We start from the raw sequence: 57671 nt of genomic DNA on the forward strand, positions 1-57671 counted from the left end.
GAGGACGGGGAGCACGCTCTCGGGGATCACGCTGCTCGTGCCGGTCTCGGGTCGGATCAGGGCGAGGGCCAATGCGAACGCGCCGATGATGCCGGCGCGTGCGGTCCAGGCGATGGGGAGGAAGCACGCGCCGATCAGCGGCGTGGCGAGGCCGAGCACCCACGCGGTCGTGGCGACCCCGAAGACCCAGGCCAGCCCGAAAATCGAGACGGCGACGAAGAACGGCTTCTTCCAGCGGAACGGCATCAAGTAATGAATCGGGAGCGCGGCCAGGGCGATGGCGACGAGCGATTGGAAGGCGCGCCCCTCGAGGTTGTACTGCTTGAAGAGGGCCAGGAAGAGGCCGAGGTGTGCCAGGATCGGCAGGAACCGCCAGGGGTCGCGCCGGCAGTTCTCGGGTTCGTCGGCATACACCCCCTCGGGCCCTCGCAACGGCGAGGGCATGGGGAAGAAGCGACGATGGGGCGCGGGCCTCGTGGCCACCGAGCGTTGAATGACAGGCCACATGGGCCAGCCCCCTCATTAGCGTGCCGGACCGGCCGCCTCTCGCCCAACCGAAGTCCGGTCGATCTTCGACCGGGCGACTTCGCGGGGGGAGGCGACGCGCTCGTTGACGGACGAATGAGGGATGAAGTGAAGCCCGCGCGGGCAAGAGTCCCGGGAGGCGGGGGCCAGCCCATCCTTGAGCCGGTCGTCCCCCCGCGAAGGCGGCAACATCCCTGTATCGCTTGGATATCCCTATTCCCTCGCGGGAAGATTGCTGTCGGACGTCGAAGGATCGGATCAGGTCGATCGATCCCAGCGACGACGGCCCCGCGTGCGGGGTCTCGGCAGCGCTCCTCCCTGCGGGTGAAGACGCCAGGGGTATACCCGATCGTCCAAGTCTCTGTCAACCCGACTGGAGTCGTCCCGACGGCCTCCGAGTACCCTCTGGGCACCCTCGATCCCGCCCGCCATTCTCGTCGTCGGGTCCTCTCGTGCTTTCGTCCTTCGGGTCCCCAACCTCATTCTGGGGAACGGCCTTGAGACGAGTTTGCCCCGCTCTCTCGCAAGGTCGTTCGATTTCGTTCGCGGGCCTCCTCGCGTCCTTGTAATCTTTCCTAAAGGCGATCCGCGAGGACGCCCTTGGCCCGACCGCACAAGGGGACGGAACATGAGTCGAAACGAGCCCGGGAATTCGTGGTCGGCTTTGGGCTGGTTCTTGTTCCCGCTCGTGCCGACCTTCCTCGGCCGGTCTTACCAAGACATGCTCAATTCCCCCAAGGGACCCGACCCTCGGGATTGGTCCTGGCTGACGTGGATTCTCCTGACGGGTCCTTTGCTCGGCTACGGGTTCCTGGCCGGGGCGACGCTCCGCCTGCCCGACGACCCGAAGGCCCGAGGTTTCCGCTCCTTGGGCTCGCGCCGGGCCGTCTGGGTCGGCGTGGGCCCCTGGGTCGGTTTCTTGATCGGATTGGCGACCTATGCGGCGTGGAACCTCCTCTGGAAACTCTCGCCCCAGTTTGGACAGAGGTTGCAGAACGTCCTCTCGGAATGGTTAGGTTGGGTGCTGGAGGACTTGACCATCGGTGTCCTCGCCTACGGCTGGTTACTCGTCGCGGTCGCAGTGATCCGCCGAGCCCGTCGAGCCGGGTCGTGCCGTCGAGCGATCGAGCGGGGCGTGGCCGTCGCCTTGGCGTTCGTCGGTTCGCTGTTCGGGAGCTTCTGGGCGATCACCGAGGCCTGGCGCAGCTATTTCTTCGACGCGAGGATCGTCCCGCTGATCCTCGCCGCCTCAACCCTGATGCTCTCGGCCGGCTGCACCTCGACCATGACCTACGGCGAGCTCCGTCGCCGAGACCTCTTCGGTGCGATGCTCACGGCCTGGCTCCTGGGCCTTGCCCTGATCTGGCGCTGGTGGAGCCGGCCTCGATCCAAACCTTGAACCGCGGCGAGCGACGAGCGATGGGGAGCTTCGGAAACGGATTGTCGGCGAGTCTGCTGGGCTGGTTCCGTCGACCGAGGCCGAGGCGCCTGGGACGTCGCGTGGCCGGGCTCGGGTTCGCCCTGATCCTGGCCTATGTCGGCCTGTTGACGTTCCCCGGCATCCTCTTCGCCTATTATCAAGAACGAGGGTCGTTCCGGGTCTGGTCCGACGAGCCGATCGACCCGTCGATCGCGGCCGTCCTCGACGCCGCCGAGGCCCGCCTGGCCCGTTCCGCGGTGTACGACCCGGCCATGGTCCACCGCCTCTACATCTGCAACGCCCCCTTCCGCATGAGGCTCCTGACTCGGGGGGGCCTCGGCGCCTTCGGCGCGACCTACCCGATGCGTCACAACACGGTGCTCAACCGCGCGGAGATCCCCGCCGACCTCGTCTTCCGCAAGTCGTCCGGGCAGGATCGCAGGCCGCTCTCGAGCGTGATCGCCCACGAGCGAGTCCACGCGCTCCTGCTCGCGCATTACGGACCTTGGCGCTACTATCGGATCCCCACCTGGAAGAACGAGGGGTATTGCGAATACGTCGCCGGCGCCCCGTCGTTCGACCTCGACGAGGGCCGACGCCTGATCCGAGAAGGCCGCGAGAGCCCCGCTCCGGCCTTCGGCTACCTCCAGGCCTATTTTATGGTCAAGTATTTGCTCGACGTCGAGCACCGGACCGTGGATGACCTCATGGCGAAGGACTTCGATGAGGTTGGCCTCCACGCGAAGCTTCGGGGGGCGATCGATCGGCTGTGATGCCGGGGTAACCAGGGAGCCTCCTCGGAGCTGACCAAAGTCGATCCGGTCGATCCTGTTCGGAGGTTCACTATAAAGGCTTCAAGGCACAAAGAAGCCCGGAAGAAGGTTCGAGTAGAGTTTGATCTCTTCTCGGATCGCTATTTCTCCTGGGACGGCATACGAACGAAATCAGGTCCGATCCGAGAGAGGTGATTGCCAGCCTGCTGCAACAATCGGCTTGCATAGAGCCCACGGAGCTGTCCAACCACTCGAAACTCGAAGGCGTCGACGTGGAGCTTGTCTCTCTCGGTTCGCGACAATCGCGTGGCCTTGAAGAGGCCGTTCGTAATCCTGCCCATACCATCGAGCAGGAACATCTCCAGCTTCGGCGTGGGATGCTTCGGGTTGACCAGTTGGATCGCGCGACGCTTGTTGTCCGTGGTTACAAAAATATATTTGAAATACTCGGCTTCTTTGAGCGGTTTGTGGCCGCTTTCAATAACGCTCCCATGCAAGGCGAGCATGGGCCTGATCGGATGCAGACGATGCTCCCACGTATCCTCATGCGGCATCCGAGGGACCATATCACAGGCTGGCGTGACGCAAACCCAAGCCTCCGTCGGGTCGGTCCCTTGGTTGCCGGGGACGAAGATCGTGCCTGTGCCGACGTAGCTGCTCGGGGGTTGCGTGGCGAGAAACTCGTTCAATCGGTGGAGGACGTGCCATTCGTCGCTCGCGACACAGTCCGGGACCACTGCTTTCGCCCAGTCGAGCTTCTTGGCGGGCGCTGTAGCCGGCACTTCCGGGAAACAGGACTGCCCGAACTCGGCAATGTTGTCCAGGAGAGCCTCCGAGTGCCGGCTCAAGAGCCGTTCGAACAGCTCACGCAATCGATCCGCCCTTTCGTCGTCGGCCCCTGAAACCGCGTGGTACAGCCAGCCTGCCTGAAGCAGTGGATCGGAGAGCGTCGCTGCTTCTGCTTGGAGTCCACCGCGAGCGATCAGGTAACGAGCATAGGAGAGCACCATCGGTAGATACGGAGGGCTCCAGTCCTCGAGCGCTTCGCCCAGAGCTTGGAAAACAGCGTCGCCTTGGAGGGCGTTCTCGTCCGACTTACCCAGAAAGGCTACGAATAGGTTCCCCGTTTGGACCCAGAGCCTCGATGCCCCTTCGCCGCTCATCCGGATCGGCGGGGACGAGCTACTCGCAGTGGGCTCGGCCTTGTAGGCTTTCAGCAGGAAGCTCTCGATCGCCGCTTCGACCATTCGATTACGTACCGGTATTTCGAACGATCTCCCCTCTAGTCCCTTGAGCAATTCTTGATCGTTCGCCCAAGAACTGTCGCCACGAAGATAGGCGTCGACCACCGATTTCGAGGGGTTCGGCGCCCAGTCTTCGAGGTCATCCTGCCATACCGCAAGCTCTTCGGAGCCGAGAAACGACTCAGGGGATCGGCTTCCGCGAAGGTGAACCATAACCGTCCGACGAACCTCGTCGAGCTTCGTATCCCGCGTGTACACAACGACCAGGCTCGAATGCTCGCTGCTCGCCAGGTGCTGCAATAGCTTCAGGGCAAGAGTCGGGTCATCGCCGCGAAGGTGGAAGTCGAGAACGACGAGATCGCTTTTCGAAATGTGCTTAGGGATCGATGCTTCCAACTTGGAGCCGTCGTCGATGTCGCAGAGATATCCGCGCTCTCGGCAAGTGATCCAGAGTGAGCGGGCTCGCTCGTATTCGTCTCCTGTGCGGCGGAGGGCGGTCGGGAGCTCTATCGCAGGGGCAGGGGGATCGCTAGTCGGGGTGACGGGGCTCTCCGGTTTCTCATCGATAGGCTGCTCTACTCGGCCAACGATCTTGTCATAAGGCGGAAAGCCGTCATCTACAAGGATGACAGTACGTATTGGGGATAGATATGTTTTTCTGATGGCATCGCCTTTCGACAGCTCAGGCATGGGTCAGGCTCTGGAAGCGGATGATGAAGTTGGCGCCCTTGAGGAGTTTGAGAGCCGGGTCGGTGACGTAGTTGATCGTATGCCCCCCCATTGACAGGTTTGCCCTGCAGAGGTAAAGCCCAACTCCACGCCCCTCGACACGGCGTGAGAAGAACAAGCTGAACAGCATCTTGAGATCGTCCTCGTCGATGCCTGGACCGGAATCTGCTACGATCACCGAGCCATCGATCAAATCAAATTGGATTAGCTTGTCGGCTTCGCCGCTCAGCCAATAGAGCGAATTATTGACAAGATTGATGAACACTGGGAAAATGCGAGAGGGATATTCTCGGATCAGCATCGACCGAAACGCCTCAGTCGCCACAATTTTCGTTCCGGTCGTCTCGAGACGCCTCTCAAAGAATTCTTCGACGTAATTGACAATACGAGCGCCGCTGATTTCTTCTCGTGCTCGGCTGCCCGACAGCTTCATCGGGGAAAGGAATCTTAGGCGATCGACGAGGGCTGAGTGCGCAGAGACCAGATCGCGAAACTCGGACAACCTTCGGACGTTCGTTGGTAGTCGCTCAGTGTGGCGAGTAATGTCGGCATCAATCGAATCGAGTTCGTGGCCCACGATTTCCACCGTGATTCCGAGCTGAGCGAGGGAGTTGAGCTTCTCCACCTGACTTTGCAGTTCGTCGCGTTGCTCGCCGCTCCAGGTGACTACAGCGTCGAGATCAATCCCCTCGGCGAGCTGCTCGAGTGCCCGCAAATACGATCCATATCGTCGCTCGAAATCGACCTGAAGCGCGTCTCCCAGATCCTCCATTCGACGGAGAACGGTCGCCAGTGTTGTCAACCCCTTTTCAAGTTCGATCCCTAGGGGGGCCGCATCGCTGTAGAATCTCTTCCTGTCTTCCTCGATCGCTTGGGCTGTCCGATTCTTCTCGGAGTCCAAACGGTCGACGATCTTCGTCTCCCAGCGCTTTAACGCCAGGTGGAGTTGAGCCTGGTGCCGTCCCAATACCGATCGGGCCTGCTCGTCCGGCGGTTTCTGCTTGACCCGTTCGACGGCGGTTGCCCAATCGCTCGCAACTGTGTCTGTTGCAGTGCAAAGCGCCGTGTAGCGATCGCGGTATTCGCGATAGGAGAGCTCCAATTTGCCCAATTTCTGCGGGCGAGGTGGCAGCCTGAATTCAGCCTTGTAATCTCTCAGCTGATTGAGGCGATCCTCGAATAGGATCAGCTCTTCGGGGCGACCGCCGTCGACTATGTCTTTCAGATCACCTTGTGCCCGTTCTGCTTCCACCAAGGCTCGGGCGAGTGGCTCGGCTTGCTTCCTCATTGCGTCTCGGAAGACGTGTGTTTTCCGTTTCTTCATCCGCTCCTCAGCCTCGCGCGCCGCACGGTTCGCCGCCTTGATCGCGGGGAGATACTCGTGATACGGAGCGGACTCGAGGTTGAAATAACGGTTGGCGACCTGCTTCAACAAGTCAATGACCAGGATCCTCAGTTCGCGCTTGGCTTTATTATCGATGAGACCTTCTCGTCCCGCCTTGTCCTTTAGGTTGGGGTTTTCAAGCCGCGAGATCCCCACTCTCCCGAAACTTCTCCTGTAAGACCAGAAGGAGCGGCCAGCATGTCCGGAGCGGCGTTCCTCGATCCCGAAGAAGTCGGCGTTCGGTCTGCCGTACGGCATTACGCGGAGCCCGTCCCGGTAGATCCCGAGCCCGCCGTAGAGGTCGGCCATGTCCTTTAGATGGCGATGGATCTCCGGCGGATGCGTCGTCCTATCAGTTTCCTGCTCGAAGGTGCCGATGCAAAACGCAAAGGGTCCGACCCTCGAATTGCTACGCGTTGGTGGAACCCGAGCCGGTGGCAAGGAAACCTCTCCGAAATCCACGCCGAATGCCCTGACTCTGCCGCGGAAGACGCCAAGCTCGTCGACCTCGCCGACGACGAAATGCTCGAGAGTCATCAAGTCGTCGAGCGTGAATCTTCTATCTGCGGAGATGACGACCCGAGACAGCGCGCCCGTGTGAACGACTACTCGGTACGAGAAGCTTTTTGGCGAATCAACATATGGATCCGTGAAGCCTGCAAGGGTGTCTCGCAGATTCTCCTTGTTATCCTCAACTTCAGAGTCGCCTTTCACGGCCGACGGGTCTACCCAAACCCCCAATTCATTGTGGATGTTGAGAACGAATAGAGCCGTTCCCTGTTCGGCAGCACCTGACCATGCCGGCCATTCTCGCAAGCACCGTGTCGTGACGTTGGATGCGACTTTCTGCGAGGCATTCGCCAGGGCTAGGATCGCCATTGCTGTGATCTCGCTCCCCCTGGCTGACTCGTTGCGAGTGTAGCGGTCCCACGCTTCCCTTATTCGAGAGGTCCGTTCCTCATCCAAGCCTTCTCCATTCACGTTTCCTGCAAGGCTCTGGAACATTGATCCTAATATGTTGCCGATCTCGGCCCGATCAGAGAATTCGATTACAGGGACGCGGACGTCGACCAGGTTGAGATGGGGGTTTTCAAATAGACGCCAATCCACCAATGCGGCGACAAATGGTTGGTTTTTGCGCTTGGACAGGACGAGCGCGGTCGGCCCTAGGTATGCTACCGAGAGCCTTCCGATCCCTTTCTCGCCCTGGCGTTCACGCGGCGGTAGCCCGTTGCGATCCTCTTCGTTGATGAGGTCGCTCGAAGCTTTGGACTCCGTCCCCACGACCAGCCAGCGATCGACGAACTCGTCTTTGCTCATGCCGTGGCCGTCGTCGACGAGCGCTGCGACCGGGAATTCCCCGTCGAAGATGTGCAGGGCCACATGTTGCGCATATGCGTCATATGCGTTCTTCCAGAGCTCGCTGACTGCCGTGGGGCAGTCCGCTATCTGCCCACGCCCGAGGTGGTCGATCGTTCGTGCTCTGGTCTGGAAGGGAACGAGCTCCATCGTTCACGCTTTCAAGAAATAGGTAGATCTCGGCGGGGAACACCAGGTGGCGGGCCTCAAATTCTTGCGGCCTTTCGCAGACGAGCCGCCCTCTTCTCGTGATACCGTTCGAGCTGCGCGGTGAGCGGCGGCACCTGGCGCTTCACGAACTCGGCGGGCACTGCGTTTCCGATGAGCGCTGCCACTGGATATCTCCCGAGCTCGACCGGGAATATATAGTCGGGGGTAAAACCTTGCAGGAGTGATGCCTCGCGAAGCGTTATCGCCCGGTCCTGTTCAGGATGGAGGAAGCGGCCTTTCGAAGGGTTGATGCAACCGCTCGTAATGGTGGGAGCTACGGCATCCCACCGCATGCGGCCGTAGACATCCTTGAACCCGTCGCACTTTCGGTGACAGGTCAGTTGGCGGTCTTTGCCGAGGTCGGACCTGCTGCCGCCATCCTTAGGAATCGCACGAATGATCTCCATGACATGCGGTGCTCGAGAACACGGGTGATCGTGTATAGCATCACCGCTCTCGCCGGGTAGGGGGAGCAACCCGATCGCGTCGCGGACCGTCACGCCCGACTCGGCAGGCGGCGGGAAGTCAATCGGGCCGAGCTTGCTCGCGATGAGCAGCATTCTGCGGCGACGCTGGGGAACTCCGAATTCGGCTGCGTCGAGCACCCCGACCTTGCATCGGTAGCCCAACTGCTCGAGCCGACCGACCATGTACTGGGTTCGCCCGTCTCTTGCCAACGCCGGCACGTTCTCCATGATAAGCGTCTTGGGCTCGAGGGCCACGGCGAACTTGAGGAAGTCAAAGATGAGATCGTTCCTCTCGTCCTCAACCCGTCGGCCGCCGTTCAGAGTTCTCATCGCGGAAAAGCCTTGGCACGGCGGGCAGCCAGCTAGTAGGTCAAGGGCGCCTTTGCGTAGGCCGAAATCCCTCTTTACCTGCTCGGGCGGGAGATCGCGGATGTCTAAGGGATAGAGACGGGTCTCTGGGTGGTTCGCCCGATACCCTTCGATCGCCGTCTTTTCGCACTCCACGGCTCCCAAGACCTCAAACCCGCTCTGCCTCAGACCCAGGGTCAGACCACCGCAACCTGCGAATAAATCGAGGGCTTTGAAGCGAGGCCGCTCCCCTCTCTTGATCGATTCGGGCATAGGATACGGCTCCGGTCATGATCGGATCCGCTTGAGTGCGACCCAAAATTCGTTTTGTCGGTGGCGTCACCGCCAGACTCCAGCTTAACTCGATTTGCCTGAAGAAGTTCCGGAAATTCCATCTGGCGCGTTTGCTTGAACTCGATTCCTCGTCACAATTGTACCATGACGGTATCGCCTATGCTTGGGGGAAGAGGCCTTAGCCTTAGACGACGATCTGCTCAACTCCCCGGCCGGGTCGGTAGTTCGCGAATCGCTCGATGGATTCGAGCACCGTCGACAACTCGTTTGCGCTTGGTTTCACGATCTCTGCCCACCGCTTCATGACTTCGGTGGTGGCCAGCACGCTCACGCCCAGCTCATTCGCGATCCGGCGGGCCTTCTTATCGTCCGTCAGGACCGACCAGCCCCGCACTTTGGCGATCGCCAGCCCCATCGATTCGCCGTCGTCGCCGATGCGAGCGGCCAGCTCGACGTAGAGCTCGGCCTCCTCGTCTCCCTCGCAGTCGCAGCGGCTCAGCACCCCGGCCCCGATGGCGGGGGCGAGGTCGATCGGCAGGGCGATGAGTTTCTCTGGGTCGGCCGGGTCCGGTTGGCGGTACTGCTGGGACTCCCGCTCGACCGCGGCGGGGATGAACCAGTCGTGGCGCAGCGCGGTCAGGATCGGCACGAACCGGCCGCTGGCATAAAGGTTGAGGACTCCGCAGGCGTCGAGGATGACGGCCGGCATGTTGCGACTCCGGTCCGTGTCTCAGGAGTGGTCGGCCAGCAGGGAGGTATCGAAGTCGGCTTGCATGGGCAGGGAGCGGCCCTCGGCGTCCACCTCCACGCTGAGCATGGCCTCCTGAATCACCCGGCGGGCCTCCCAGATGTCGCACCGCAGGTAGTTAGCCAGCTCCTTCTCGGTCAACTCGCCGCGCTCGTAGGCGTGAACGGCCAGGAATTTGTACCGCTCCGGGTAGGCGGCCTCCAGTTTCGCTTCGGTGGCCAGGCCGAGGCGCTTCTCGGCCTCGCGGACGGGGATGCCCTTCTCCTTCTGCAACTCCCAGGTGCCGGCCCTGAGGAGGCCGAGGCCTTCGAGTCGGAGGGCCATCGCCTCCATCGATACCGAGTAGCGGTGCTTCAGCTTGACCAAGTCGCCGACCTGGAAGTTGCCGGTGGTGTTCACGATCTCGTTGAACCGGAACCGCACCGACGACGCCGGCATGAGGAAGCTCATGGCGAACGACTCGGCGAACCGCTCGTTCGCGGGCTTTCGGCCGTGGATGGTTAGGTAGTCGATGCCCGCGGTGTACCGGTCCACGATGAGGTGGGCGTACTCGTGGGCGATCGAGGCCCGCTGCTTGTCGGCGGGGTGGACGCCGTTGATCAGCATGCACCCGCCGAGGCCGTCCACGAAGATGTACATCCCGGCAAACATCCGGGGCAGGCGGCCGAAGAAGATACGGACGCCGACGTCGGATTCCAGAACGGTGCGGATGTCGGGGATAGGCTGGTCGCCCAGGCCGAGCCGCTGGCGCTCCCGGTTCGCCACGTCCTCGGCCAGCTCGGTGACGTTGACCCTCGCGTTCAGCTCCACCGGCTGCGGGTAGTCGAGCCGCATCGGGGCCTTCATCCGGCGTTCGAGGTCGAGGTAGTTCTCGACGAATCCCTTGAACTCACCGATGGCGGTGCGGAGTTGCTCGACCTCGGCCGGCTTCACCTTCTCAAGCGCCGCCCGGAAGTGCGGCTGGAAGTCGGTGACCGGCTCGGCGGTGCGGACGAAGTGGCTGACGGGCTGGCCGTAGAGTAACGCCAGCTTCATGATCTCGGCCGGCTTGGCGGCCCGCTCGCCCTTCTCCAGGGCGATGAACGTGGGTCGGCTGACGCCGATGTGCTCGGCGGCAACTTCCTGGGTGATCGAACGGGCTTTCCTTGCCTCGACCAACCTCTGGCCGATTATCCGCGGCGAAGCGGTGTCGGTCGTCATTGGGTGGCTCCTTGAGCGAGGGCCGGTGAACGGGATGGGGCGACCCTCGGCAGGCGGCATTGGCGCGCCTCGGCGATCAGGTCGAGCCACTCCCGCCGGTAGCGGTAGTGCATCTCGACGTGCTGCCCGAGTTGCACGTCCGACGAGATCGCGTGCGACGCCTGAAGATATCGCCGGAGGTAGGACTCGAACCGGATCTGGACCTTGGGAAAGGCTTTGGTGGGGCGGCCGCCATCGATGCGGTCGCAGACCGGCCGCCAGCGGCTGGCGGACCTGGCATCACGAAAGAGGGTTCGTTTCCCAGCATATCGATCCCCGAATAGGACGCTGGCCCTATCCAAATCAAGAGTATGGCTGGGTCTTGACTTTGTCAAGTTGCAACAGGGTTTGTGGGGGTTAGTGTAAAATTTGGGCGGAATTTGGGAATATCAATAGATCCCTCGGGCGTTGAGAGCTCGGTGGAGATTGCCGAGGGGTGTCCAATCTGGTCAGGCGTTGTGAGTGGCTCTCAGGTCGGCGTTCTTTTCCTGGAAGACGGGGGCCATGAGGCCCATGTGGTTGAGCTCGTAGACGCGCCAGTGGTTGCCGTGCTTGTCGGCCTTTCGGCCTCGGTTTTGGAGGCTGTCGAGGAGGGGGGGGAGGTGGCCGGAGGGGTCGCTGGCGGAGATGAGGCGTTGACGCATCTCGCCGGAGATGAAGAGGACGTTGTCGGTGTCCTTGCCGATGGCGCCGAGGACTCGCTGGCCGCCGTTGATGCCTTCGCCGATGTAGTTCCAGCCCGATCGGCCCGGGTCCCAGAAGCTGTAGACGGACCCGATGTGGGCGCTCATGCGGAAGTGGTAGGTCACGTCGGTGATCTTGTGGGCGTTCAGGAGCTCGATGAGATAGGCGAGCGCGGCGGCGAAGATGACGGTGCGCTCGGGGTTGTCGAGGACGAAGATGTAGCCGTCGCCGATGCACATCATCGCCTCGATGCTGTCCCTCGACGCGAGGACTTCGGGCCAGGACTCCACCGTCCAGTAGTCGCGGTTCTGGGCGATCTCGACGATCGAGTTGATGATCAGGACCTGTTGGCCGGGGAGCTGCTTCGAGAAGTCGGAGATGTCGAGGTAGACGAAGCAACGCTCGATGGGCCAGGAGGAGACCCGGCGCGCGTCGTCCTTGTCGTCCTGCATCCTCCGGTTGAGCTGCTCGATCAGTGGCTCGGAGAGATAGATGTTCGAGTGACCCCCGGTGAACCCGCTCCGCTCGGTGCCGAGGACGTCGGGCGAGATCGGCTCGTATTCCGCGTCGCGGGCGTTCTGCGCGGCCTTGAGCATGTTGACGAGGGGCTTCTGGCCGTCGCGGATCGGCCTGGACTTGCCCCTCGAGGCCGATCGCTGGGATTGGGGCGTCGGGCGGAAGGTGTGGAGGAGCTGGCCGGTCGCCTTGAGGTGCTCGATCAGGCGCCCGGGCTCGCAGAAGAAGTGCGAGCGTGCCGGGAGCTGGAGCTCGGGGTGCGGCGGCTCGGGCTGGTGCGAGGACCATGTGAGGAAGTCAAGGAATTCTTGACATTGCATGTCTTCCTGCACCACGTTCCCCGAAGGGCAGTGGACGTCGTACGTCCCGTCGTCCAGCCATTCGATCGTGTAGGGACGGTCCATATCTCGATTCCGCCTCGAACCAAAGGTGCCGAGCCGGGCGCTTCGAGGAGCAGGGGGCAGCCCGACGTTCGTCCCCGCGATCAGACGTCGGCGATCGTCGTGGTGCTCGAGGTGCGAGTCGACGGAGGAAGCCGAAGCCCGTCGGGTTTGCCGAGCCCGTCGAGCGGCCAGGGGCCAGGGGCAGAAGCCCGCGGACCCTGGGCCATTCTCGGGCTCGGTTTCCCGCGACGTTGACCCGAGATTATCGCTCGGGGAATCGGGCATGACAACGGCCCGCCTCGTCGGGGACGATTGGGAGGGTCGCCGTGGTCTTGTTGGGGATGTTGATCGAGCCGAAATGCTCCTCGCCGCGCGGATTGTCGCCTCCCCGAGTTCTTCGGACTCGCGCGTGGCGGGGAGGTGGCAAAGGGACCGCCATCGGTCTACCTACGCCGTCCGATCACCGGCAATACCCTGTCAGCCGTTCGGGCCGACCGAGGAGAAACTCTTCTTCTGGGCGCCCGACGTGAAGACCACGTTGGACATCGAGGCGATCGCCGGCCCTGGGACGCCGTCGGCTCGAGACGCGACGATCTCGAGGCTGATCGACTGGCCGACGGGGAGGCTGGCGTCCCAGCCGGAGTCCTTGACGACGTAGTGGTTGCCGACGTGAGAGACGACCGTGGCGCCCGAGATCAGGCTGATCTTCGCGTCGAGGTCGAACTCGAGAGTCCAGCCCGAGACCGCCAGAGTCCCCGTGTTCTTGAGCGAGATCGAGCCGGTGAACCCGGTCCGCCAGTCGCTCGTCACCTTGTACGTCGCCGACAGGTCGAACGTCCCGGTCACGGGCGGGGTCACGGGCGTCGGCACGGCCGAGCCGTTGACGGTGTAGTTCGAGGGGACGGCCGCCGAGCCGTTCCGAGCCCCCACGAATCCGAAGGTCACCGACTGGCCGGGCGCGATGGTCGCGTTGTAGCCGGCGTCCTTCACCGAGTAGTGGTTGCCGACGTGCGAGACGACCTTGGCGTCCCAGATCTGGGTGATCGACGAGGGGAGATCGAACCCGACCGTCCATCCGTCAATCACCGAGGTCGTGTGGTTCGTCACCGTGATCTCGGAGCTGAAGCCCGTCCCCCAGTCGCTGTCCGTCTTGTAGGCGACCGCCACGCCGGCCGGCGTCGGCGTGCTCGCCTGGATCGCGATGGGGCCGACGAAGGGGAGGGAGGCGGGGAGACTGCCCAGGCCGAGGTCGGCGGCGAAGAGGTCGCGGCGTTCCAGGCCCTCGACGTCCCGCCCGATCGAAGCGTTGCAGCGGCGACGTGTGGCTTCGCGGCGGGTGCGGGCGATGGACGGCAGGAGGGGCAGGTCCATTATCGATTCCTTTGCGCTGGCGGATGGTCGCGGTAGAGTTCGTTCGCAGTTGCGGCCGCCGTGACCGGCTTCGCCGCACCTTGAGAAAGAGAATCACCCGATTCCGCCGGAATCTGACAGCGGGCGGAAAAATTTCCCGAAACCGGCAGTGCGACCGTCTGGTCGCATCGTCGTTACGAAGCGTGTGTTGGACGCACCGATCACCGACTCGCACCCGCGCCGGCATCCTGGGGGAGGATCGGGATCGCCGAGGCCGACCCGCGTGATGGAAATGTGTCCGCGACAGCTTCGGGATCTCTACCGGGAGGTGTGTGATCTGATCGATCAACGCCTCGAGTGTCGTTTCAGCCACTCGTGCGCCGGTAATGCCTCGTTTGCGGGGATCCTGGGTAGACTTCGGACGGCGAGGTTGGCTCAGACGCAAGAATCCGCACGGACATCCCCGGATTCCCGCGTTGACTCGGCAGGAGGCGTCCCCCCGGTGGGCGGGGCACTCTTGCCCCGCTCTTGCTGCGGGAGCCGCGCCGAGCGCCGCGGGGCAGGGGCGCCCCGCCCACCGGGGGGACGCCTCCGCGAAGCCGGTCCCCGTGTTCGCCTCCGCCCTCGGGGCATGGACGTGTCGTGCCGTGTGCCGGCGACACGTTCGCTGCTCGAGCCGGATCAGGCCGTGGCCCGGGTGCGGAGGCGTTCGCGGCGGCCGTGCAGGCCGGTGCCCAGGGCCGTGTATCGGACGAAGGTCTGGTAGGAGGCGAGGCCGATGGCCAGGGTGCCGACGAGGACGACCGGGAACTTCCAGAGGGCGTGGCCCGGGAGCTGGTAGAGGTTGACCTGGATCAGGCCGAGGACCGGCATGTGGATGAGGTAGACCCAATACGACCCGTCGGCCAGGTAGCGGATGATCGGGAGGGAGCGATGGACGACGCGGAGGGCGAGGCCGATGAGGCCGAAGACGACGAGCCACGAGAACAGCGCCCCGAGGGCGGCCGATCCCCACGATTCGAGGCCGACCAGCGGCGTCATCCGGTCACGCCCGAGCAGCCAGGCCCGGCCGACGAAGACGGGCAACGAAAGGGCGAGGTAGTAAGGCCCCGGGCGCATCAGGCGGCCGAGGTCGTTCCGCATCCGGTAAATCCCCACGCCCACCGCGAAGAAGGTCGCGTAGTAGACGAACTTCTCGGGGCCGATCAGGAAGGAGTTGTGCCGGTCCAGGGCCGAGTCGACCCCCAGGCGCTGGCGGCTGATCCAGAGGACGAGCGTCGAGGGGACGGCCAGGAACAGCAGCCGCCAGCGCGACGCGAGGACGCGATCGAGCAGCCTGCCGGTCGAAGTCCTGGCCTGGTCACCTCGGCGGTCGGCCAGCCAGCGGAACGCGCCGTAGGCCAGCAGCATGACGACGAGGTATTCGAGGAACCAGAGGTGTCCCGAGCCGACCCGTTCGGATTGGATTAGCGGGTCGTTGTATTTCAGCTTGAGCACCTCACGCAGGGAGCACCGCCCCGAGGCGAGCCAGCCGTAGCTCCAGACGGCCAGGGTGGCCGGGAGGACCGTGACGACGCCGACGAGGAACGGCACCAGGACTCGGCCCACGCGATTCGACAGGAACCCGCGCGGCCCCTTCGAGTCGTAGAGCCCGACGGCGAAGAATCCCGCGATCGCGAAATACAGGGGGTTCGAGACCCCCATCGCCCACCAGCAGAACCAATCGAAGGCGGGAGTCGTCGGGGCGTCTCGGACGCACCAGAGGACGCCGGGGATGTCACGTTGGAGATAGCCCAGGGCGGCATGCAGGCCGATGACCAGGAACATCGCCGTCCCGCGCAAGGCATCGAAGGCATGGTAACGGGGCTTGGCCTCCGAGGGCGTCACCACCGTTACTGTGGGTATCGCCGGCGCCGACCGCAATCGCCGGAGTGTCGTCGTCTGTGGCCCGACCCGAGTTGGGAGCATCTTGGGCGACCTGTCTCGAATCAAAGGTGTCACTGCGTGAATCCGCGGTCCCCGACGAAATTCGGTTTCGGATCGAGAAAAAGGGGACCTAGACTCGAATAGTCGGCCTCGCCTTCGGAGTTTCATCAGGAAATGCCGGTGCGATCATGTTCAATATCGTTGTCGGGTCGTCATAATTCCTTCGCCGTGCAAGGGTCGGCAGCACGGCAAGATCGCGACCTTTGTCGAATGCGCCACAGCCCTCGCCGTAGGAAGACAGTTCGAAGGATCGGAGGGGATGGATCGGTGATGGGCATCGCGCCTCGGGCGACGTCTCGGGGTGGGGGCATCGAGGGGAGGGGAGGGGAGGATGATCGGGGGAGGACCGGCCTTGACGGGTGGGGGCATTCTTTTTAGGTTGTTGAACACGTTCGGTTATCGAACATTTCTCCGGACCCCGACGTCACATCTCGACCTTTACGTCCTGGGGTTCCGAAAGATCGGCCCGTTCTCCCCGTCGGATGACGTCCGAGTGGGGTGGCCGCACCAAGGATGGCGACGTTCGACGGCTCCTCGAGCATTTGGGCACGGACGGGTGTGATGGCTCGCCCGGGTCTCCTCGTCGCGACGGAACGCAACGGAGGTTGCACTCAAGATGGATTGGAGAGCGAACCTACGTCTTGCTCGCGACGCCTTCGCCGGGCGGTCCTTCCGGGTTGCGCCTTCGAAGGGCCGTCAGCCTCGGGAGTATCGGCTCGAGGGGTTGGAGCCGCGCCAGGTCCCGGCGGCGCTGGCCCCGGCGGTGGTCATGGACTCGGCCACGACCGTCGACTCGCACGGCGTCACGATCCAGTACGACGTCAATACGCCGCCGGATTCGTCCCATCCGCTCAGTTTTGGCGTCTACCGGTCTCCTGACGCGACCTTCGACGCGACGGACGTGGTGGTCGACGCGGATGCCTTGACGGTCTCGGGCCCGGGGTCGGCGTCACCGACCCTGGACGACGCCGGCCAGTCGGCGACGGCGGAGGGGCACCATACGCTCACGATCCCGCTGCCCGACGGCCTCCCGCTGAATCCCGAGAACCCCTACGTTCTCGTCGTGGCCAACCCCGATCAGGCGCTTGCCTCGGGGGATGCCTCGGCGACGGCGTCGTTCCGCAAGTACACGATCGGCATCGTGACGCACGGCGGGATCCAGGACAAGAACTGGAAGAACGGCCCCCCCTGGCAGTTGCAGACGGGGTACTTCCTGCGGCAGGACGGGTATGACGTCGTCATCCCCTACAACTGGGTCGACCAGAGCAGTACCCCGGGGGAGGCGGCCAAGCAGGCGCCGAAGCTCGAGCGGCAGATCCGCAATGCCCTCGCCAAATTGCCGGCGGATGCCCCGGTCGACATCCAACTCATCGGCCACAGCGAGGGGACCATCGTCAACGGCCAGACCCTCCTCCGCCTGGGCAAGGACATGCCCGCGCAGCTCCAGGCCGGCTGGATCGAGGACACCCTGCTCGACCCGCACGCGGCCAACACGGGGTCCACGGGCAAGCAGTACAGCGTCGCCGGCAACCCGATCGGCTGGATCGCCAAGGGGATGATCGACAACTACCAGTCGAAGGCCAAGGACCCGCTCCCGATCGTCCCCGAGTTCGTCGACCAGGCGCAGGTCTTCTACCAGCAGACGCCGGCGTCCCGCGACCATGGGACAAACAGTCATGTCTACAATCTATGGGGCCAGGTCCCGGTGAAGGGGAAGGCCGATTACTTCAATCTTACGGCCGCCGGCGCGACCCACAGCGGCGACACCGGGGTGGCGAAGTGGTACATGAGGGTCGTCGCCCCGACTTTGGGCGACGGCGGCACGGCCCTCGACCGCGACATCCTGACCGGCTCCTTGAGCCCCTCGAGCGGCGTTGTGAACCCGACCGAGTCGGTCTCCACGGTCAGCATGCCGACCTATTCGGGGACGTCGGCCCCCGGCTCGAAGGTGTACCTGTTCCTCGCCCCGGCGCACGAGCCCACCAAGCTCGTGCCGGTCGGCAAGGCGGTCGCCGACTCCGAGGGGGCGTGGTCGTTGACGACCACCCGCAACCTGCACGACGGCCGCTACCGGACCTACTCCGTGGCCGTCCTCCCTCGCGACGCCAAGCCCCGCTTCGCCATGGTCCCGACCAACCCGATGGGCCCGCTCGTCATCGCCACGGGGAATGCGGCGGGCGGCCTCCAGATGTGAAGGCCGGTGGATCTGGCCAGGAGGACCGCCACCCCATCCGCTCAACCTAACACTTGGGACGCGGCCCTTCCTTGAGGAAGGGCCGGCCCCCGGGCGACGGGCTCATTCGCCCGTCACCAACTCGTCGATCCCCTCGGCCTCGGGCGGGATCCACCAGGTCTCTGCGGCAGGGAAGAGAAGGCGGAGCAGGGGCGGGGCGAGGAAGGTCGTGACCATGACCATGAGCGTCACGGCGCCGAAGAGCTTGGCGTCGAAGACGCCGCTCGAGAGCCCCATCTGGGCGAAGATGAGCCCGACCTCTCCGCGGGGGATCATGCCCACGCCGATGACCTTCTTGTTCCCCTTGAACCAGGGGGCGGCGTAGCCGGCTGCGAACTTGCCGGCCACCGCGACCGCGATGAGAAGGCCGCCGACGAGGAGCGTCATCCGATTCGCCGGGTCGAGGGGGTTGAAGACCCGGACGTCGACCGCTGCGCCGACGGAGATGAAGAACAAGGGGACGAAGAAGTTGCCGAGTTCGGTGATGCCGTGCTCGATCTCGTGGGCCTTCGGGGTCTGGGCGAGCAGGACCCCGGCGACGAAGGCCCCGATAATGACCGCGGAGCCCAGGCTGTCTGCGAGCCAGGCGAGGCCGAAGGCGAGCATCAAAGCCTGGATGGTCGGAGTGCCGGGCCACCGGACCCTGGACGAGAGCTTGACCAGGTGGGGGATGAGCAGGCTGCCGACGAACAGCGTCGCGAAGAGGAACCCGAAGGCGGCCCCGGCGATCCGAGCGACGCCGATCGCGGTCACGTGCTTGCCCTCGGCCAGGCCCGAGACCACGGTCAGGATGATGAGCCCGATGACGTCGTCCATGACGGCCGCCCCGAGGATGATCCGGCTCTCGGGCTCCTGCAAGCGGTTGAGGTCGGACAGCACTCGTGCCGTGATCCCGACGCTGGTCGCCGTCAGCGACGCCCCCGCGACCACCGCGGCGAGGTCCGGGATCCCGACGAGCCGGCACACCGAATAGCCCAGGACGAACGGGAGCACGACCCCGACCGTCGCGACGGCCGCCGAGCTCCCGCCGACCTTCAGGAGCTTCTCCAGGTCGGTCTCGAGCCCGATCGCGAAGAGCAGGATCACCACCCCCACCTCGGCGAGGAGGTGGATCACCTCGACCTCCGGGTCGACGAGCCCGAGCACCGAGGAGCCCAGCAGGACCCCCGCCGCCAACTCCCCGAGCACCGACGGCTGGCCCACCGCCTTCATCAACGCCCCGAGGAGCTTGGCCGCGGCCAACGCGACGACGAGCGTCCCCAGGAATTCGGCCACCGAATAGTGATGAGGCATGCGATCAATCCAAAATATATGAGTAAAGAGGGGGGAATCCCGGAACCTCGGGCGCAACCGTCCGCGGGTCGGGTCTGTAAGGTTGGGGCCTCGGCCGTTGTTCGCGGGCACCGAGTTGGAGGGAGAACCGGCCTCGGGGTGGGCGGTTCGCGATGACCTGGTGTGCGAAAGGGGATGGGATCCCTACCAACCGCCTCCGGCGGTGATGAAGAGCGTCAGATAGAGCTCGTTCTCAGTGGTGGGGTGGGAGACGCTGGTTTGCATCAGTCCGCCGTGAAGCCGGGAGATCTCGGATCGGGAAGATTGTATCGACGAGTGCCGAGGGCGTGAAGGGGGCGGTCGCTGTCGGGGGGTCGGCCGCCGGGGTTGCCGGCGCACCAGGCCAGGAGGCGGGTGAACTGGTCGTTGGCGCGTTGGCATGCTGACTCTGGTAACTCCGCACCAGGATAGCGGTTCGTGTGATTTATCATGCCTCATCGAGGGATAGGGATCATATGGTCCAGGTGGACGAGACACGCTATAGATCGGAATTAGTCCGGATCGCGGTTTGCCCCACCCTGCTCGGATAGGAGCCCTTCAGCCCTTAGCTTGTCACGAAGCTCGGCAAGCAGCTCCGAGTCGACGACGTGAACCGACATACCCGCAGGACAGGTGCGGCGGACGGAAATGCCCGAGGGGAGGTGGGTGTACCCCAGGCACCCGCGCCCGCCGCCTAGATTCCAATGATGCCTCGCCAGATGCTCGTCGGGGACGCCGGGGAGTAACATGGCTGGACGGCCGCCAAATATTTATTTGTAAAATTAAATAGTTTAATGAAATGTTGTTTTGATTGTGTCAAAATTAAAAGTATTCTCGCATGTTTTACGGTGGCAAAGAGCCGGAGAATCTGAGCAAGCGGCGAGGAGTCGAGGTATTGATCGGCATTACGGCGGTTCTCGGTCGCATCGCACACTGTAGAATCGGCTGAAAGCCACGGATATTGGGCGAAAGCGTTCGCCTTGTGCGCTATGCCTGCGTTAACCGCTGTAAGCCAACAACGCGTCCGTTGAGGCGCGAGACTAGGCATCGACATCCAGGTCCAAGTCGCCAAGGATGTCCCCAAGATCCGCGAAGGCCTCGATCTGGTTAATGACACCAGGATCAAGAATCCCGGCGCGGACGGCTCCGATGTTCGGGTCATAGTCGTGGCTTAGGATCCAGTCGATGCCAAAGTCTCGACTGACTTGGGATAGCACGTCGAGCATGTCGCGGCAAGTCCCGTTCGGCAATCCTTCCTGGGCAGCCGCTCCTGCATCGTCGGGATGGGGCAGAAAGTTCGGCTTACTGCCTCCGAGTAAGAATCCATCGTCTTCGATCGGGAAGAAATGGACCCCCTCGCAATGAAGCCAGGTCCTTCCACTGTTCGCGGCATCGACGGCCTGCTGGATCACTTCGGATTCCGCCTTCGTGACGGGACGAGTCGATCGGTAGTAGACGGTAAAACCCATGAAACTTAGCCTCCACGACGCTCAACGGTTTGGATCCTGAACGCTGGTGGAAAGATGGCGATACGAAACGAAATTCGGATATCCAGAATTAATGACTGAGGCCCGCCGACCACGCAAGTCCTATCGTCAGTCGCGTTGCCTTTGGCCTATCTGATCCCATTCAAGTACCAGATCTATCACCCAACAACCACGGGTGTGGAGCCCGCCGTCCCGGCAATGAGCCAGCATCTCGGGGATGTCGCATCCGACTTCTTCCAGGGCGTCTGCCAAGATCGGCATTTGGGGAGAAGTCTCGATCTGCGTACATTTTTTCGGCGATCCCTACAATCGAAGGGGTCCGCCAGATAAGGTCGGATTCCACAGGGCGGAACGGATTCCCGAAAATGCAGCGGAGGCGCTGGGCCTGAGACCAAACGGCTAACTCGAAATCATCCCAACCGGTCGCGGTGGCCAAAGAAGTGATGGTTGATAGTGCGCACTGCATGCCACGGGCCTTACTGGCCAACCTGAGCGTCATCTCTTCGATACTGTGGCTCTGGTCGTTCGGGGTCGGGAAAGCCATGATCGCTTCGTAGATCGTAGCCAATTCCCGCTCGTCCGCCTGTCCGTCTGCGAACCGCTCGCCAACGTCTACCGCCTGTCGGAAAAGGTCCATCTCGAACAGGTCCCAATGTAGGCGGCAGCAGGCGACAGCGTACAACCGGAGTTTGCGATCGATATTCTTGACCGAACCGGGGTTCGCGATTAACCATTCGTTCAATGGCATCAGCATGAAATCACTACGAGAGCAGAGATCCCATTCGTCGGCGGTCATGCGGCTTCTTGCCTCCAATTCGGGATCGCATCCGGCTTACTGCTTTTGTCCGGGTGACGTGCCAGATTCGTTTGGACCAGTCACAGTGTACAGATCTCCGGGACTGCCTTCGAGCCGATTTCTTACAACCCGCCTGCTGGTCGGTTGCACTACCCTCTCTCCCATCATCCCTCCGTTGGTGCGTTGCAGGAATTCCCCAGGTGTCGGTCGAGTCACTTGGTTCACGGGGTGGGGTACCACTTCTGTGCATCCGCAACCTCTGTTCCTTCACCTGGTGACGGGACAAGCTCCTACTCACCTCGACCTTCGCCCGAGGGATGCGTGGCGTCGGCGTCCGAGACGATCCGGTTCCGGCCTTCGTCCTTGGCGAGGTAGAGGAGGCGGTCGAGCTTGCGGAGGAGGTCGGCCTCGCCGCTCGGGTGTCCGCAGGCGGAGGTGATCACGCCGACGCTGGCGGTGACGCCGAGCGGGCCGGGGGCGCCGGGGATGGAGATCCGCAGGCCCGCGATGCCCTCGTGGACGGCCTTGGCGACGTCGAGGGCCCCCGGGAGGTTCGTCTCGGGGAGGATGCAGACGAACTCCTCGCCGCCGTAGCGGGCCGCGAGGTCGGGCTCGCGGTGGAGCGCACCGGCAAGGACGCCGCCGACCCGGCGCAGGCATTCGTCGCCGGCGAGGTGCCCGTAGGTGTCGTTGAACGCCTTGAAATGGTCGACGTCGATCATGATCAGGGAGAGCGGGAGCGCGGAGCGCGCGTGGCGGCGGTACTCGGCTTCGAACGCCTCGTCGAAGTGGCGACGACTCGCCAGGCCGGTCAACGAGTCGGTCGAGGCCAGCCTCGCCAGTTCGTCGTGGGCCCGCTTCAGGGCCACATGGTTGCGGACTCGGGCCCGGACGACCACGGGGTTGAACGGCTTGGTCACGTAGTCGATGGCGCCGGCGTCGAAGCCTCGGGTCTCTCCCTCCATGTCGCCGAGTGCCGTGACGAAGATCACCGGGATCTTGGCGGTCGCCGGGGCGAGCTTCAGGATCCGGCAGAGCTCGTACCCGTCCATCCCGGGCATCACCACGTCGAGCAGGACGAGGTCCGGCCGGGTCCGCTCGAGGACCTCGAGGGCCTGGGACGGCCCCTCGGCGGAAATGACATGGTAGTCTTGCGCCAGGAAACTCTTCAGGATCTCGACATAGATCGGCTCGTCGTCGACGACGAGGATCGTCGCCTTCTCCTTGCACATCGGGGGGCCTCGCTTACTTATTTCGGTTCGTCTTGTGTTTGTTCATGTTGTCGCGATGGCGACGGGGCCGCTCGTCTTGCTCCTTCGGCCGATCAGCGCCCGGCCTCCGCCAGCGGGTTCGGTCGTGCGAGGTTCGTCGGGTTGGCCAGGATGTTCTCGACGACGGCGCGGAGCTCCGCCTCGAGCGCCCCGAGGGCGGCGTCCGGGCGCCCGGACTGGCCGAGCTTGATCTGGGCTTCCACGACGGAGGCCGAAGCCCCGAGGTCCTTCGCCCCGAGCGATGCCGCGAGGCCGGTGAGGGTGTGCGCGACGCGGGCGGCGGTCGCGGCGTCCTTCTCGGCGAGCGCGGCGCGGATGGCGGCCGCCGAGCCGGCGTGCTTCTCGACGAACTGGACGAGCAGGGTCTGGTAGAGCCGCAGGTTGCCGCCGAGGCGCCGGCAGCCCTCCTCGCGGTCGACGAGCCCGGAACTCGTCGGTGGGGACGGCGGCCGGGGCTCGACTTGCTCGAGCTTTGGCACCTCGTCGGGGGCGGCGTGGTGGTTGGCGAATCGGAGGACCGTGCGATAGAGAGTTGCGGGATCGATCGGCTTGGTGATGTGCTCGGCCATGCCCATCGCCAGGCTCTCCGCGCGGTCTTCGGCCCTCGCGTGCGCGGTCATCGCGACGATCGGCAGGTGACGGTAACGGGGGTTCGACCGGATCAGTCGCGTGGCCTCGTGGCCGTCCATCACCGGCATCTGGAGGTCCATCAGGATGAGGTCGAACGGCGGCGATTCTCCCCCTTCGGCGAGGATTTCGAGCACTTCCCGGCCGTTGTTGGCGACCCGGACCTCGGCCTTGCCCCGCCCGAGCAGCTCGACGGCGATCTGCTGGTTGATCTCGTTGTCTTCGGCCAGGAGGATGTGGATTCCGGAGAGGTCCGGGGCGTCGTCCGGCGTCGGTTCGTGCTCGGCCAGGCGGGGGCCCGTCGCCAGGGCCCGGGCGAGGGCGTCGAAGAGCGAGGACTGAGTGATCGGCTTGGTCAGGAACCCGGTCACGCCGGCCCCTTCCGCGGCCTCGCGGACCTCGGGAGAGCCGAACGCGGTCGCCATGATCACCTTGGGCCGGGGGTTCAGCGCGAGCCGGCCGAAGATCGTGCGGGTCGCCTCGATGCCGTCGACCTCGGGCATCCGCTGGTCCATGAACACGACGTTATATGGGTCTTCGGCCGAGGCCTCCCGGAGTGCCTCGAAGGCATCTCGGGCCGAGCCGACGGCCTCGACCCGCAGGCCGAGCGTCTGGAGGCTCTCGAGGAGGATCTCGCGGGCGGTCGCGTTGTCGTCGACCACGAGGGCGCGGATCCCGGCCGAGTTCCCCGGCACGATCTCGTGCCGGCCGTTCTCCTCGCCGAGGTCGAACCAGACCACGACGCGGAAGGTCGTCCCCACCCCCGGCCGGCTCTCGACGGTGACGTCGCCCCCCATGAGCTCGGCCAGCTTCTTGACGATGGCGAGCCCGAGGCCCGTGCCGCCGTATTTTCGGCTGGTCGAGCCGTCCGCCTGGCTGAAGGCCGAGAAGAGGCGGGAGACCTGCTCGGGGGTCATCCCGATCCCCGTGTCGCTGACGGCGAACTCCAGGAGGGCCCGATTTCCCCAACCCTCCTTCTTCCGGATTACCACCTCGACCTGGCCGGCCTCGGTGAACTTGATCGCGTTGTTGAGCAGGTTGGTCAAGATTTGCCCGAGCCGCAACGGGTCGCCGACCAGGCAGCGGGGGATGTCCGTCGAGACGTCGAGCAGCAGCTCGAGCGACTTGTCGTAGGCCACTTGCCCGACCATCGTCGTGACGTTCGAGAGCACGTCGTCGAGCCAGAACGAGACCGACTCGAGCGTGAGCTTGTCGGCCTCGATCTTGGAGAAGTCGAGGATCTCGTTGATGATCCCCAGCAGCGAGATCCCGGCGCCGTGGATCTTGCTGACGTAGGCGGACTGCGTCGCGTCGAGCCGAGTCTTCAAGGCGAGGTTGGACAGCCCGATGATGGCGTTCATCGGCGTCCGGATCTCGTGGCTCATGTTGGCGAGGAACATCGACTTGGACTGAGTCGACTCCTCGGCGACTTTCCTCGCCTCCTCGAGGTCGTGCTGCTGGAGCAGCAGCTCCTCCTTCTGGGCCATGAGCTCCGCCTCGGAATGCTTGAGCTCCTCGGCCTGCTCCTCGAGCGCCCTCGCCTGCTCCTGGGTCGTCTCGAGGAGCGCCCGGACGCTGCCCAGGTTGTGGCTGAGGATCTCGATCGAGGTGCCGACCACGGGCAGGAGCGTCTCGATCAGCTCCTTCTCGAGGGGCGTCGGGGGGCGGAAGGCGGCGATCTCGAGGACGCCGAGGATCGAGATCTGCGAGAGGATCGGGTGGACCGCCACGACGCGAGGGTGGGCCTCGCCGAGGCCGGAGGAGATCCGGAAGTAGCCCTCGGGGATGTCGGAGACCTGGATCGATCGCCGCTCCTGGCCGCACTGGCCGACCAGGGCTTCGCCGAGGGCGAACGACGTGGTCGGGTCGACTCGGTCGTCGAGGCCATATCCCGCGGCCCATCTCAGTCGCCGGGTCTCGAGGTCGAACAGATAGACGGCCCCCGCCCCTGCGCCCAGGGCCGGCACGAGCCCCGAGAGGGCCGCCTGCGCCAGCCCCTCGAGGTTGGCGGCCGACTGGAGCCCGGTGGTGATCTCGGCGACCGTCGCCTTGATCCATCGCTGGTTCGCGACCGTGCCGGCGTTCTTGCGCAGGACGTCGACGGCCCGGGAGAGTCCGCCGATCTCGTTCGAGGCCGAAAGGTGCGGGACGTCGATCTGGTAGTCCCCTTCCGCAATCCTCGCGACGGTGCGCTGGAGCTCCTGCAGGGGGTCGACGACTCGGCGATAGGTCCACAGGCCGACGATCCCCGTCACGAACAGCACCACCACCGAGGCCGCCGTGAAGATCTGCACCGTGCGACCCGCCCCGACCAGGATGGCGGTGGACTGGTCGAACGCCGACTTCGCGTTGTAGGCACTCCAGGCCGAGAGGCGACTGTCCAATTGCGGGCCCAGGGGGAGGAGGTGGTCGTCCTTGTACCGCAGCGTGTCCTCGCCTTGGCCCGAGTTCTCCCGGGACTGGATCTGGTCCGAGACGGCGAACCAGCGGTCGACGAGTTCACGCGTGGAGCTCATCAGCAGGCGGTCGGCCTCGTCGCTGATGTATTCCTTCTCGTAGGTTGCGAAGTCGGCGGCGAGCAGGGGCTGCTTCTCGGCGAGCTTGGCCGCGACCATCGGCCTGGCCGATGGCGGCGAGAGGAGGAACTCCCGGATCAGGACCCGGGTCTCGCCGAGGTTTCGCGTGATCCGGTTGATCAGCGTCATGCTCGGGATGTCGATCCGGGCGATCTTCTGGGTCTTCGGCTCGATGTTGCTGAACTCGACGTAGCCGATGGCGCAGAGTGTGACGAGGGAGAGCAGGGGGACGGTCGCGAGGATGAACAGCCGCCTTGAGATCGTCATCGGCGTGGCCTCAAGGGGAGTCGTCGGGGGGGCCGGGGCCGGTAGACCCCCTGATCCAGGGCCTCGAACAGGTGGCGGGCGGGTCCGAGGTGCTCGGCCGGGTCGAGGAAGAGCAGGCCGTCCGCCGAGATCGCCCCCGTCATGCTCTCGAGCACCGAATAGCGATGGTCGGGGGTCAGGTACATCAAAACGTTCCGGCAGAAGATCGCGTCGAACGGGCCGGGCCCGAGGCCCGACCAGGAGGCGTCCACGAGGTTGAGGGGCTCGCACCGGACGACGGACCGGACGGCTTCGCCCACCCGTCGGGTCGAGACGCCCGGGCTTGCGGGGATGAAGAAGCGTTGGCGGCGTCCCGGCGAGATCGGGGCGAGGGCGGCCTCGCCGTATTCGCCTCGCCTCGCTTCGGCCAGGGCGGCCTCGTCCACGTCGGTGGCCAGGACCTCGATCGGCAAGCCCGAGTGATCGGGGGCCGTCGCGGTCCCCTCCAGCCGCTCGATCGCCGCCATCGCCGCCGAATACGCCTCCTCGCCCGTCGCCGTCGCCGCACACCAGACTCGGGCCCGACCCCGATCGGCGACCATTCGCCGGATGTGGTCCGCCGCGACGTCGAAGTGGTGGGGGTTGCGGAAGAAGCTCGTGTGGTTGATGGTCAAATACCGGAGGAACGCCTGCCGAGACGACGGGTCGCCGCCTTCGACGGCATCCATCACCGCCAGCAACCGGCTTCGTCCCCCAAAACGCCTCGCCCGGCGGTCGAGCAGGCCGCGGTGCCGTTCGTCCACAGCGATCCCCGCAACCTCGGCGGCCAACCGGCGGATCCGCGACAGCTCATCGACCGTCAGTGTTTCCGACATGGGTAATCGTGGGAAACAGCCTCAGGAGGCCCCGACGCAGATCGGATGGCGCGAGAAGGGGAGCGTCGCTGGGACGGAGGTGCGGGGCCGCCGCCAACGCGACCAGCCCGCACGAATTATGCCAGTATAAGCCACCTCGGTCATGGGTCTCAAGGGACGGATTTGCCCGCTCAACCCCGTTGCTTTTTTCCGACACGATGACGGAAATGTTGCCGAGCTATCCGTCGTATGGCCCCGCACGTCTTCGCCATCGGCCGGATTTCGCCGTGTCGGCCGCGTGATCGCCCCGGTTTTGCATGGGGCTCGCCCCGAATGGCTTCGCCCAACCCTTGCTCCGATCTCCACGTCGCTGAGGTCGGCGGCCTCGGGAAATGCAAGGTCGAGATCCTGACGTTGATTTTTGATGACATCCTTCTCCCGAGGCCTCGGGGACGGGTATCCTTTCTCACGATCGACTCAATGACGTGCTCACCGACTCCGGCGATGGCGGGTTCGACGACGGAACTCAGGCCATCCCGGGATGCCTCGGTCGGACGCGCTCCCCTTTTCGACTTCGAAAACCAGTTGGCTCCGTGGTCGGCGGTCACGCCCGGCCTCTGTGGCTGGTTTTCGAAGGCCAAGGGACTTCGCCTGGGCACGGCCGACAGGCCCTTTCCCCGACGTTGTCGGAGAGGGCGGTCGCGATGTGGGCCTGGATTCAGGACCAATTCGACGTGGGTACGGCAGGATTGCGGAGGGATGGGGAAAACCTCGTCCTTGACGCTCGTCCTTGCCGCTCTAAAACAAGGGAATGGAAGGGCGTTCGAGGATCGGGACGTCCGTCTTTGGAGGTGTGTGCGGATGACCGACGACCGATGGCCAGACGCCTCACCGGGCAATGACGGCCGCGACGACGAATCGGTCCGCGAGTTCGCGGACGCAATCCGAGCCTATCGAGAGGCCAGCGGGCGGCCGTTCCCGGCCTGGAGCGAGATCCTCGAGATCCTCCATAACCTCGGGTATCGAAAGGTCTCGGAGGGCGAGGACGGCCCCAACGAGCCTCCAGGCCCCGGGAGTGACAGGCCGGACCCACTCCCGAAGTCGGGCCTGGGCCCTTCCTCTGAGGATCCCTGACCTCACGCGTCGGCTCGTCCGATAGCCGATGCCAAGGTCAAGCCCGCCCGCTCACGCAAGGCTTTCGGACGGCTCTCACCCCGTCGGAATTCGCGTACGACGCATAGAGGGCCACAAGGGCCGACCATTCCGAGGCCGCGTGGGGGAACTCCCTCGGATCCCACGCCGACCGTACCGGCCCGAGCGGCGTCTCCCGCCCGCTCGCATACCTCGCCCAGAGGGAGCCGTCGGTGTAGAGGCTGAACTGCTGCGTTCGCCCCAGGAGCTGTGTCAGGTGTGACCGCATCGTCCTTCGCCTTCGCCTCTGTTCCGGGCCGCAGGCCCCATCCCTTTCGATATCCCTTACAAACACCGTAGGCCAGGCCCTTCGCCCTGTCAAACCCGCCCGCAGCGCTTGCCCCATCCACCTCGGATCCTGAGGCTCGCTATGGTAGCCCCCTCAGTCAGTTTTGTTGACTAAACTGATCGAAATTATTGGGCAGCGGGTTGACGGTTGTCCTGCCCTCGATACAATCCCCGTCATCGATCGGCTTCGGAGACGCGGAAGGCGTGTTCCTGGGCCGACGGTCGACACTCCGAGAGGCGGGCGGCTACCCCGGAAGCCCGTCTGAACAATGCGGTCGGTGAAGCGGTGTTGACGATCCGTCATCCACACCCGAGGACCCCTCATGCGCACGCGTCGCGGTTTTACATTGATCGAGTTGCTGGTCGTTATCGCCATCATTGCGGTGCTGATCGCGTTGCTGCTGCCCGCCGTCCAGGCAGCACGCGAGGCGGCCAGGCGCATCCAATGCACGAACAACCTGAAGCAGATCGGGCTTGGCCTGCACAACTACCACCAGACCAATGACTGCTTCCCGCCCGGGTTCTTCCGACAGCGGAATTCCAAGGGGGCGCTGGTCGGCAACGAAGACTTCAGTACTCATGCCCGGATGCTCCCGTTCGTCGAGCAGCAGGCGCTCTACAATGCCGCGAACTTCTCCATCGGCTGCTACAACGACCCGGTGGTCGATGAAGTCAACTCGACGGTGACGCAGACCCGGGTCTCGGCGTTCCTCTGTCCGTCGAGCCCGCTGCCGACGTTCAGCCTCTGGGCGGGGAGCTCGAGCCCGCCGGCCGGCTCTCCCGTCGCGCCCGGCAACAACTACTTCGCCTCGATGGGGTCGAGCCTCGAGTTCGACGCGTCGTACACCGGGGGCCCGCCCAACGGCGTCTTCTTCTACAGCCCCAACGGCACAACCGTGGGCCTGGCGGGCATCACCGACGGCTCGACCAACACCGTGGCCTTCAGCGAGTTCAAGATCGGGAGCGGCAACGTCTCGGTTTTCACGCCCTCGACCGACATCGTCTTCATCGGTTCGTATCCGCCCGGCATCACGAGGAACACGGCCTTGATGTCGATGCCCGCGGGGGCCGGCCCGTTCCAGCAGTGGCTCTCAACCTGTAGCGCCGGGCTGACGACGGCGAGTCGAGGGGGGCACACCCCGTATTTGGGGCAGAGCTGGGCTTACGGCATCGTCGGCTACAGCACGGGCCAGCTCCTGCTGCCCCCCAACTCCAAGTTCCCGAACTGCAACACCAACGGCAGTGGCGCCAGCCAGAATCCCGGCACCATCAACATGAGCAGCTTCCACCCCGGTGGCGCCAACGCCCTGATGTGTGACGGCTCGGTGCGTTTCCTCAAGGACACCACCAACCTCCAGGCGATCTGGAGCCTCGGCTCACGCGCCCAGGGAGAGGTCCTCTCCGCCGACTCGTACTGATCCTGTCTGTTCGTGCCCTCGTTCCCCCCCTTCAATCGATTCCCCCCCACGCTTATGATGGGCCCGATCCCCCCTCGGGCCGAGGACCGCGATATCCCCCGACGAGCCCAAACCAACCACGGAGGCGGGCCGGACCGGACGCCCGACTGAACCGATGGCCTTGCGACGCACCTCGACCGCGGCGATCGTCCTGCTCTCCGCCTTCCTCGCCCCTTCGACGCAGGCGGCAGCCCCGAAACCCAACATCGTCGTGATCCTCTCCGACGACCAGGGGTGGGGCGACCTGAGCGTCCACGGGAACACGAATCTCAGCACCCCGAACATCGACTCGCTCGCGCGAGACGGGGCCCTCTTCGACCGCTTCTTCGTCTGTCCCGTCTGCTCCCCGACTCGCGCCGAGTTCCTCACCGGCCGGTACCATCCCCGAGGGGGCGTCTGGAGCACCTCGACCGGCGGCGAGCGACTCGACCTCGATGAGAAGACGATCGGAGATACGTTCAAGCGTTCTGGATACACGGTCGGCGCCTTTGGCAAGTGGCACAGCGGCACGCAGTACCCGTATCACCCCAACGCCCGCGGGTTCGACGAGTTCTACGGGTTCTGCTCCGGGCACTGGGGGGATTACTTCAACCCCCCGCTCGAGCACAACGGCCGGCTTGTTCGCGGCGACGGGTTCATCACCGACGACCTGACCAATCACGCCCTGTCGTTCATCGAATCGAACCGTGACCGCCCGTTCTTCTGCTACCTGCCGCTCAACACCCCCCACTCGCCGATGCAGGTCCCCGACCGCTTCTTCGCCAAGTTCAAGGACGCCAAGCTGGGCCTGTCGGCGCGGGGCGATCAGCCCGAGGACGTCGACTTCACCAGGGCCGCCCTGGCGATGTGCGAGAACATCGACTGGAACGTCGGCCGGTTGCTCAAGCGACTCGACGAACTGAAGCTGGCCGAGGACACGATCGTCCTCTACTTCTGCGATAACGGCCCGAACGGCTGGCGCTGGAATGGCGGGATGAAGGGTCGCAAGGGGTCAACCGACGAGGGGGGCGTGCGCTCTCCCTTGCTCCTGCGCTGGCCCGGTCACGTCAAGCCCGGGACGAAGGTCTCGCCGATCGCCGGCGCGATCGACCTGCTGCCGACGCTCGCCGAGCTGGCGGCGATCCCCATCGCCTCGGACCGGCCGCTCGACGGCGTGAGCGTCGCTCCGCTCTTGCTCGGCCGTGGCGGGGACTGGCCCGACCGGCTCCTCTTCAGTCACTGGGGCGGGAAGGTGAGCGTGCGGAACCAACAGTACCGCCTCGACGCCGCTGGCCACCTCTACGACATGACCCGCGACCCCGGCCAGGCGCATGACGTCGCGAAGGCGAACCCCGAGGCCGCCTCGCGGCTCTCCGAGGCCGTCGCCCAATGGTCGGCCGAGCTCCTGCCCGGCCTGACCGACGACAAGAGGCCGTTCCCCGTCGGCCACCGCGCTTTCCCGATCACCTGGCTCCCGGCCCGCGACGGCGTCCCCCACGGCGCGATCACCCGGAGCGCCGGTGCGCCGAACTGCTCGTACTTCACCAACTGGAGCCGGACCGACGACCGCATCACCTGGGACGTCGAGCTCGCGACCGCCGGCCGCTACGAGGTCGTCGCTTATTACGCCGCCGCGCCCGAGGATGTCGGGGCGACCCTGGAGCTCGACTTCAACGGCCGAACCCTGCGGGCCAAGGTTGCCGAGGCGCACGACCCGCCCGCGCGTGGGGCCGAGCATGACCGCGTCCCTCGGAAGGGTGAATCGTATGTCAAGGATTTCAAGCCATTCCGCATGGGGGTCGTCGAGCTGGAGAAGGGCCGAGGCCCGCTCGCCCTCCGGGCGGTCGAAATCCCCGGCCGCCAGGCGATCGAGCTGAGGACCCTGGTCCTCACCCTCGTCGAGTGAATTTCGACACCCTTCCCTGAGCCGTGACCGGGGGAGCTCCTCACCACAAAGGTGAAAAGAGAATAAGTATGAGAAAGAAAATAAGATTCTGATTTTCTCGTAGATTCCTTTGTGTCCTTGTGGTGAATACTCGAGCCTGACGAGCCGGAGCTGCCGATGCGATCGACCTTACTGGGGTTCTGCTGCCTATGCCTGTTGCTGGCCCGGGGGGCGTCGGCCGGGTCGGCACCGGCGTCCCGGCCGCCGAACATCGTCTACATCCTCGCGGATGACCTCGGGTACGGCGACGTCCGCTGCTTCAACCCCGAAGGGGAGATCGCCACGCCCCACCTCGACCGGCTCGCTTCCGAGGGGATGAGGTTCACCGACGCCCATTCGGGCTCGGCCGTCTGCACTCCCACGCGCTATGGGATCCTCACCGGACGATACAGTTGGCGATCGTCCTTGAAGTCGGGGGTGCTCGATGGATACTCGGCACGCTTGATCGAGCCCGGGCGCCTGACGTTGCCCGAGTTCCTCCACCGCCAAGGCTATCGCACTGCGTGTGTCGGCAAATGGCACCTCGGCATGGACTGGTCTCGGAAACGGGCCGACGGCCCGGCCAAGATCAAGGACGGCTGGGACATCGACTACACCCGGCCGATCGCGAACGGGCCGACCTCCGTCGGGTTCGACTCGTACTTCGGCATCAGCGCGTCGCTCGATATGCCACCGTATGTCTTCATCGATCAAGATCGTCCCGACAAGGTACCGACCGTCGAGAAGACCTGGGTCCGGAAAGGCCCGGCCGCGGCCGATTTCGAGGCCGAGGACGTCCTCCCCTCGCTCGTCGGCTCGGCGAGCCAGTTCCTCAAGGCGAACGCCAAGGCGGCCCGAGAGGGGACGCCGTTCTTCCTCTACCTCCCCCTGGCCGCGCCCCATACGCCGATCTTGCCCGCGCCGGAGTGGCGGGGGAAATCCGGCCTCAACGCCTACGGCGACTTCGTCATGCAGGTCGACCAGGCGGTCGGGCAGGTCCTTGAGGTGATCGAGGCCGAGGGGCTTACGGGCGAGACCTTGGTGATCTTCACCAGCGACAACGGCTGCTCGCCGCAGGCGAAGTACCCCGAGCTGCTGGCGAAGGGGCACGACCCGAGCGCCGGGTTCCGAGGGACGAAGGCCGACCTCTTCGAAGGGGGTCACCGCATCCCGTTCCTCGTGCGCTGGCCGATGCGAGTCGCGCCGGGCTCGACCAGCGACCAGGTCATCTGCCTGACGGACCTCTTCGCCACCTGTGCCGAGATCCTCGGCGTGCGGCTGCCCGACTCGGCGGCGGTGGACAGCGTGAGCCTCCTTCCCGCCCTCGATGGGAAAGCCACCGGCCCGCTCCGCGAGGCTACGGTCCACCACTCGATCAACGGGTCGTTCGCGATCCGCCGAGGACGTTGGAAACTCGCCCTCTGCGCCGACTCGGGAGGCTGGAGCACGCCTCGGCCCGGCCGCGACGAGGCGGACGGCCTCCCCGAGGTCCAACTCTACGACCTCGAGGCCGACCGCGCCGAGATCCGCAACCTCCAGGCCGAGCATCCCGAGATCGTCCGGGAACTCACGACCCTCCTGGAGAAGTACGTGGCCGACGGGCGAAGCACCCCCGGCATGCCCCAGGCCAACGACGGGGCCCCGATCCAGATCCGCAAGGTCGTCGAGCCGGCTCGAGGGTCGGGAGGACGCTGAGAATCGGTCCCGAAACCCGTTGTTTGAGAAAACAACGGGTTTCGGGCGGTCCCCGGGCGCCGAATCTTGTCGGACCCCTCGAATCGTCAACGGCCTGCGGGGACATTATCATGCGTGAAGGGGGATGCCCGGCGTCGGCGTCGGGCATCACGAGAGTTTCCAATTTCAGGATCGATCCGGAGAGTAGTCCTCCGTCTGCGTGTCGGCGTGTCTCGACCTGTTCGCCGGCGAGTGGGGGGCGGTCCAATCGGTCTCCGTCGATCAACAAATCCATGAGAGGAGTGGCGAGGATGACTCGTCTCTGGCTCGTCTTTCTCGCGATCGCCTCGTTCCAGGCAACGGCCCTCGCGGCCGACGCGAGGCCGAACATCGTCCTGATCGTCTCCGACGACCAGGGGTGGGGTGATTACTCGTTCATGGGCCATCCGCACATCCGGACCCCTCGGATCGACCGGCTCGCCTCGGAGAGCCTGAGCTTTCGCCGGGGGTACGTCCCCTCGAGCCTTTGCTCGCCGAGCCTGGCCACGATCCTGACCGGGCTCTATGCCCATCAGCACAAGGTCACGAGCAACGACCCGCCCACGCCCGCCGGCAAGACGGGGGCGGCGATCTACCGCGACCCGACCTTCCGCGCCCAGCGGAAGGAGATGATCGGCAACTTCGAGTCGCACCCGACGGTCCCGAGGCTCCTGGCCGGTCGGGGTTACGTCAGCTTCGAGTCGGGCAAGTGGTGGGGTGGTAACTACCGGAGCGGCGGCTTCACCTCGGGCATGACCCACGGCGACCCCGACCAGGGGGGGAGGCATGGTGACGAGGGCCTGACGATCGGCCGCGAGACGATGAAGCCGGTCTTCGACTTCATCGATGGCGCCGCGCGGGACAAGACTCCGTTCTTCCTCTGGTACGCGCCGATGATGCCGCACCAACCGCACAACCCCCCGCGACGACTCCTCGACAAGTACCGGGACAAGGCGCCGACGCTCGAGGTGGCCAAGTACTGGGCGATGGTCGAGTGGTTCGACGAGACCTGCGGGCAGTTGCTCGACCATCTCGACTCAGGCGGTGTCGCGCGGGACACGATCGTCGTCTACCTCGCCGACAACGGCTGGATCCAGGATCCCAACGCCGACCGGTTCGCCCCCAGGTCCAAGCAGTCTCCGTACGACGGCGGCCTGCGGACCCCGATCCTCGTCCGATGGCCCGCCCGGATTCGACCCAAAGCGTCCGAGCACCTCGCCAGTTCGATCGACCTCGCCCCGACTCTTCTGGCCGCCGCCGGCCTGCAGGCGACCCCCGAGATGCCGGGCCTGGATCTCCTCGACGAGGCCGCCGTCGCCCGACGCGACACCCTCTTCGGCGAGGTCTTCACTCATAGCGCCGTCGACATCCATCGCCCGTCGAGCAGCCTCCGCTTCCGCTGGGCGATCTCGGGATCGTGGAAGCTGATCCTCCCCGAGCATCGCAACGCCCCACTGGCCGTCGTCGAGCTGTACAACCTCGCCGCCGACCCGCACGAGGCCCGCAACCTCGTCCACGACCACCCGGAGAAGGTGGCGGAACTGAAGACGACGATCGACGGTTGGTGGACGCCCGAAGGGTGATCGGGCCGTCGGTGAAGACGGCCCTTGTGTGGAGTCGGGCAGGCCCTTGGGCTGGATCCTGTTCAGGGCTTGCCCAGGACGAACTCCAGGAGCCCTTCCATTCGGTTCGAGGTCGCGTCGGCCTTGACGTCGAGCTCTTCCGGGGGGAGGTTGAGCCGGTTCACCCAGTAGGTGGGATAGCCGAACGACTTCGCCCCGAAGGCATCCCAGCCCGCGGAGGCCGCGAACGCCACGTCGCCCTTGGGGAGCTTCAGTCGCTCCGTTCCCAAAGCATACGCCTTCGGGTCCGGCTTGAAGGTGCCGTTGGCCTCGGAGCTCAGCATCTCGTCGAAGAGGTCCGCGAAGCCGGCCCGCTCGACATTGGTGCGGATGATCTTCGGGCTGAGATTCGAGAGGATGATGATGCGGACGCCCGAGGCTTTCAGCTTTCGCAACGCATCCGCGGTGTCGGGCCAGGGTTTCAGGGCCAGGAAGGCGTCCAGGAGCTTCCGCCTCGTTTCCGAGCTCAGGTCGAGCTTCGCCGACCTGGCGGTGTAGATCAGGGCGTCCTCGGCCAATTTGAAGTAGTCGATATGTCGGCCGGACGCGGATCTGAGAAAAGTGTACTCGTATTGCTTCTCTCTCCACGCTTTCATGAGCGCGGCCCCCTTGCCCGGGAAGGCCGCCTCCGCCTCGCGAAGGATGGCACTCTGGTCGAAGAGGACGAAGTAGTCGAAGGCGATCGCCTTGAACCGAGGGCGTGAGGGTTCCTGGGCGAGGCCCGGGGCGCAGGCGGTCGTCGTCGCGAGGACGACGCCCGCGGCCCAGGCGGGAGAGACCCGGGTCGGCATGGTTCGAGCTCCTTCGGATGTAGCGGATCTGCCGAAAGGGTCAGAAGTCGGCGTCGAGGACGATGCGGTAGCGCGCCTTGCCCGCCTCGAGGCGCTCGAAGGCCTCGTTGATGCGGCTCATGGGCATATGCTCGGTCTGGGGCGTGATGTCGTGGCGCGCCGCGAAGTCGAGCATGGTGGCGATCGCCACCGGCGAGCCGGTCGGCGAGGCCGAGATATTACCCTGCTTGAAGATCATCGGCACCACGGAGAACGCGAGCGGCTCGAGCACCGCGCCGACGACGTGCATCCGGCCGTTCGGGGCGAGCGTGCTGAGGATGGCGTCCCAGTCGAGCGGGACGTTCACGGTCACGATCAGGAGGTCGAACGTGCCGGCTAGCTTCTTGATCGCAGCGGGGTCGCGGCTCGAGACGACGTGCTTGGCCCCGAAGCCTCGGGCCTCGTCGAACTTGCTCTCGCTGGAGGTGAACGCCGTCACGTCGCAGCCGTAGGCGGAGGCGAACTTCACCGCCATGTGCCCGAGGCCACCGATGCCGATGATCCCGACCCGGCTGGTGGGCTTGGCGAACATCAGCAGGGGGCTGAAGACCGTGATCCCCCCGCAGAGCAACGGCCCGGCTTCGGCGTCCTTCAAGCCTTCCGGCAGCGGGATGGTCCACGCCCAGTGGGCTCGGACGCGCGAGGCGAAGCCGCCGCGATGCCCGAGGATCGTCGGCTTGGCCCCGGCGCACAAGTGCTGGTCCCCGGAGAGGCACTGGCGGCAGTGCATGCAACTGTCGGCGGTCCAGCCGATCCCGACACGCTGGCCGACCTGGAGCCCCTTGGCCATCGGCCCCACCGCCACGACCCGGCCGATGACCTCGTGGCCCAGGACCGCCGGGTACCCCGAGATGCCCCAGTCGTTATTCAATACCGAGAGGTCCGAATGGCAGAGACCGCAATGTGCGACCTCGACCTCGACCTCTTCGGGACCGAGCGGCCCGAGGTCGATTGTCTCCAAGGTCAGCTTCTGCTTCGCCGCCGACGCCACCCATGCCTTCGTTTCCACGAGCATCCTCCGAGGGACCGTCGGGCAACGGCCGTCGCCCCGACGCGCGAGTCTCGAAAGATGTGGAGTGTTCTCGCTCCCCGGCACTCATGTCAATCCCCCGCCCCGAGTCGGCCTCTCAGCCTCTCTGCGCGAACAGGTCGTCTTCTTCGGGCGGGGTCGTGGCTTTCGTGTCGTTGCCCAAGTCTTGGGGGCCACGAGATCGTAGCCCTCAACGCGATCTTTCCGGGACGACAATTCGGGGTTGGCTTCAGGATCGGCCGTCGCCCCGGCGGATCCTCAACGGACGAGGATCGGCCGGCGTGCGCCCCGAGCCATCAACGAGCCCGGGGCGGGCGGGTCGTCGGACGGCAGGGGGCGGTCCTGATACTTGTCGCGGATCCAGGACTTGAACTGGGCGAGGCTGTGGGGCAGATGCCTGGCGCTCAACGATGCCTCATAGTCGAGGAGGATCCGGCCCAGGAGGGAGTACGCCGGGCCGCCCACCTGACCGTACTTCGCGTCGAACTCGCGGCGTGCCTCGTGGGGAGACTCGCCGCGGACCATCAACGCGATGGCCGAGGCCAGGCCCCCTTGGTCGATCCCCCGATAGCCCTGGACGAGGATCGGGCGCGGGCTCTGCTCGATCAGGTCCGTCAGTCGGGCGAGCGTCCGTTGTGCGGGGGGCTGGTCGGCACGCAGGGGGACGGTGAAAAACGCGACGTGGTGCGCCTCGCAGACACGCTTCTGGTCGAGGATCCAGGGGTGCTGGTCGCCACCGCCGGTGAACGTGATGACGGTCTTCAGCCGGTTCCGCCCGATCGCGTCGTCCAGCCCCTTCGGCTTCAGGCGGGCACTCCGGTAGAACTGGCCGGGGATCTCTTCATAGAAGTTGTTGTCGAGGAAGAAGGTCCGGTGATACCAGGCTTCGCCCGCGAGGAAGACCACGATGACAACCGCCGAGGCGATCCAGCCGAACTCGGGGCTGAGACGCGCCCCCTTCGGGCTCCGCTTCCTCGCCCCGTTGATGATCTCGCCGATGAGGCTCCGCCGCACGATCCACTCGTAGCTCGCCGCGCTGACGATGAGCGCGACGGCTGAGACGAGCAGGAACTTGACCCCGCCGGGCCAATTCAGCGGGAGCAGGAGGATCTGCATGAGGGCGACGACCGGCACGTGGATCAGGTAGATCCAGAACGACGCCTCGGTCAGGAATCGCATCCCAGCCCCACGCCCCTGGATCGCCCCGAGCAGCACGCCCAGCCCGCCGAAGACGGTCAGCCAGGGGAAGATTGCGGCGAGCACGCAAAATCCGACCCGGCTCCAACCCTGGAGCGGGCTCGCGGCATGCTGGAGGAGCAGGGGGGACATCAGGGCGAAGACGACTACCGAGAGGGCCAGGTAGACCTTGCCATAAGGGATGAACCGCTCCTTCGGGTCGCCCACCCGCGCGATCAAGGCCCCGAGGGCGAAGAAGAGCGTGTAGTGGACCACCCTCGAGACGTTCGGCACGATCACGTTGTCGACCCGCAGCATCGTGTCGGAGTCGAGCAGGAAGATCAGGGCCGTCGGGATCGCGCACAGGAGCGGCCGCCAGGGCGAGCGGAGGACCCGGTCAACCCAGCCCCCTTCCGTCCCCGAGTCGGTCGCCCGTCGGAACCAACGCTTGTGGATCGCCCACCCCGCGCACCAGACGACGCAGACGACGAAGAGGTATTCGAGGAACCAAAGGTGCCCGAACCCGTAGAGGTTGTGGTTGACCTCGGGTTCGTACCGCCAATTCAGGATGTTGTCCAGGCTGCAGCGCCCGGTCACCATCAGGCCGTAGCCCCAGATCAGGTAGAAGATCGGCACGATGGTGACGCAGCCGAAGAGGAGCGGCCGGAGCAGTCGCGATACGCGACTGGACAGGAAGACCCGGGCCCCCCGGGACTCGCAGGCCGCAGGCGCCGAGACGCCCGCCGCGAGGAAGAAGACGGGCATGGCGAACCCGTTGACCCAATAAATGAAGTAATCGAACGCGACGTGCCCCGACGCGTCGTAGGACCCCCAGAGTGTGAGCCGCAAGGGGGTTGCCACGTACGTCAACGCGGCGTGGTAGAGCACCACGATGAGCGTGGTCGCCACGCGGAGGACCTCGAGCGCGTTCCCCATCTGCGCGGGGCCGCCTCGTGGAGCCTGGCCGTCGCTCGCCCGTTCCGTCCGTCGCGCAGGCCGAGCCTTCTGGGTCTGGGACTCATCCATGGTTCGTCAATCCTTAACGACCCCCGGCGCCCACCGAGACGGAAAGGTCCGGGAGGGACGTGTCTCTCGCCGGACACGATCCCACATCGGGCCGAGGTCAGGCAACAGCGATTCCCGAGGTCATCATCGCAATTGTCGTCATCAATCCCACCGACGGCCGACGAAAACCTCCCCAACTCCTATTTGGGATTGTGGGTTGCGCCGGCGAGTCGTCTCGGGCCTCCTGGGACGGTTTCTCTCGTTTTTCGGACCACGACCCGACTCCAGGGCGGCGACGCCCCTCGGCCCCGGAGCGGATCTTCGACGATCCCGCCCGACAATCGCCGGGATCCGGAACGATGGGCGTCGATCGAGGACTTGACGTCGATGCTCGTGCCCGCCCTCGCGTCCATCCCGAATCCGGACACTCGTCACCTGGATTTGCATTTCGCCGGGCGTTCTTGGCCGGCGCCGACTTGCCTTGTGTTTTACAGATGTGGTAGGTTGTCCTCGGCGCCCTGTCAAACACCGCCCGGAGTGGAATCATGAGAATGTTTGTGCTCGTCACACTCATCGCGTTACCGCTCTCTCCCGAGGACGCGCAATCGCCGACGCCCAAGGAACGATATGCGGCGCTCCTGGAGGAGTACGAGGCGGCGGGCGAGGCCTGGGGCAATCGGTTCGACGCCGCTCCTGGCGAGGAGTCGAAGGTGGACTGGGTGGCGAGGTCTCGGGAATGGCCCGGCTGGTCGTTCGCGCCGAGGTTCCTGGCGATCGCCGAGGAGAATCCCCAGGATCCGGTCGCGATCGACGCGCTGGTCTGGGTCACCGGCCTGGCGCAGAACGTTGGGGCCAATGACCGGAGATTCTACCCCCAGTACCGTCGCGCCTTGGAACTGCTCTCGCAGGGGGATCGCCTTGACCACGAGCTGGTCCGCAAGGCTTGCCAGGGGGGACTTCAATACGCGTCACCCGCCTCGGAGTCGTTCCTGCGGCTCATCCTGGAGCGAGCCCACAATCGGGCGAGCCGAGGCGCGGCGTGCTTCAGCCTGGCGCGGGTCTTGACGGCCAAGGGATTGATCGCCCGCTCGCCGTGGTTCGATCGGGTTGCGAAGACTCCATTCGATACCTATCAAAACCAGTCAATCGATCCCGACTTCGCCAAGTACATCCACGAGGCCGACCCCAAGGGCTCGGACGTTGAGGCCGAGGGGCTCTTCGAGCGGGCGATGACGGAGTTCGGTGATCTTGGCTGGCGACGAGCTCCCGGCAAGGACGGTCGCGAATTGACGATCGCCGATGTGGCCAAGTCGGAGTTGAACGAGCTCCGCAACCTGGCCGTCGGGAAGGTGGCCCCGGAGATCGAGGGCGAGGACCTCGACGGGAAGCCGATGCGCCTGAGCGACTATCGCGGCAAGGTGGTGGTTCTGACCTTCTGGGCTACGTGGTGCGGCCCTTGCATGAGCCTCGTCCCGCACGAGCGAGCCTTGGTGGAACGACTTGCGGGTCGTCGGTTCGTCCTGCTCGGCATCGACGGCGACGAGGATCGGGAGAAGGCCAAATCCGTCGTCACTCAGGAGCGAATCACCTGGCGTTCCTGGTGGAACGGCGGCCCCTCCGGCCCGATCACGGAGCGCTGGAACGTCGACGGTTGGCCCACCGTCTACGTCCTCGACGCCCGCGGCGTGATCCGCCACAAGCAGGCCATCAAAGAACGGCTCGATGACGCGGTCGACGGCCTCCTCAAAGAGCTCGAATCGGCGAAGTCCTGACTTGTCCGGGCCAGGAGCCGCCGAGGATGGAACACGGATAAGGGAAAGCAGGCTTTTCCACAGATGACGCAGATCGACACGGATTAAAATAGGGAATACTTGCGATTTTATCTGCGGCGATCGGTGTCATCTGTGGATCATCTACAGGCCCGTTTTTCCTCGTCCGTGATGGGGCTAGCACTTGCTGTATTTCCAGTTTCGTGACTTCCCCTCCGCGAGCCATTCCAGGGTCGTCTCGATCCGCCGCAAGCGAGTCGGCTCGGACTTGGCCTCGGTGATCCACTCGACGTACTCGCGCCGATGACTCGGGCTGAACGCCTCGAAGACCTGCCGGGCCCTCTCACGGCCACGCAATGCGTTCGCCAGGTCGTCGGGGACCACTAACTCCTTGGCGACGTTCGGCTTCGAGCGTGTCGGAGACTTAACCCCGGTCTCGTTGAGCTCGATCGCCTTCTTGATGTAACCGACGAGGACCTTCTTCGGCGGGAGGTCGGCGAGCTTCGTGATCCGGCCGAACTGTCCCATCGCCTTCTCGACCTCGTCTCCCCCCTTCTCGACGATGAGGGACCCTTTCCAGAAGCCGAAGGCGCAATGCTCCTTGAACGCGGCCATGTGGCACAACATCCCCTTGTACAGGAAATGCGGCGAGCTCCACTTCACCGCCTCCTCCACGTCGGGGCAGGCCCCATGCACGACCTCCCTGAGGTGGACCAGGATCGGCCTGGCGAAGTCCGGAGCCTTGGCAATGTATGCGTCGACGCGGTCGTCCTGCGTCCCCATGGCGGTTTCCCTGCGAGATCGACGGGCGCCTCGTCGAGAAGGCGGACGTCGTTACAATTATTGTCCCTACTTCCGATCAGCCACTGTGAGCCGCCGAACGAGGGGAACCCTCATCGTACTCCATCGTCCGAACACCTTTGCTTCTTACACTCCAAATGTCCGAGAACCGTCAAAGAACTCCCAGCAAACTGAGAAATGCTCGCCGGGCACTCGAAGATGAAGGCGCCCGCGTTCCCGCTCTGAGGCGTAATCCCATGGCCACGAATACGGTCCAGCAGCGATTCATCGAAGATCGGACCCGCGCCCTGGCCGCCGTCTATCTGACGCGGCGCGACGATCGGATCCTCACGGTCGGCCAACCTGAGATCGGCATCACATTGGGTGACGCGGAAAGGCGGACGGCCGGAGGGCGATCGTAAATTTGGGGTAGAATCGAGGGGGAACAAATCGCGGCCGTCACCGAGGATGCCGTCGATACGGTCCTCCGCACGAGCCTGCAGCAGATGCGGCGATTCGGCCCATTCCCTTCCCCCGTCGTGCTCTTCTACTTCACGATGGAGGACGAGGCGGCCTGGTACACCTGGGCATCGGAGCCGGTCGTGTTGTCGGAGGGGGCTTCGAACTGATACAGCATGGCGAGGCGTCTTGCCGGCCGCTCGACTCGGACGCGATCGATGAGGTCGTCGAGTCCATCGACCGCTGGTACGACGCCTTCTTCGCCAGGACGACCCGGGAGGCCGTCTCAAAGAAGAGTCCGGCTTAGCCGCAACCGAACCTGCCTCGGACCGGGTTTTCTATCAGTGGTTTGGCGTGTTAATGGCCGAGTGTGACGGCTAGATTGTTTTAACGACAATTGAAATCATGAAATGGTTTTAGAAGTTAGTGCGAGGCCTGGTTCTGCGGCCTCCTCGAAGACAGGTGTTCCTCCATCTTGCGGAACGCGACGACGCCGACGGTGGCCTGGGCGGCCTGGAGGCCGAGGTATTTGAGGCCGCGTTCGGGGGGGATGCGGAGGAGGAGCTCGTGGCCATCTTTGAGGAGGCGGACGGGGCTCCAGGTGCTGAGGCGGAGGCCGGCCTTGGCGCAGAGGGAGCGGCCGAGGTCGGCGATCTCGGGGACGCTCAGGCGGGGGAGGGCCTCGGGGAATCGGCGGAGGATCTGATAGGTGCCGCCGGCGAGTCGGACCATCCACCAGCGCGTCACGCGCTCGGCCGACTCCTTGGCCCCCTGGGCGGAAGTGCTCCGCGCGAGGGCCTTGCCGGCGGCCTCGGTGCCGGCGTCGACGACGTCTCGGCCGGCCCCCTTCACGGCGACGCGGGTCGCGGCCCGGAGCTCGGCCCGCGCGGCCTCGGCCGCGACGACGCCCTCGGGCTGGACGGCCAGGAGGCTCAGGGCGTCGGCGACCACGAAGCAGCCGTCGACGAGTGCCCAGGTCATCTCGCCCGACGTCGGCGCGTGGCCCCGGCCGACGACACTGCCCAGATGCAGGAGGTCGTAGAGGGGCAGGAACTGGTAGTACTGGAGCTCGCTCGAGGTGAGCTCGGCGACCCGGTCGAGGCCGTCTTTCTTGATCGTCCGGATCGTCGCCTGCCCATTGTCGCCCGAGAGCAACAAGACCGAGAGGGCCAGCGACTCGGCGAACGACCGCTTCGACTTGGAGCGGAGGAAGACCAGGGTCTCGGGCCCGGCGTCGGCCTGGGCGACCGGGGGGATCACCGCCGCGCCGTGCTCGCGGAGGATGTCGCGGAAGTCGGGGTCGGTCGCGTACTTGTCGAGCATCACCAGGGCCATCGCGCCTTGCTCGGCCAGGGCGGCGACCGCCTGGTTGCGGAGGGTCGTGTCGACGAAGTCGTTGTAGACGACGTCGGCCGCGTCGGGGCCCGCCTGGGCCAGCGCCCGCTCGCCCCGTTCGCCGAACTCGACGGCGAGCCGCAACGCATTCGGATTCCCGCCCACCGCGTCGACCAGGCCGGCGGCGGCCGCATGTCGCAGGTGGCCCGCGACGGTCTCTGCCTGGTGGCTCTGGAGCAGCTCATCCACATATTCCGCGTTGACTCGGAGCAAGATCAGGGATTGCTCGAGCGGCAGGGCCTCGCCCAGGGCGTCGAGCACCGCGCCGTAGAGCCCGACCGACGCGAACCCGTCGAGCCCCTGGAGTCGGAAGGCCCTCAAGGCGAGGGGGCCGCGGTCGTCGAGGATCCGCAAGGCCGTCCGGAGGTCGGCCGCCCCTCGGTCGAGGCTGACGAAGTCGAGGATGACCAACGCCTCTTGCAAATCCTTCGGGTCGCCCGAGAGTCGCTCGACCAGCTCGGTCACGCCGGAAGGGTCGGCCAGGAGGAGGGGGAGGGCGTTCGGATATTGGGCCGCGACCTTGCGCTGCCTCGGAGAAAGGCGTGAGACTTCGGAGATCAGGATCGCCCGATCGGTCTCGTCGGCCCGCTTCATCCCGAAGTATTCGCGCCAGTGCAGCAGCAGGTCGGCCGCGGCGTCGTCGGTCAGGCTCTCCGCGAGACGTCGGAACTCGTTCGGGTATTTCTCGTAGAGGAAGACAGCCTCGAGGTCGAGGCGATCCAGGAGCGTCAGTCCTCGCAGACCGTCGGTCTGCTCGATCGCCAGGGCGGTCTGGCGGTACCGCTTCAGGACCCTGTCGACCAAGTCGCGATCCTTCGAGCCGGGGTAGCGGGCCCGGAGTTCAGCCTCGGGGTCGACCTTGGTCTCCGGGACGATAATCGAGCCGGATTCCTGCCAGTCGCCAGGGCGCTTCGGGACCTCCTTCAAGGCGAGCTTCGAGAGCACGCCAAGCGAGGCCAGCAGGGCGACGACGGCAAAGGTTCGCTTCATCGATCAGGCGTCCACGCTCGAATCGACGGGTGGAGTTGTTCGGCCCGTCCATAACACCCGTTTTCGGGACATCCGGCAGTGCCTCGACACCTCCGGCGAGGCCCCACGCATCCGTCCCCACAAGATCATTGTCCGATACCAAAGCCCTTTCGTCAATTCGGTTTGCGAGAGTGCATGCAGCCCCAGCGATGGTTGAGCAGAACTTGAGGCCGGGTCTATCAGGGCTGTCTTTCTGTTAGATCGGCGATCTAGAAAATGAAAACCGGCCTTTCTGACTCTCGGGTTCGTCCTCTTTGTGTCTTTGTGCCTTTGTGGTGAAGAGCCCCCTCGGAGTGAGCTTGTCCGAGGCGTGGAATGTCGAGTTGTCCCGAGCGCCAGTCGGATCGGATAGACTGGCGGAGCACCCTCGGGGCCCGGGGCGGACGTCCTGCGTCGGGATCGCGATTCGACCGAAGTATGGAACGCCATGACGATCCAGCACCGCGAGGCCATCGGGAAAGTCCGGACCAAGATCGTGGCGACGGTGGGGCCCGGTTCGAGCGACCGGGCTGTGCTCGGGGCGATGATCGAGGCCGGGGTCGACGTCTTCCGGCTCAACTTCTCGCACGGGACGCAGGAAGAGCACTCGACACAGCTTCGGGACATCCGGGAGCTCGCCGAGGCCGCGGGCCGGTCGATCGCGGTCCTCCAGGATCTCGGCGGTCCCAAGATCCGGCTCGGGGCGATCCCCGGCGACGAGGTGGATTGCCGCCTGGGCGATGAGTTCCTCCTGGTCGCCGACGAGACCTCCGGCGACCCTCATCGGCTGACCTGTACCTATCGCGAGCTGGTGGGTGACCTGAAGGCCGGCGACGTCGTCCTCTTCGCCGACGGCAACGTGGCGATGATCGTCGACTCCGTCGACGCAAACGGCGCGAGGTTGAAGGTCACGCTCGAAGGGAAACTGCGGTCGCGACAGGGGATCAACGTCCCGGGGGTGGCGCTGGGGGTGAGCACCCTGACGGACAAGGATCGGGCCGACCTCGACTGGACCGCAAGCCACGCCGTCGAATACGTCGGGCTCTCGTTCGTCCGGAAGGCCGCCGACGTCGTGGAGCTCCGGCAGGAGCTCGAGCGTCGCGGGAGCCGGGCCCGGATCGTCGCCAAGATCGAGAAGCCGCAGGCGCTCGACGAGCTCGACGCGATCATCGCCGAGACCGACGCGGTGATGGTCGCCCGAGGCGACCTCGGGGTCGAGGTCGACGTCGCGCGAGTCCCTGCGATCCAGAAGCGGATCATCGCCGCCTGCCACCGCGCGGGGGTGCCGGTGATCACGGCGACGCAGATGCTCAACAGCATGGAGACCTCGAGCCGCCCAACTCGCGCCGAGGCCAGCGACGTTTTCAACGCCGTCCTCGACGGCACCGACGCCGTGATGCTCTCGGGCGAGACGGCGATCGGCCGCTACCCGGTCGAGGCGGTCGCGACGATGAGCCGGATCGTTGTCGAGGCCGAGTCGCTCCTCTTCAGTGCCGGGGGAGGCGCGTGGTCCGCGGTCGGGCCCGGGGCTGCGTCGAAGCCCGGTCGTTCGCGTGCCGGCGCGATCCAGGCGATCACCGAAGGGGTCATCGAGGCCGCCAGCCTCGCCTGCCGGCGTCTCAATGCCGCCTTGCTCGTCGTGGCGACCCAGTCGGGCAAGACCGCGCTGGCGATCTCCAAGCATCGCCACGCCACGCCGACCGTCGCCCTCGTCGCCGATCCCGAGGTCGCCCGCGCCCTCGCCCTCTACTGGGGGGTGACCCCTTTGAAAAGCCCCGAAGTCATCGACGCCGAGCACGCCCTGTCGACCGCCCTGGACTGGGCCCGTCCCCTCGGCCTCGTCTCTCCGGGCGACCGCGTCGTCCTCGTCTCCGGGACCTTGCCCCAAAGCCCGATCCATAACGCGATGCTCATCCGCGAGGTCGAGTAGGTCCCCGGGTGCAACACCCAGGACTATTCTTTCCAACCTTCCCCCCGGTAGGCGGGGCACTCCTGCCCCGTTCCCCCGGATCCTCGGCGAAAACGAGGGCAGGATTCCACCGCGATCGGCCTTGCCAGGGGCGTCGAAAAGGGGCAATATGCCGCCCCGACCGGCGATCCGAAAAGGGGGGCCCGCGCCCTCGCACGTCGCAAAGGATCGGTCGGCCCGGCCCGATGGTGACACCCGTCGTTCGGCCGGAAAGGGAACTTCTCAAGGACGAGGGGATCCTCAATGCGTGTCAGGCTGATCGCGGCCGGAATGATATTGGCGGCTGCATTCGGACAGGCTGGCTGCGCGATGTTCTCGACCCGCCAGGTGTCGGAGAACCCGCTCGTCGTCCCCTCGGCCGATTTCGAAAAGGTTTGGAACGCCACCGTGGCGGCGCTCGACGAATACTTCGACATCGCCTCGGAGAACCGGCTCTCTCGGACGATCGTGACCCAGCCCAGGATCGGGGCTACGGTCCTCGAGCCCTGGAGCGGCGACTCGGTCGACTTCAACGAACGGCTCGAGTCGACCCTCCAGACCATCCGTCGGTTCGCGCGGGCCACGGTCGTCCCCGCCCCTGGCGGAGGCTTCTCCGTCAAGGTCGAGGTCCACAAGGAACTCGAGGACCTCTCCAAGCCCGACCGTCAGGCGGCCGGCCGCGCCGTCTTTAACAATGACTTCCCGATCAACCGCAACCGCGAGATCGTCGGCCCCTTCCCCGTCCCCAACGGCTGGATCCGCCTGAATCGCGACAGCAAGCTCGAACAGGTCATCCTCCAGCGGATCCGAGACGCCATGTTCCTGTGATGGTGGATTCCGTAGCTGAGGATTGTTCTTCGCAGGGCTGCGATCGCAGCCCATTCAGACGCTCCCTTCACTCGGATCTCTAGGATTCGAGTGGAGGGATCTCGGTTCTAGATCGCCGCACAACCGAGCCACTCCGTTTTGATCCAAGCCCGAAGCGTCCGCGAGTGAATCCGATCCCAGGAAACCAAGGGAGATTCACTCGCGGACGCTTCGGGCTTGGATTCGGCCGCCCGGAAAGGTTGTTTGCTCGCGCAACCCAAGTGCCATCGGCTCTAGCCGCCTCTCGCGTTCCAGGGCGGCTTCAACCTGAGTTGCAGGAACGAGTTGTACGGCACCGTCTTCCCACGGCCGTTCTTGACGGACTGGTTCCAGTAATCTTTGGCGGCCCTCCTGAATGTCCCCTCGTCCTGGACATCGCCCCCCATCATGGTGAGGAGATTCTCCATCGCGTCCGCGATCGACACTGCATTCTCCCTGGCGACGTCGTTGTTGATGACCAGCTCATACTTGGGATAGTGGCCTGCGAGATAGGTGAAAAAGCCCTCAAGATTTCTGTGTTTCAGCAGGTCATCCATGAGCGCCTGTGCTCTACCCCCGGGCCGGCTGTCGCCGTGCATTGCGCGGTCCAGGACGCGGACGGAGAAACCTCCGTCTGCAACGAGGACCGAGACCGCGGGCGGCTCGAAGAACGAGTGATCACCCGTCATCGACCGACACTTTTTCTCGAGCGCCTCGATGATCTGGCGCGAGGTCATCGTGCGTTTGGTCCGGTCCATCAATCGGATGAGGCAAGTCCCGACGCCCAGGCCGTGGTCTTCCATCCGGATCTCGTAACCCGCCAGCGAGGTGACCGAGGAAACCCCGTCGATGCCCCTGGCGATCGCACCCAACTCTTGGCATTTGGCGCTCGTGTTTTCAAGCGTCGTTCCCAGCGGAAGCTCGATGACCGCATAGATCATGTCAGGGTTCTCGAGCGTCATGACCTCGAAGCTCATGCCCGGAGGGGCATTCGTCGCCTTCAACCCCTGGAGGTCCTTCTTGATTGCCTCGGTAGCTGTTGCCGCACTGTTGCCGGGGAATGCCTTCAGGGTGATCGCCGTCGCGAGGTGCCCGTCGATGTCCGAGGAAATATCGAAGAAGGGGGGGGCCAACTCCACCTGGCCGACATCTCTGAGGCGCAAAATCTCGCCTTCGGGGCTCGCCTTCAGAATGATTCCTTCATATTGCTTTGGATTGTCGTAGCGACGGCTGATGGTAATCAACTCATACTTTTTCGACGGCCACGTCTTCCCCGGGGCCTCGTCGAACCGCTCGCCCGCGCGAAAAAACCATGACTCTCCAAACGCACGTATCATGTCGCTGGAAGTCAGGCCGTGGATCCCCATCCGGTCGGGGTCCAGCCGGATCCGAAGGGCGGAATGGCGGTTGGCGAGGGGCCTGGGGGTATCAAAGCCCTTGATGCGCGCGAGGTGTGGCACGACGACGCCGTCTGCGAAGTCGACGAGTTCCTTCTGATTGGTGCCGGAGTCGGTCGCGTTGACGATCACATACCCCCGCGTGCCGTCCGGCGTGAGGATCCGATCCTTGCTTCCGACGCTGCCGCCGCCCCTGGCTACCGGTAGCTTCTCCGCCTTTGCCGAGGCGGTTTGTCCGTCGAAGAAGATATTGTGCCACGGTGACTTGTGAATCGGCGGCTCGCCCACGGCGGTGATTCGTGTATGGTCGGCCATCAGATCGCGGAGGTCCTTGAGCCCATCGAGGTGTTCCAATCCGGCATTGCCGACTGTGGTGTCCTCAATCCACAGGTGCCACAGATCCTTTAGACTCGCCAGATGAGACAGGCCCGCGTCGGTGATCCGGGTACCGCTGAGACGTAGCTCCCTCAGTCCGCTTAAACTCGACAGGTGCGCGACTCCGTCGTCGGTCACGGGCGTGTGAGCCAGAGACAGGTCGTTGAGGCTGGTCAGGGAATGCAGATGGGCGAGTCCTGGACCGGAAACTTGGGTGTCGGAGAGATCCAGCACTTCCAAGCTCGTTAGCTTTCCCAAGTGAACAAGTCCGGCATCGGTGATCCGCGTACCGCGGAGCGTCAGCTTCTGGAGTCGAGGTAAGCGACTCAGGTGCGGCAGGCCGGTGTCGCCGACCGCCGTAATCGCGAGTTGCAGGTTCCGGAGCTCGGCCAGACCCTTCAGATGAACCATCCCCGCATCGGTCAACGGCGTACGAGCCAGCGACAGGACCTTGAGGTCGGTCAGCGCTTCGAGTTGAACGAGGGAGGCATCCGTGATCGGGCAATCGTCAAGGCGCAGGGATTGGAGCCGGTTCAGCTCTCCCAGTGACGCCATGCCGGTTTCGGTCACCTTCGCGCCGTTGGCGGACAGAAACTCCAGACGCCGTAACCGTGCGACCTGGGATAACTCCGCCTCGCCGCAGCGTGGACTCAGCCACGCTTCAAGGACGTTGCTCGTGAGATCGACGTCGACATGCTCCGCCACCCATCGACGCCACCCGGGCGTTTTGGGATTGCCGGGGACATCCCACTCGTACGAAATCCTGCCCCCCGCCGCCCGAATGGCCGCCACCGCCTTCCGCTGCACGTGTGCCAGGTGCACCCACCGGCCCAGGCCGATCCCGACCACCAGGACCACGAGCATCAGGCTCGTGACGCTGAGACGCAGATAACTCCACCAGCGGCGCTTGCGAGGGCGAGTTGTTTCCATGCCACCAGCATCTTCAATGAGCGGGTTGAAATCGAGGGTATGACCAAACTATGAGGCTGCTCATGAAGTGAGACGAATCGCCCAGTACTATGGGGAAGCGACAAGTAGGGAGGGGCTTATACGAACGTTGATTCGTTCAGCGGACAATCCCCCGGTAGGCAGGGCGCTCCTGCCCCGCGGCCGTCGACCTGTCCTTCGCAGCAAGAGCGGAGCAAGAGTGGCCCGCCAACCGGAGGGAGTTGATATGTTGTGAAAGGACTTCTCAGTCGTTTCATCAGGGAGGAGCCGACTCAGGCACAAGTTGTGGGACGGCCGTGAGCCATGGCGAGGCCCCGCCCTTCCTTGGCCTCGAGTCCGTCCGAGGTGTGCGGCAGGGCGGGGCTGATTTTCAAGATGAGGCAAATGATCGAAAGGCGTACCGAGTCCGGGGAGCCGCGTGCTTCGGGCTCTTACCTATCGGGTCGGCGCTCGTTGCGGTGACCGTCCTGGAGACAAGGGGGGGGCCGGCTCCGCCAGCGTTCCGCGAGGTGGCCGTCGTCCGACGGTTGCAGGAATCCGCGATCCGGGCGGTGTCCTGCGGGGATGGGACGCCGATCAGTAGGCGTTGAAGGTCCAGTAGGCACCGAGCCCGGCGATCCCGATCCAGCGGATCGTGGGGTCGAGCAAGGCCGAGCGGTGGGCCGGGGAATTGAGCCACATCGAGCCGATGCTGCCGTACCCGCCCATGGCCGCGTTCTGGCGACGCGCCGGGCCCATCACGTGATGGCCCATGCCCGAGGCCTGCTGCTGGTTGTTGTTCGCCGCCGCCCAGTTCGTCAAATTCGGGTCGTAGCCGACCGCGGGCAGGCCGTAGCTGGCGCGGACCGAGTTCAGCCAGTTGGTGAAGCCGTAAGGATCACCCGCCGGGATTGTTGCGACCGTCGTCCTTGTGGCCGTGGCCGTGGCCGTGGCCATCTTCGGTGCGGCGGTCGCCGCCTTCGGGGCCGCGGCCGTGGCCTGCTGCTGGTAGGTGACCTGCTGGCGGGCCGGTTGCTGGGCGGGCTGCTGATAGTAGGAGTAGTAGGAGGTGGTGGGCTGCTGATAGTAGGTGGCGGGCTGCTGGTAGACGGGTTGCTGATAGTAGCCCGAGGTTTGCTGCGGCTGCTGGTAGTAGTAGGTCGCCGGGGCCGAGTAATTGACGACCCGCTGCTGGGCCTGGGCGGCAATCGGGGTCGTCACTGCGAGGAAAGCCAGGCTCGAGAGCAGGGCCGGGGTGTGCGTCCTGTTGAGGTTTCGGATCGGCAACGGACAAACTCCAAAAGAGCTCGTGGGCCGCGACCGTCCCGAGACGATCGCTGCACAGGTTGGGGAGAGACGCTGGTCGAATACACAAAGAATCTCCCGGAAGTGCCCACGTGGTGTTGCTAGAATGGGAATCTTGTATTGAGAATGCAAGTCGAATTTCCGAAAACGTCGGGATCCGACTCTGAAAATCTTAGTTGATTGCGTATGTGGAGACACCCTTGTGTTTCGATGGGATCTCCGCAAACTGCGGCCGGATCACGCACGTTCGAGGGGGAAGACTTCGACCTTGACGCCTCGGGAATAGTGGGCGAGGGGAGACGTGTCGGGATGCCGAATCCCCGATGCGTCGGTTAAGGAATCTTGCAGGCCCAGTACGTCGACTGCCTGGACGGCGTAGGGGGTGTGGTGGACCTGGCCGCGGTAGAGCCGGCCCCACCTGGAGGCGTAGAGAAAGTAGCGTTCGACGAGGAAGTGATCCAGGGTCCCGGGCTGCGTCGCCGAGGCCGGTCCCTTCGGGGTGCAACGCACCGACAGCGAGGCGGGGAGGGGGCCGGGGATGAGGCGGGTCGAGGCGTAAGAGATCGTCTCGGGCCCGCCCTCCGGGCCGGGCGGGGTGATCGTCAGACGCATCCTCGCGTAGTGGTAGGGGAGGAAGAACCAGGCCCGCGCCGCGGCCACGGCGATGGGGTTGGCGGCGTCGAGGCTGAAGAACCAGACCCCGGGGTCTCGCCCTCCGGCGTGGACATAAGCCCGTACGTTGGTCTCGTGGAATCGCGACAGGATCGGCAAGCCCGGTCCGCCCACCGGGCGGATCCCCCGCATTGTGAACGGGACCAGGCCGACGTACGCTTTTCCCCCATACAGGTCGAGCTCGAGGCTGGCCGGTACGAGGGGGCGGAGCATCTCGACGGGGACCTCCCAGTGCAGAAAGAGCAGGTGGTTCCACTCCTGCCGCATCACCGGGCGACGCGTCGGGCGGATCCCGGGGGAAAGTCGGTCGATCTCCGGGTCCAAAGGGCTCGTGGACATGTTTCTCTCCTACGCCTGTCACGGCATGGATCTTGCGAATGTAGAGACCTTAGGAACCTGGGGAGAGACCAACGCCTTCCGAGTCGGAGGGCACCTGGTCTGCCGGGGAGCGCCGGTCCGCGTGAGTCGGCCCAGAGCCGTATTCCCGGCGTCCGCGTGTTTCGTCGGAGCTCGCGTCGTTGCAAGGGGTTCGGAGTTTCGACTCCCACGCTCCGAAAAGACCTGAGGGACGGGTTCCCGCTCCCTCGAGTGCCTGAGGGCGGCACGGGCGCACGTGGCCCGTGGACCTCGCCCTCGCCGTCACCGCGCTGATCGTGACGGCCACCGCAAAAACAGGAGACCGCTACTCATGATGACGTTGACCCAAGAGGCGATCGAGATCCTGCTCGATGTCCCGGAGGCACGCCAGTATGTCGTGAGCGCCTATGCCGATATGACGGTCCAGGACGGCTTTTCCAGCCACGTCGAACGCCACCTGCGCAACCAGGCCAAGGCGGCCGGGCAGGCGCTTGCCGCGTCCGGGACGTGCAAGGACCTCGACGCCAACCTCGAGGTGATCCGGGCGGCCATCGCCGGCGCGCCCGCCGGCGCCAAAGGCCTCGCCGTCTTCTCGAGCGTCGCCAACGGGCTTCGCCACGTCGTCCCGCTCGGCTTCCCCGTGGCGAACCACCTGGTCATCGACGAGGAGGCGTACGTCCTCCCCCTTTTGGAGCACTGGTTCGGCGAGCCTTCGTACCTGATTGCGCTGGTCGATTCGGATGAGGCCCACCTGTTCGAAGTCCACCACGGGCACTCCCAGCCCTTGCTCGACCTCGAGCGCGAGGACGTTCACCAATCCATCCAGCGCGACAAGCCGAGGTTCACCTACAAGAAGAGGTTCGCCAAGACCGACCATGAGCGTCTCCACGGGGCCTTGGACGACAAGTTCCTCCACGAGGCGGCCGCCGCCGTCGGCGAGCACGCCAAGGGGGGGCCTTTCGCCGGCCTGATCCTCCTCGGCCAGCCTGCCACCATCCAGCCCCTCCGGCATCTCTTGCCCCGAGACCTGGATGGGCTGGTCATCGGCGAGGCTCCCCACGCGATGACCAACCGGCCCGAAGACCTCGTCGAGTGCGCCGGCCGGATCATCCAGAAGGACCGCGCCGGGCGCGACGAGCGGGTCCTCACCGAACTCCGGGAACGCCGCAAGCGGCATCACCTCGTGGCCGATGGCCCGACCGAGGTCCTCGACGCGCTCCAGCAAGGGCGGGCGACCCGGATCCTCCTGGGACGCCACCTTAACCTGGCCGGCGCGCGTTGCCGAGATTGCAACTACCGTCTCGGCGCCCCGGTCGGCGTCTGCCCCTACTGCCAGGGGCACTGTCGCGCGGTCAACTCCGCCCAGGAGATCATGCGGATGGCCTCGCGCCACCGGATCCCCGTCCACCTCCTCCGCCCCGACAATCCCAAGGACGATCCCCTCGCCTCCAGCGGCGGCGTCTCCGCCTTCGTCCGCGCCGAGGCCAACTGGGCCCCGAACGGCAACGGGGTTTCGTCGTAATCGAGGACGGGCCGCGCGGTGTTACGCTTACGGTGTGTTGTATTAAGCGTGATAGTCGCCTTCGTCCGTCATAATCCCCTGCGGAGAGGCGTCGGGGCCCTTCCCGATGCCTCTCCTAATTGTTGAAAACCGTACCGACCGTACCTCGAGGCTCTAGGCCTTCCCCTTCCTCCGGTCTCGCTCGCCAACTGGCAGGCACTAGTGATTTTGCCGGAGCGGGATGATTTTCAGGTCACCGAGGTCCTTGAACTCGCCGGGCGCGACGGTCACGTCGTGGAACAATTCGCCGCCGTCGTTGAACCCGGCCGAGGCGAACCCGCCGTACTTCAGTCCGGGGACGAGGCCTTCGACGCGGAAGCGGCCGTCGTGGCCGATCCGGAGGCCGCCGCCGGTGTCACCGTCGGGCAGGATACCCTGCTCGGCCGGCCGCTTCGGATACAAGCCATCGGTGCTCGAGAGCGCGAGTCCACCGCGCGGCCGACCTTCGTCGGTGACGATGCGGCCGACGATGGTGCCCCAGGGCTGGAGCCGGATCGTCAAGGGGCCGGACTCGTCTCCCGTGAGGTAGACCGAGCCGATGAGACTCCGTCCGCGGTGCGCGACGGTCACCCGCCGCGGCCTTGACGGGTCGAGCCCGATGATCTCGATGCTGGTCGAGTTCTGCGGATATGCGGTCCCGAAGATCTGATCATTGACGCCCGAGGCGACGGTACCGGCGATCGGTCGTCCTTCGGGATCGACCGGCGTCACCACGATCGTGTGCCCGGAGTCGACCTGGAGGTCCAGAGTCGCCGTCTCGGCCTTCGGGTCGAGGTCGATCTCGGCCAATGTGTTGTAGGTGTCGGCAGAGCAGAATTGGGGATAAGTCGAGTAGCCCATCATCTGGGGATCGTACCCCTTGATCGATCGGGCACCGGCGGATCGCCGATAGCGATTCATATGGCTACCGGTCAGCACGCCGATCAGCACGCGGCCGGGCAGGGCCACGGCCTCGTATCGGCCATCTCTTGTGCTGAAGTAGCGGGATAGCGGGCTCTCGCGGTAGCCCGGAAACTCGCGAACGTTTGGGTTGTCTATGAATGTGTAAGAGTCTACGGAAAACTGGACGGGGCGGCCGGTCGACTTGTCGGTCACCTTCCCCCGGATCAGGATGCCTCGCTTCAGCGCGAAGTCGAACGTCACGGGTTCGAACGCCGGGCCGTCGGCCGAGGCGAGGAAGGTCGCTTTGGGATAAGGCTGGCCCGGAGCCGGCTCGACGAAGATGCGATAGGCGGGCGACTGAGGCAACCCGGCGAGGCGATATTGACCCTGGCCATTGCTCGTGGCCACGATGCCTTGGAGCGGGATCAAGTCGTGCTCCTTGTAGACCGCGGCGCCGAGGGCGACCCCGGCGATGGGCCGTCCGCTGTCGAGGTCGCGGACGACCCCCTGGATCGGCCGGGTTGGCGCGACGGCGTGATCGAACCGCCGGGCGTGGAAGACGACCTGGCTTGGCTTCAGCCCTTGGTGGACCGTGGCGCGGACTTCGGCCCCGTCGCCACCCCTGGCGTAGAGGTCGGTCGTGGCGATCGTCGGCCCGCTGACTCGGATCATCGCGAGTTGATTCATGCCGACGCCTGCCAGGCGGAAGCGACCATCGACGTCGGTGGGGACGCCCGCGTCCGGCGTTATCCGGGCCTGGACGACGGGCAGGCCCCCCGCCGCGAGGCCCTCCGAGGGATATTGGATCCCGCGATCTCCGGCGCGATCCAGCCAGCGGCCGAGGTCGCCGTCCGGGGCCGAGTAGAGGCTTGCGATCTCGACTCGGGCGCCGGCGACGGGCCGGCCTTCGAGGTCGAGGATTCGGCCCTCGATCCCCGGGCCGGGCGGGCCGGCATTGCCCTGACTCGGCTGCACCCCGGGCTTGTCGGCTCCGGAGATGACCGCGACGGTGCAGGCCGTTGCCAGCACGATCGAAGCCAGGACGCCCGCCGAGACGAGCCTCAGCTTGCTCAGGAAGAGGCTACGAAGGATTGCGGCCGAGAGCGCGGCGACGGTGATCGAGGCCGTCTCGCCGGTCGCTGCGGCGATCGTCGCGCTCGCCAACGCCAGGGGGAGGGCCGCCTTGGCCTCGCTCGCTCGTTCGGCAAGGACCATCGCAAGACCGGTCGCCGTGATGCCTCGGCGTACCAGGCGGCCCTGCAACTGTCGCCGGGCCTTCGCCAGCCGGCATCGCAGGGTCGGCACCGTCCAGCGTAAATGCCCGGCGGCCTGCTCGTAGGTCAGGCCTTCCAGGTCACAGAGGACCACCGGCAACCGGTGCTTCTCGGGCAACCGGTCGACCTCCTGGTTGACGATCTCGGCGACGTCGGTCGCGACGGCGGTGGATACGGAATGGAGTGGAGTCATCGCGGCTGCCTCCGCCTCGATGTGACGCCGGCGACGTGCCGCGCCTCGGGCTCGGATCGACGCGCGATAGGCGACGCGGTGCAGCCAGCCGCCCAACGCATCACCGCCTCGCACCGACCGGGCCTTCCTCGCCAGGACGAGGAATGTCGCCTGAAAGGCATCCTCGACATCGTGTTCGTCGGTCAAGATGGCGCGGCAGGTGGCCAGGACCATCGGGCCGTGCCGGGCGACCAGGACCGCGAACGCCGACTCGTCGCGCGTGGCGGCGTAGCGGCTCAAGATCTGTGCGTCGCCGAGCCCGACGGCCGTGCCATCGCCGAAGAGATCACGGAGGAGCCTCAAGGTCTCGCCCATCGCTTGGCTGCTTGCCATCGCCGTCGATCTCCTCGAATCGGAACCGCACGACGGCGGTGATCGCCGTCTGCTCCAGGATAAGAGGCGACCCGGGGGCATCGCGTCTCAATTTTCTCTTCTCTCCAGGCGGTATGGCCCGGGTTCGTCGTCCTCTGGCGGCCGAGCCCCGCACGACGGGCATGTCACGGCCGGAGCGATGGGGCGGCTCCCATGACCATGGCTGGTTTGGCCGGACGGTTAACACCAGCGAGGAGGATTGGTCTGCAATTGCTCGCAAAGGGGAGATCGAAGGGAAAGACGAGGAAGGAGACTCCTCTCCGATCGCCGCCCGCAATGTCTCTCCCTCTCTGACGGTTCCCGTGGATATGTCGATCGAGTCGATGCCCGCCTTGTGGCCGAGGGGAAGCCATCCTCTATGGTGGTATTTCGGATCCAACTTCCGCCCTAACTCGAAACATGAGCGAAATTTGATCTTAATTCAGATCGGGAGAGGCGAGATATAGATCATCGCGATGGAAATGACTAAACTAAGAGGCTATTCGGTAAGCCGAAAAATTCGTAACCTACGCCTGTGGAAGGAGTCAAGCCGATCGACTTCTGTCCGAAGATTATTCCCATGCGTAAGTCCTATCACGCCGATAAAAGCCCGAAGCGCAAGCGACTGAATCTTCTTCGAGATTTTTCAGAAGAATTCACTCGCTTGCGCTTCGGGCTTGTAATCGTGTTCAGGGCGTCCGATGAAACAGTTCACTCAAGGGTAGGAGGAATCCTGGGAGCACCGTACCGCCCGTGAGGAGCTCACGCTCTTCGAGCACCGTCGCTTGGTCCGGGGCGGTGTAGACGTCCAAGGTGCGATGTTTGGGGTCGATGCACCAAACGAGCCGGACTCCCGCG

Annotated in this window: 41 protein-coding genes and 1 pseudogene (1 of these 42 running past the window's edge); 14 read left to right on the forward strand and 28 right to left on the reverse strand. The window is 65.0% G+C overall.

Annotation, left to right across the window (positions count from 1 at the left end; all coding sequences use genetic code 11):
• A pseudogene (locus ACYOEI_RS12965) lies at positions 1-507 on the reverse strand (hypothetical protein); the annotation flags it as partial.
• A 646-nt stretch (positions 508-1153) separates the two neighbouring features.
• On the opposite strand from ACYOEI_RS12965, the gene ACYOEI_RS12970 reads away from it, so the two are divergent.
• Entirely contained in the window at positions 1154-1924 is a 771-nt protein-coding gene (locus ACYOEI_RS12970; protein ID WP_462849921.1) for a hypothetical protein, read from the forward strand.
• A gap of 20 nt (positions 1925-1944) precedes the next feature.
• Positions 1945-2718, forward strand: a complete 774-nt coding sequence (locus tag ACYOEI_RS12975; protein WP_462849922.1) for a hypothetical protein — start codon at positions 1945-1947, stop codon at positions 2716-2718.
• 140 nt (positions 2719-2858) lie between these two features.
• Here ACYOEI_RS12975 and ACYOEI_RS12980 read toward each other — a convergent pair whose 3' ends face one another.
• The 10 genes from ACYOEI_RS12980 to ACYOEI_RS13025 form a co-directional block, all read right to left on the reverse strand.
• Positions 2859-4652, reverse strand: a complete 1794-nt coding sequence (locus ACYOEI_RS12980; protein ID WP_462849923.1) for a response regulator receiver domain — start codon at positions 4650-4652, stop codon at positions 2859-2861.
• Positions 4645-7584, reverse strand: a complete 2940-nt coding sequence (locus ACYOEI_RS12985; RefSeq protein ID WP_462849924.1) for an ATP-binding protein — start codon at positions 7582-7584, stop codon at positions 4645-4647. Before ACYOEI_RS12985 ends, ACYOEI_RS12980 begins: the two co-directional genes overlap by 8 nt.
• A gap of 56 nt (positions 7585-7640) precedes the next feature.
• Complete coding sequence (locus ACYOEI_RS12990; protein WP_462849925.1) at positions 7641-8732, reverse strand: DNA cytosine methyltransferase; 1092 nt, start codon at positions 8730-8732, stop codon at positions 7641-7643.
• Between the two features lie 205 nt (positions 8733-8937).
• A complete protein-coding gene (locus tag ACYOEI_RS12995; RefSeq protein ID WP_462849926.1) occupies positions 8938-9462 on the reverse strand; it encodes a PIN domain-containing protein in 525 nt (174 codons plus the stop codon).
• A gap of 21 nt (positions 9463-9483) precedes the next feature.
• Positions 9484-10701: a helix-turn-helix domain-containing protein gene (locus ACYOEI_RS13000; protein WP_462849927.1), complete on the reverse strand. Its 1218-nt coding sequence runs from the start codon at positions 10699-10701 to the stop codon at positions 9484-9486.
• Positions 10698-11042 (reverse strand): hypothetical protein, encoded by a 345-nt coding sequence (locus ACYOEI_RS13005; protein WP_462849928.1) that lies wholly within the window; start codon positions 11040-11042, stop codon positions 10698-10700. Before ACYOEI_RS13005 ends, ACYOEI_RS13000 begins: the two co-directional genes overlap by 4 nt.
• 147 nt (positions 11043-11189) lie before the next feature.
• Entirely contained in the window at positions 11190-12344 is a 1155-nt protein-coding gene (locus ACYOEI_RS13010) for a hypothetical protein (RefSeq protein ID WP_462849929.1), read from the reverse strand.
• An 80-nt stretch (positions 12345-12424) separates the two neighbouring features.
• Positions 12425-12550, reverse strand: coding sequence for a hypothetical protein (locus ACYOEI_RS13015; protein ID WP_462849930.1), 126 nt, complete (start codon positions 12548-12550; stop codon positions 12425-12427).
• Between the two features lie 250 nt (positions 12551-12800).
• The gene (locus tag ACYOEI_RS13020; RefSeq protein WP_462849931.1) at positions 12801-13694 is read right to left on the reverse strand and encodes a cellulose binding domain-containing protein; all 894 of its coding nucleotides are present in this window, start codon (positions 13692-13694) and stop codon (positions 12801-12803) included.
• 660 nt (positions 13695-14354) lie between these two features.
• On the reverse strand, positions 14355-15563 hold the full coding sequence (locus ACYOEI_RS13025) for an acyltransferase family protein (protein ID WP_462849932.1): 1209 nt from the start codon (positions 15561-15563) through the stop codon (positions 14355-14357).
• A 712-nt stretch (positions 15564-16275) separates the two neighbouring features.
• Between ACYOEI_RS13025 and ACYOEI_RS13030 the strand changes: the two genes are divergently transcribed.
• The gene (locus ACYOEI_RS13030; protein WP_462849933.1) at positions 16276-17853 is read left to right on the forward strand and encodes a hypothetical protein; all 1578 of its coding nucleotides are present in this window, start codon (positions 16276-16278) and stop codon (positions 17851-17853) included.
• A gap of 102 nt (positions 17854-17955) precedes the next feature.
• Here ACYOEI_RS13030 and ACYOEI_RS13035 read toward each other — a convergent pair whose 3' ends face one another.
• From ACYOEI_RS13035 to ACYOEI_RS13060, 6 genes are all read right to left on the reverse strand, one after another.
• The gene (locus ACYOEI_RS13035) at positions 17956-19185 is read right to left on the reverse strand and encodes a cation:proton antiporter (RefSeq protein WP_462849934.1); all 1230 of its coding nucleotides are present in this window, start codon (positions 19183-19185) and stop codon (positions 17956-17958) included.
• Positions 19186-20243: 1058 nt separating this feature from the next.
• Positions 20244-20672 carry a hypothetical protein gene (locus ACYOEI_RS13040; protein WP_462849935.1) on the reverse strand — a complete coding sequence of 143 codons (429 nt, stop codon included), beginning with the start codon at positions 20670-20672 and terminating at the stop codon, positions 20244-20246.
• Positions 20673-20832: 160 nt separating this feature from the next.
• The gene (locus ACYOEI_RS13045; RefSeq protein ID WP_462849936.1) at positions 20833-21486 is read right to left on the reverse strand and encodes a hypothetical protein; all 654 of its coding nucleotides are present in this window, start codon (positions 21484-21486) and stop codon (positions 20833-20835) included.
• Between the two features lie 290 nt (positions 21487-21776).
• The gene (locus ACYOEI_RS13050; protein WP_462849937.1) at positions 21777-22718 is read right to left on the reverse strand and encodes a diguanylate cyclase; all 942 of its coding nucleotides are present in this window, start codon (positions 22716-22718) and stop codon (positions 21777-21779) included.
• Positions 22719-22810: 92 nt separating this feature from the next.
• Positions 22811-26227 carry a response regulator gene (locus ACYOEI_RS13055; protein ID WP_462849938.1) on the reverse strand — a complete coding sequence of 1139 codons (3417 nt, stop codon included), beginning with the start codon at positions 26225-26227 and terminating at the stop codon, positions 22811-22813.
• Entirely contained in the window at positions 26224-27081 is an 858-nt protein-coding gene (locus ACYOEI_RS13060; RefSeq protein ID WP_462849939.1) for a CheR family methyltransferase, read from the reverse strand. The genes ACYOEI_RS13055 and ACYOEI_RS13060 overlap by 4 nt, the downstream gene beginning before the upstream one ends.
• Before the next feature lie 840 nt (positions 27082-27921).
• Between ACYOEI_RS13060 and ACYOEI_RS13065 the strand changes: the two genes are divergently transcribed.
• Positions 27922-28194, forward strand: coding sequence for a hypothetical protein (locus tag ACYOEI_RS13065; protein ID WP_462849940.1), 273 nt, complete (start codon positions 27922-27924; stop codon positions 28192-28194).
• A 37-nt stretch (positions 28195-28231) separates the two neighbouring features.
• On the opposite strand, the gene ACYOEI_RS13070 is transcribed toward ACYOEI_RS13065, so the two are convergent.
• Positions 28232-28480 carry a hypothetical protein gene (locus tag ACYOEI_RS13070; RefSeq protein WP_462849941.1) on the reverse strand — a complete coding sequence of 83 codons (249 nt, stop codon included), beginning with the start codon at positions 28478-28480 and terminating at the stop codon, positions 28232-28234.
• Between the two features lie 382 nt (positions 28481-28862).
• Here ACYOEI_RS13070 and ACYOEI_RS13075 point away from each other — a divergent pair, with 382 nt between their 5' ends.
• From ACYOEI_RS13075 to ACYOEI_RS13090, 4 genes are all read left to right on the forward strand, one after another.
• Positions 28863-29957, forward strand: coding sequence for a DUF1559 family PulG-like putative transporter (locus ACYOEI_RS13075; protein ID WP_462849942.1), 1095 nt, complete (start codon positions 28863-28865; stop codon positions 29955-29957).
• 154 nt (positions 29958-30111) lie between these two features.
• Complete coding sequence (locus ACYOEI_RS13080) at positions 30112-31881, forward strand: arylsulfatase (protein ID WP_462849943.1); 1770 nt, start codon at positions 30112-30114, stop codon at positions 31879-31881.
• 156 nt (positions 31882-32037) lie between these two features.
• Positions 32038-33594, forward strand: coding sequence for a sulfatase family protein (locus ACYOEI_RS13085; protein WP_462849944.1), 1557 nt, complete (start codon positions 32038-32040; stop codon positions 33592-33594).
• Between the two features lie 290 nt (positions 33595-33884).
• Complete coding sequence (locus ACYOEI_RS13090) at positions 33885-35195, forward strand: sulfatase family protein (RefSeq protein ID WP_462849945.1); 1311 nt, start codon at positions 33885-33887, stop codon at positions 35193-35195.
• Between the two features lie 62 nt (positions 35196-35257).
• Here the strand turns inward: ACYOEI_RS13090 and ACYOEI_RS13095 are convergent, their stop codons facing one another.
• The 3 genes from ACYOEI_RS13095 to ACYOEI_RS13105 form a co-directional block, all read right to left on the reverse strand.
• On the reverse strand, positions 35258-36025 hold the full coding sequence (locus ACYOEI_RS13095) for a haloacid dehalogenase type II (protein WP_462849946.1): 768 nt from the start codon (positions 36023-36025) through the stop codon (positions 35258-35260).
• Between the two features lie 40 nt (positions 36026-36065).
• Complete coding sequence (gene ahr / locus ACYOEI_RS13100; protein WP_462849947.1) at positions 36066-37079, reverse strand: NADPH-dependent aldehyde reductase Ahr; 1014 nt, start codon at positions 37077-37079, stop codon at positions 36066-36068.
• A gap of 273 nt (positions 37080-37352) precedes the next feature.
• Positions 37353-39296 (reverse strand): acyltransferase family protein, encoded by a 1944-nt coding sequence (locus ACYOEI_RS13105; protein WP_462849948.1) that lies wholly within the window; start codon positions 39294-39296, stop codon positions 37353-37355.
• A 524-nt stretch (positions 39297-39820) separates the two neighbouring features.
• Between ACYOEI_RS13105 and ACYOEI_RS13110 the strand changes: the two genes are divergently transcribed.
• The gene (locus ACYOEI_RS13110; protein WP_462849949.1) at positions 39821-41047 is read left to right on the forward strand and encodes a TlpA family protein disulfide reductase; all 1227 of its coding nucleotides are present in this window, start codon (positions 39821-39823) and stop codon (positions 41045-41047) included.
• 174 nt (positions 41048-41221) lie between these two features.
• On the opposite strand, the gene ACYOEI_RS13115 is transcribed toward ACYOEI_RS13110, so the two are convergent.
• The gene (locus tag ACYOEI_RS13115) at positions 41222-41827 is read right to left on the reverse strand and encodes a YdeI/OmpD-associated family protein (RefSeq protein WP_462849950.1); all 606 of its coding nucleotides are present in this window, start codon (positions 41825-41827) and stop codon (positions 41222-41224) included.
• A gap of 254 nt (positions 41828-42081) precedes the next feature.
• Between ACYOEI_RS13115 and ACYOEI_RS13120 the strand changes: the two genes are divergently transcribed.
• Both ACYOEI_RS13120 and ACYOEI_RS13125 read left to right on the forward strand, forming a co-directional pair.
• Positions 42082-42246 carry a hypothetical protein gene (locus tag ACYOEI_RS13120; RefSeq protein ID WP_462849951.1) on the forward strand — a complete coding sequence of 55 codons (165 nt, stop codon included), beginning with the start codon at positions 42082-42084 and terminating at the stop codon, positions 42244-42246.
• 84 nt (positions 42247-42330) lie between these two features.
• A complete protein-coding gene (locus ACYOEI_RS13125; protein ID WP_462849952.1) occupies positions 42331-42453 on the forward strand; it encodes a hypothetical protein in 123 nt (40 codons plus the stop codon).
• Positions 42454-42706: 253 nt separating this feature from the next.
• Here the strand turns inward: ACYOEI_RS13125 and ACYOEI_RS13130 are convergent, their stop codons facing one another.
• Positions 42707-44668: a hypothetical protein gene (locus ACYOEI_RS13130; RefSeq protein WP_462849953.1), complete on the reverse strand. Its 1962-nt coding sequence runs from the start codon at positions 44666-44668 to the stop codon at positions 42707-42709.
• Positions 44669-45134: 466 nt separating this feature from the next.
• On the opposite strand from ACYOEI_RS13130, the gene pyk reads away from it, so the two are divergent.
• Both pyk and ACYOEI_RS13140 read left to right on the forward strand, forming a co-directional pair.
• Entirely contained in the window at positions 45135-46616 is a 1482-nt protein-coding gene (gene pyk / locus ACYOEI_RS13135; RefSeq protein WP_462849954.1) for a pyruvate kinase, read from the forward strand.
• Positions 46617-46898: 282 nt separating this feature from the next.
• On the forward strand, positions 46899-47462 hold the full coding sequence (locus ACYOEI_RS13140) for a hypothetical protein (RefSeq protein WP_462849955.1): 564 nt from the start codon (positions 46899-46901) through the stop codon (positions 47460-47462).
• 272 nt (positions 47463-47734) lie between these two features.
• Here the strand turns inward: ACYOEI_RS13140 and ACYOEI_RS13145 are convergent, their stop codons facing one another.
• The 3 genes from ACYOEI_RS13145 to ACYOEI_RS13155 form a co-directional block, all read right to left on the reverse strand.
• The gene (locus ACYOEI_RS13145; protein WP_462849956.1) at positions 47735-50101 is read right to left on the reverse strand and encodes a leucine-rich repeat domain-containing protein; all 2367 of its coding nucleotides are present in this window, start codon (positions 50099-50101) and stop codon (positions 47735-47737) included.
• A 675-nt stretch (positions 50102-50776) separates the two neighbouring features.
• On the reverse strand, positions 50777-51466 hold the full coding sequence (locus tag ACYOEI_RS13150) for a CAP domain-containing protein (protein ID WP_462849957.1): 690 nt from the start codon (positions 51464-51466) through the stop codon (positions 50777-50779).
• A gap of 255 nt (positions 51467-51721) precedes the next feature.
• Complete coding sequence (locus tag ACYOEI_RS13155; protein WP_462849958.1) at positions 51722-52495, reverse strand: YqjF family protein; 774 nt, start codon at positions 52493-52495, stop codon at positions 51722-51724.
• Positions 52496-52844: 349 nt separating this feature from the next.
• Between ACYOEI_RS13155 and ACYOEI_RS13160 the strand changes: the two genes are divergently transcribed.
• Positions 52845-54035 (forward strand): baeRF10 domain-containing protein, encoded by a 1191-nt coding sequence (locus tag ACYOEI_RS13160; RefSeq protein WP_462849959.1) that lies wholly within the window; start codon positions 52845-52847, stop codon positions 54033-54035.
• 198 nt (positions 54036-54233) lie between these two features.
• On the opposite strand, the gene ACYOEI_RS13165 is transcribed toward ACYOEI_RS13160, so the two are convergent.
• The gene (locus tag ACYOEI_RS13165) at positions 54234-56795 is read right to left on the reverse strand and encodes an RNA polymerase sigma factor (protein ID WP_462849960.1); all 2562 of its coding nucleotides are present in this window, start codon (positions 56793-56795) and stop codon (positions 54234-54236) included.
• A gap of 707 nt (positions 56796-57502) precedes the next feature.
• Positions 57503-57671 carry the end of a Uma2 family endonuclease gene (locus ACYOEI_RS13170; RefSeq protein WP_462849961.1) on the reverse strand. Its footprint extends 473 nt past the window's final position, so the window shows 169 of its 642 coding nt (coding positions 474-642); its start codon lies beyond the right edge, outside the window; its stop codon occupies positions 57503-57505.

This window comes from Singulisphaera rosea (assembly GCF_054877945.1).

What these genes read in the sequence shown, in the direction of transcription:
- ACYOEI_RS13130 (WP_462849953.1), bottom strand. Translation starts at nt 44,668, where the DNA reads ATGAAGCGAACCTTTGCCGTCGTCGCCCTGCTGGCCTCGCTTGGCGTG.
- ACYOEI_RS13120 (WP_462849951.1), top strand. Translation starts at nt 42,082, where the DNA reads ATGGCCACGAATACGGTCCAGCAGCGATTCATCGAAGATCGGACCCGC.
- ACYOEI_RS13010 (WP_462849929.1), bottom strand. Translation starts at nt 12,344, where the DNA reads ATGGACCGTCCCTACACGATCGAATGGCTGGACGACGGGACGTACGAC.
- ACYOEI_RS12970 (WP_462849921.1), top strand. Translation starts at nt 1,154, where the DNA reads ATGAGTCGAAACGAGCCCGGGAATTCGTGGTCGGCTTTGGGCTGGTTC.
- ACYOEI_RS13085 (WP_462849944.1), top strand. Translation starts at nt 32,038, where the DNA reads ATGCGATCGACCTTACTGGGGTTCTGCTGCCTATGCCTGTTGCTGGCC.
- ACYOEI_RS13125 (WP_462849952.1), top strand. Translation starts at nt 42,331, where the DNA reads ATGCGGCGATTCGGCCCATTCCCTTCCCCCGTCGTGCTCTTCTACTTC.
- ACYOEI_RS13105 (WP_462849948.1), bottom strand. Translation starts at nt 39,296, where the DNA reads ATGGATGAGTCCCAGACCCAGAAGGCTCGGCCTGCGCGACGGACGGAA.
- ACYOEI_RS13075 (WP_462849942.1), top strand. Translation starts at nt 28,863, where the DNA reads ATGCGCACGCGTCGCGGTTTTACATTGATCGAGTTGCTGGTCGTTATC.
- ACYOEI_RS13050 (WP_462849937.1), bottom strand. Translation starts at nt 22,718, where the DNA reads ATGTGCAAGGAGAAGGCGACGATCCTCGTCGTCGACGACGAGCCGATC.
- ACYOEI_RS12985 (WP_462849924.1), bottom strand. Translation starts at nt 7,584, where the DNA reads ATGGAGCTCGTTCCCTTCCAGACCAGAGCACGAACGATCGACCACCTC.
- ACYOEI_RS13020 (WP_462849931.1), bottom strand. Translation starts at nt 13,694, where the DNA reads ATGGACCTGCCCCTCCTGCCGTCCATCGCCCGCACCCGCCGCGAAGCC.
- ACYOEI_RS13045 (WP_462849936.1), bottom strand. Translation starts at nt 21,486, where the DNA reads ATGACCGCCGACGAATGGGATCTCTGCTCTCGTAGTGATTTCATGCTG.
- ACYOEI_RS13165 (WP_462849960.1), bottom strand. Translation starts at nt 56,795, where the DNA reads ATGGCAAGCAGCCAAGCGATGGGCGAGACCTTGAGGCTCCTCCGTGAT.
- ACYOEI_RS13035 (WP_462849934.1), bottom strand. Translation starts at nt 19,185, where the DNA reads ATGCCTCATCACTATTCGGTGGCCGAATTCCTGGGGACGCTCGTCGTC.
- ACYOEI_RS12980 (WP_462849923.1), bottom strand. Translation starts at nt 4,652, where the DNA reads ATGCCTGAGCTGTCGAAAGGCGATGCCATCAGAAAAACATATCTATCC.
- ACYOEI_RS13060 (WP_462849939.1), bottom strand. Translation starts at nt 27,081, where the DNA reads ATGTCGGAAACACTGACGGTCGATGAGCTGTCGCGGATCCGCCGGTTG.
- ACYOEI_RS13115 (WP_462849950.1), bottom strand. Translation starts at nt 41,827, where the DNA reads ATGGGGACGCAGGACGACCGCGTCGACGCATACATTGCCAAGGCTCCG.
- ACYOEI_RS13090 (WP_462849945.1), top strand. Translation starts at nt 33,885, where the DNA reads ATGACTCGTCTCTGGCTCGTCTTTCTCGCGATCGCCTCGTTCCAGGCA.
- ACYOEI_RS13055 (WP_462849938.1), bottom strand. Translation starts at nt 26,227, where the DNA reads ATGACGATCTCAAGGCGGCTGTTCATCCTCGCGACCGTCCCCCTGCTC.
- ACYOEI_RS13155 (WP_462849958.1), bottom strand. Translation starts at nt 52,495, where the DNA reads ATGTCCACGAGCCCTTTGGACCCGGAGATCGACCGACTTTCCCCCGGG.
- ACYOEI_RS13015 (WP_462849930.1), bottom strand. Translation starts at nt 12,550, where the DNA reads ATGGCCCAGGGTCCGCGGGCTTCTGCCCCTGGCCCCTGGCCGCTCGAC.
- ACYOEI_RS12995 (WP_462849926.1), bottom strand. Translation starts at nt 9,462, where the DNA reads ATGCCGGCCGTCATCCTCGACGCCTGCGGAGTCCTCAACCTTTATGCC.
- ACYOEI_RS13070 (WP_462849941.1), bottom strand. Translation starts at nt 28,480, where the DNA reads ATGCGGTCACACCTGACACAGCTCCTGGGGCGAACGCAGCAGTTCAGC.
- ACYOEI_RS13160 (WP_462849959.1), top strand. Translation starts at nt 52,845, where the DNA reads ATGATGACGTTGACCCAAGAGGCGATCGAGATCCTGCTCGATGTCCCG.
- ACYOEI_RS12990 (WP_462849925.1), bottom strand. Translation starts at nt 8,732, where the DNA reads ATGCCCGAATCGATCAAGAGAGGGGAGCGGCCTCGCTTCAAAGCCCTC.
- ACYOEI_RS12975 (WP_462849922.1), top strand. Translation starts at nt 1,945, where the DNA reads ATGGGGAGCTTCGGAAACGGATTGTCGGCGAGTCTGCTGGGCTGGTTC.
- ACYOEI_RS13110 (WP_462849949.1), top strand. Translation starts at nt 39,821, where the DNA reads ATGAGAATGTTTGTGCTCGTCACACTCATCGCGTTACCGCTCTCTCCC.
- ACYOEI_RS13140 (WP_462849955.1), top strand. Translation starts at nt 46,899, where the DNA reads ATGCGTGTCAGGCTGATCGCGGCCGGAATGATATTGGCGGCTGCATTC.
- pyk (WP_462849954.1), top strand. Translation starts at nt 45,135, where the DNA reads ATGACGATCCAGCACCGCGAGGCCATCGGGAAAGTCCGGACCAAGATC.
- ACYOEI_RS13080 (WP_462849943.1), top strand. Translation starts at nt 30,112, where the DNA reads ATGGCCTTGCGACGCACCTCGACCGCGGCGATCGTCCTGCTCTCCGCC.
- ACYOEI_RS13065 (WP_462849940.1), top strand. Translation starts at nt 27,922, where the DNA reads ATGACCGACGACCGATGGCCAGACGCCTCACCGGGCAATGACGGCCGC.
- ahr (WP_462849947.1), bottom strand. Translation starts at nt 37,079, where the DNA reads ATGCTCGTGGAAACGAAGGCATGGGTGGCGTCGGCGGCGAAGCAGAAG.
- ACYOEI_RS13000 (WP_462849927.1), bottom strand. Translation starts at nt 10,701, where the DNA reads ATGACGACCGACACCGCTTCGCCGCGGATAATCGGCCAGAGGTTGGTC.
- ACYOEI_RS13095 (WP_462849946.1), bottom strand. Translation starts at nt 36,025, where the DNA reads ATGCCGACCCGGGTCTCTCCCGCCTGGGCCGCGGGCGTCGTCCTCGCG.
- ACYOEI_RS13030 (WP_462849933.1), top strand. Translation starts at nt 16,276, where the DNA reads ATGGATTGGAGAGCGAACCTACGTCTTGCTCGCGACGCCTTCGCCGGG.
- ACYOEI_RS13040 (WP_462849935.1), bottom strand. Translation starts at nt 20,672, where the DNA reads ATGGGTTTTACCGTCTACTACCGATCGACTCGTCCCGTCACGAAGGCG.